At 41.1% G+C, this 57,671-nt stretch carries 51 protein-coding genes and 1 pseudogene (1 of these 52 running past the window's edge); 39 read left to right on the forward strand and 13 right to left on the reverse strand.

All coding sequences use genetic code 11. From position 1 onward, the window contains the following. Window positions 1-412: 412 nt before the first annotated feature. Both ACI3E5_RS12240 and ACI3E5_RS12245 read right to left on the reverse strand, forming a co-directional pair. The gene (locus ACI3E5_RS12240) at window positions 413-922 is read right to left on the reverse strand and encodes an MATE family efflux transporter (RefSeq protein WP_254777730.1); all 510 of its coding nucleotides are present in this window, start codon (window positions 920-922) and stop codon (window positions 413-415) included. 197 nt (window positions 923-1,119) lie between these two features. Beyond that, window positions 1,120-1,482: an MATE family efflux transporter gene (locus tag ACI3E5_RS12245; protein WP_252704702.1), complete on the reverse strand. Its 363-nt coding sequence runs from the start codon at window positions 1,480-1,482 to the stop codon at window positions 1,120-1,122. Between the two features lie 390 nt (window positions 1,483-1,872). Here ACI3E5_RS12245 and ACI3E5_RS12250 point away from each other — a divergent pair, with 390 nt between their 5' ends. Continuing rightward, on the forward strand, window positions 1,873-2,388 hold the full coding sequence (locus tag ACI3E5_RS12250) for a hypothetical protein (protein WP_008377855.1): 516 nt from the start codon (window positions 1,873-1,875) through the stop codon (window positions 2,386-2,388). Between the two features lie 13 nt (window positions 2,389-2,401). Next, window positions 2,402-3,688 (forward strand): hypothetical protein, encoded by a 1,287-nt coding sequence (locus ACI3E5_RS12255; protein WP_074934370.1) that lies wholly within the window; start codon window positions 2,402-2,404, stop codon window positions 3,686-3,688. 270 nt (window positions 3,689-3,958) lie between these two features. On the opposite strand, the gene ACI3E5_RS12260 is transcribed toward ACI3E5_RS12255, so the two are convergent. After that, on the reverse strand, window positions 3,959-4,267 hold the full coding sequence (locus tag ACI3E5_RS12260) for a hypothetical protein (protein WP_008377858.1): 309 nt from the start codon (window positions 4,265-4,267) through the stop codon (window positions 3,959-3,961). Window positions 4,268-5,152: 885 nt separating this feature from the next. Here ACI3E5_RS12260 and ACI3E5_RS12265 point away from each other — a divergent pair. The 18 genes from ACI3E5_RS12265 (at window position 5,153) to ACI3E5_RS12350 (ending at window position 27,411) form a co-directional block, all read left to right on the forward strand. Beyond that, the gene (locus tag ACI3E5_RS12265; RefSeq protein ID WP_074934369.1) at window positions 5,153-6,847 is read left to right on the forward strand and encodes a DUF2075 domain-containing protein; all 1,695 of its coding nucleotides are present in this window, start codon (window positions 5,153-5,155) and stop codon (window positions 6,845-6,847) included. Then, window positions 6,810-7,145: a nucleotide pyrophosphohydrolase gene (locus tag ACI3E5_RS12270; RefSeq protein WP_061053736.1), complete on the forward strand. Its 336-nt coding sequence runs from the start codon at window positions 6,810-6,812 to the stop codon at window positions 7,143-7,145. Before ACI3E5_RS12265 ends, ACI3E5_RS12270 begins: the two co-directional genes overlap by 38 nt. A 482-nt stretch (window positions 7,146-7,627) precedes the next feature. After that, window positions 7,628-8,371, forward strand: a complete 744-nt coding sequence (locus ACI3E5_RS12275) for a hypothetical protein (RefSeq protein ID WP_074934368.1) — start codon at window positions 7,628-7,630, stop codon at window positions 8,369-8,371. Window positions 8,372-9,077: 706 nt separating this feature from the next. After that, a complete protein-coding gene (gene celB, locus ACI3E5_RS12280; protein WP_431395140.1) occupies window positions 9,078-10,358 on the forward strand; it encodes a PTS cellobiose transporter subunit IIC in 1,281 nt (426 codons plus the stop codon). Next, entirely contained in the window at window positions 10,359-11,258 is a 900-nt protein-coding gene (locus tag ACI3E5_RS12285) for a DUF7916 family protein (protein ID WP_431395138.1), read from the forward strand. 290 nt (window positions 11,259-11,548) lie between these two features. After that, the gene (locus ACI3E5_RS12290; protein WP_074934364.1) at window positions 11,549-12,130 is read left to right on the forward strand and encodes a GNAT family N-acetyltransferase; all 582 of its coding nucleotides are present in this window, start codon (window positions 11,549-11,551) and stop codon (window positions 12,128-12,130) included. 496 nt (window positions 12,131-12,626) lie between these two features. Then, window positions 12,627-13,646, forward strand: a complete 1,020-nt coding sequence (locus ACI3E5_RS12295) for a serine hydrolase domain-containing protein (RefSeq protein WP_074934363.1) — start codon at window positions 12,627-12,629, stop codon at window positions 13,644-13,646. Window positions 13,647-13,907: 261 nt separating this feature from the next. Further along, window positions 13,908-14,144: an AbrB/MazE/SpoVT family DNA-binding domain-containing protein gene (locus ACI3E5_RS12300; protein WP_016609673.1), complete on the forward strand. Its 237-nt coding sequence runs from the start codon at window positions 13,908-13,910 to the stop codon at window positions 14,142-14,144. Beyond that, a complete protein-coding gene (locus ACI3E5_RS12305; protein WP_074934362.1) occupies window positions 14,141-14,551 on the forward strand; it encodes a type II toxin-antitoxin system death-on-curing family toxin in 411 nt (136 codons plus the stop codon). The genes ACI3E5_RS12300 and ACI3E5_RS12305 overlap by 4 nt, the downstream gene beginning before the upstream one ends. 393 nt (window positions 14,552-14,944) lie before the next feature. Further along, a complete protein-coding gene (locus ACI3E5_RS12310) occupies window positions 14,945-17,182 on the forward strand; it encodes an ATP-binding cassette domain-containing protein (RefSeq protein ID WP_086339090.1) in 2,238 nt (745 codons plus the stop codon). 242 nt (window positions 17,183-17,424) lie between these two features. Continuing rightward, window positions 17,425-18,900, forward strand: a complete 1,476-nt coding sequence (locus ACI3E5_RS12315; protein WP_074934360.1) for an AcpB/EbpR/MafR family transcriptional regulator — start codon at window positions 17,425-17,427, stop codon at window positions 18,898-18,900. 374 nt (window positions 18,901-19,274) lie between these two features. After that, window positions 19,275-23,855 carry a hypothetical protein gene (locus ACI3E5_RS12320; RefSeq protein ID WP_208770112.1) on the forward strand — a complete coding sequence of 1,527 codons (4,581 nt, stop codon included), beginning with the start codon at window positions 19,275-19,277 and terminating at the stop codon, window positions 23,853-23,855. Between the two features lie 39 nt (window positions 23,856-23,894). Then, entirely contained in the window at window positions 23,895-24,413 is a 519-nt protein-coding gene (locus ACI3E5_RS12325; RefSeq protein WP_498821793.1) for a hypothetical protein, read from the forward strand. Window positions 24,414-24,438: 25 nt separating this feature from the next. Then, window positions 24,439-25,002, forward strand: a complete 564-nt coding sequence (locus ACI3E5_RS12330; RefSeq protein WP_074934358.1) for a hypothetical protein — start codon at window positions 24,439-24,441, stop codon at window positions 25,000-25,002. Window positions 25,003-25,036: 34 nt separating this feature from the next. Continuing rightward, window positions 25,037-25,366: an LPXTG cell wall anchor domain-containing protein gene (locus tag ACI3E5_RS12335; protein WP_016609681.1), complete on the forward strand. Its 330-nt coding sequence runs from the start codon at window positions 25,037-25,039 to the stop codon at window positions 25,364-25,366. Between the two features lie 172 nt (window positions 25,367-25,538). Beyond that, window positions 25,539-25,934, forward strand: a complete 396-nt coding sequence (locus ACI3E5_RS12340) for a hypothetical protein (protein ID WP_016609682.1) — start codon at window positions 25,539-25,541, stop codon at window positions 25,932-25,934. Window positions 25,935-26,058: 124 nt separating this feature from the next. After that, a complete protein-coding gene (locus tag ACI3E5_RS12345) occupies window positions 26,059-26,406 on the forward strand; it encodes a DUF7006 family protein (protein WP_074934357.1) in 348 nt (115 codons plus the stop codon). A 156-nt stretch (window positions 26,407-26,562) separates the two neighbouring features. Further along, a complete protein-coding gene (locus tag ACI3E5_RS12350) occupies window positions 26,563-27,411 on the forward strand; it encodes a MerR family transcriptional regulator (RefSeq protein ID WP_074934356.1) in 849 nt (282 codons plus the stop codon). Window positions 27,412-27,706: 295 nt separating this feature from the next. Here ACI3E5_RS12350 and ACI3E5_RS12355 read toward each other — a convergent pair whose 3' ends face one another. Further along, window positions 27,707-28,450 carry an EAL domain-containing protein gene (locus ACI3E5_RS12355; protein ID WP_010748787.1) on the reverse strand — a complete coding sequence of 248 codons (744 nt, stop codon included), beginning with the start codon at window positions 28,448-28,450 and terminating at the stop codon, window positions 27,707-27,709. Window positions 28,451-28,584: 134 nt separating this feature from the next. Here ACI3E5_RS12355 and ACI3E5_RS12360 point away from each other — a divergent pair, with 134 nt between their 5' ends. From ACI3E5_RS12360 to ACI3E5_RS12370, 3 genes are all read left to right on the forward strand, one after another. Continuing rightward, window positions 28,585-29,709 (forward strand): GGDEF domain-containing protein, encoded by a 1,125-nt coding sequence (locus ACI3E5_RS12360; RefSeq protein WP_228074223.1) that lies wholly within the window; start codon window positions 28,585-28,587, stop codon window positions 29,707-29,709. Between the two features lie 448 nt (window positions 29,710-30,157). Beyond that, complete coding sequence (locus ACI3E5_RS12365) at window positions 30,158-30,475, forward strand: hypothetical protein (RefSeq protein ID WP_086339094.1); 318 nt, start codon at window positions 30,158-30,160, stop codon at window positions 30,473-30,475. A 58-nt stretch (window positions 30,476-30,533) separates the two neighbouring features. After that, window positions 30,534-31,076, forward strand: a complete 543-nt coding sequence (locus tag ACI3E5_RS12370) for a DUF3267 domain-containing protein (RefSeq protein WP_142966836.1) — start codon at window positions 30,534-30,536, stop codon at window positions 31,074-31,076. A 194-nt stretch (window positions 31,077-31,270) separates the two neighbouring features. Here the strand turns inward: ACI3E5_RS12370 and ACI3E5_RS12375 are convergent, their stop codons facing one another. Continuing rightward, window positions 31,271-31,690: a DUF2000 domain-containing protein gene (locus ACI3E5_RS12375; protein ID WP_005232083.1), complete on the reverse strand. Its 420-nt coding sequence runs from the start codon at window positions 31,688-31,690 to the stop codon at window positions 31,271-31,273. Then, complete coding sequence (locus ACI3E5_RS12380; protein ID WP_142966835.1) at window positions 31,683-32,516, reverse strand: AraC family transcriptional regulator; 834 nt, start codon at window positions 32,514-32,516, stop codon at window positions 31,683-31,685. The genes ACI3E5_RS12375 and ACI3E5_RS12380 overlap by 8 nt, the downstream gene beginning before the upstream one ends. Window positions 32,517-32,883: 367 nt before the next feature. On the opposite strand from ACI3E5_RS12380, the gene ACI3E5_RS12385 reads away from it, so the two are divergent. Continuing rightward, window positions 32,884-32,988: a putative holin-like toxin gene (locus ACI3E5_RS12385; RefSeq protein WP_017144486.1), complete on the forward strand. Its 105-nt coding sequence runs from the start codon at window positions 32,884-32,886 to the stop codon at window positions 32,986-32,988. A gap of 896 nt (window positions 32,989-33,884) precedes the next feature. Here ACI3E5_RS12385 and ACI3E5_RS12390 read toward each other — a convergent pair. Beyond that, on the reverse strand, window positions 33,885-34,736 hold the full coding sequence (locus tag ACI3E5_RS12390; RefSeq protein ID WP_498821796.1) for a helix-turn-helix domain-containing protein: 852 nt from the start codon (window positions 34,734-34,736) through the stop codon (window positions 33,885-33,887). 67 nt (window positions 34,737-34,803) lie between these two features. Here ACI3E5_RS12390 and yicI point away from each other — a divergent pair, with 67 nt between their 5' ends. Continuing rightward, window positions 34,804-37,089, forward strand: a complete 2,286-nt coding sequence (yicI, locus tag ACI3E5_RS12395) for an alpha-xylosidase (protein WP_260611254.1) — start codon at window positions 34,804-34,806, stop codon at window positions 37,087-37,089. A gap of 33 nt (window positions 37,090-37,122) precedes the next feature. Next, window positions 37,123-38,535: pseudogene (treP, locus tag ACI3E5_RS12400) on the forward strand (PTS system trehalose-specific EIIBC component); the annotation flags it as partial. A gap of 327 nt (window positions 38,536-38,862) precedes the next feature. On the opposite strand, the gene ACI3E5_RS12405 reads toward treP, so the two are convergent. Continuing rightward, the gene (locus ACI3E5_RS12405; RefSeq protein WP_142973085.1) at window positions 38,863-40,254 is read right to left on the reverse strand and encodes an aminotransferase-like domain-containing protein; all 1,392 of its coding nucleotides are present in this window, start codon (window positions 40,252-40,254) and stop codon (window positions 38,863-38,865) included. A 90-nt stretch (window positions 40,255-40,344) separates the two neighbouring features. On the opposite strand from ACI3E5_RS12405, the gene ACI3E5_RS12410 reads away from it, so the two are divergent. The 7 genes from ACI3E5_RS12410 (at window position 40,345) to ACI3E5_RS12440 (ending at window position 47,917) form a co-directional block, all read left to right on the forward strand. Beyond that, the gene (locus ACI3E5_RS12410) at window positions 40,345-41,313 is read left to right on the forward strand and encodes an ornithine cyclodeaminase family protein (protein WP_142973084.1); all 969 of its coding nucleotides are present in this window, start codon (window positions 40,345-40,347) and stop codon (window positions 41,311-41,313) included. Further along, window positions 41,310-42,095: a PhzF family phenazine biosynthesis protein gene (locus ACI3E5_RS12415; RefSeq protein WP_142973083.1), complete on the forward strand. Its 786-nt coding sequence runs from the start codon at window positions 41,310-41,312 to the stop codon at window positions 42,093-42,095. The genes ACI3E5_RS12410 and ACI3E5_RS12415 overlap by 4 nt, the downstream gene beginning before the upstream one ends. A gap of 277 nt (window positions 42,096-42,372) precedes the next feature. Then, complete coding sequence (locus ACI3E5_RS12420) at window positions 42,373-44,412, forward strand: BglG family transcription antiterminator (RefSeq protein WP_142973082.1); 2,040 nt, start codon at window positions 42,373-42,375, stop codon at window positions 44,410-44,412. Continuing rightward, window positions 44,409-44,690 (forward strand): PTS sugar transporter subunit IIB, encoded by a 282-nt coding sequence (locus ACI3E5_RS12425; RefSeq protein WP_005227537.1) that lies wholly within the window; start codon window positions 44,409-44,411, stop codon window positions 44,688-44,690. Before ACI3E5_RS12420 ends, ACI3E5_RS12425 begins: the two co-directional genes overlap by 4 nt. Before the next feature lie 16 nt (window positions 44,691-44,706). Beyond that, window positions 44,707-46,071 (forward strand): PTS ascorbate transporter subunit IIC, encoded by a 1,365-nt coding sequence (gene ulaA, locus ACI3E5_RS12430; RefSeq protein WP_005232062.1) that lies wholly within the window; start codon window positions 44,707-44,709, stop codon window positions 46,069-46,071. A gap of 22 nt (window positions 46,072-46,093) precedes the next feature. Continuing rightward, the gene (locus tag ACI3E5_RS12435; RefSeq protein WP_005231438.1) at window positions 46,094-46,951 is read left to right on the forward strand and encodes a transketolase; all 858 of its coding nucleotides are present in this window, start codon (window positions 46,094-46,096) and stop codon (window positions 46,949-46,951) included. Between the two features lie 3 nt (window positions 46,952-46,954). After that, on the forward strand, window positions 46,955-47,917 hold the full coding sequence (locus ACI3E5_RS12440) for a transketolase family protein (RefSeq protein ID WP_142973081.1): 963 nt from the start codon (window positions 46,955-46,957) through the stop codon (window positions 47,915-47,917). A 114-nt stretch (window positions 47,918-48,031) separates the two neighbouring features. Here ACI3E5_RS12440 and ACI3E5_RS12445 read toward each other — a convergent pair whose 3' ends face one another. Together ACI3E5_RS12445 and ACI3E5_RS12450 are read right to left on the reverse strand one after the other, a co-directional pair. Next, entirely contained in the window at window positions 48,032-49,498 is a 1,467-nt protein-coding gene (locus ACI3E5_RS12445) for a PH domain-containing protein (protein WP_142973080.1), read from the reverse strand. Continuing rightward, window positions 49,488-49,979, reverse strand: a complete 492-nt coding sequence (locus ACI3E5_RS12450) for a PH domain-containing protein (RefSeq protein WP_185939957.1) — start codon at window positions 49,977-49,979, stop codon at window positions 49,488-49,490. The genes ACI3E5_RS12445 and ACI3E5_RS12450 overlap by 11 nt, the downstream gene beginning before the upstream one ends. A 501-nt stretch (window positions 49,980-50,480) precedes the next feature. Between ACI3E5_RS12450 and ACI3E5_RS12455 the strand changes: the two genes are divergently transcribed. After that, window positions 50,481-50,624, forward strand: a complete 144-nt coding sequence (locus ACI3E5_RS12455; RefSeq protein WP_341873062.1) for a GyrI-like domain-containing protein — start codon at window positions 50,481-50,483, stop codon at window positions 50,622-50,624. A gap of 380 nt (window positions 50,625-51,004) precedes the next feature. Then, window positions 51,005-51,850: a class I SAM-dependent methyltransferase gene (locus ACI3E5_RS12460; protein ID WP_142973078.1), complete on the forward strand. Its 846-nt coding sequence runs from the start codon at window positions 51,005-51,007 to the stop codon at window positions 51,848-51,850. A gap of 114 nt (window positions 51,851-51,964) precedes the next feature. On the opposite strand, the gene ACI3E5_RS12465 is transcribed toward ACI3E5_RS12460, so the two are convergent. The 3 genes from ACI3E5_RS12465 to ACI3E5_RS12475 all read right to left on the reverse strand — a co-directional run bounded on the left by ACI3E5_RS12465 (window position 51,965) and on the right by ACI3E5_RS12475 (window position 53,992). Further along, window positions 51,965-52,426 carry a GNAT family N-acetyltransferase gene (locus ACI3E5_RS12465; protein WP_060792756.1) on the reverse strand — a complete coding sequence of 154 codons (462 nt, stop codon included), beginning with the start codon at window positions 52,424-52,426 and terminating at the stop codon, window positions 51,965-51,967. 98 nt (window positions 52,427-52,524) lie between these two features. After that, a complete protein-coding gene (locus ACI3E5_RS12470; protein ID WP_142973077.1) occupies window positions 52,525-53,094 on the reverse strand; it encodes a helicase in 570 nt (189 codons plus the stop codon). After that, complete coding sequence (locus ACI3E5_RS12475) at window positions 53,084-53,992, reverse strand: helix-turn-helix transcriptional regulator (protein WP_142973076.1); 909 nt, start codon at window positions 53,990-53,992, stop codon at window positions 53,084-53,086. Before ACI3E5_RS12475 ends, ACI3E5_RS12470 begins: the two co-directional genes overlap by 11 nt. Before the next feature lie 93 nt (window positions 53,993-54,085). Here ACI3E5_RS12475 and ACI3E5_RS12480 point away from each other — a divergent pair, with 93 nt between their 5' ends. The 4 genes from ACI3E5_RS12480 to ACI3E5_RS12495 all read left to right on the forward strand — a co-directional run. Then, window positions 54,086-54,514 (forward strand): effector binding domain-containing protein, encoded by a 429-nt coding sequence (locus tag ACI3E5_RS12480; RefSeq protein WP_142973075.1) that lies wholly within the window; start codon window positions 54,086-54,088, stop codon window positions 54,512-54,514. A 15-nt stretch (window positions 54,515-54,529) separates the two neighbouring features. Further along, entirely contained in the window at window positions 54,530-55,057 is a 528-nt protein-coding gene (locus ACI3E5_RS12485) for a ClbS/DfsB family four-helix bundle protein (protein ID WP_142973074.1), read from the forward strand. A 259-nt stretch (window positions 55,058-55,316) separates the two neighbouring features. Beyond that, a complete protein-coding gene (locus tag ACI3E5_RS12490) occupies window positions 55,317-56,048 on the forward strand; it encodes a class I SAM-dependent methyltransferase (protein WP_185939956.1) in 732 nt (243 codons plus the stop codon). Between the two features lie 367 nt (window positions 56,049-56,415). Beyond that, a protein-coding gene (locus tag ACI3E5_RS12495; RefSeq protein ID WP_128488308.1) for an HAD-IC family P-type ATPase crosses the window boundary here: on the forward strand, window positions 56,416-57,671 show its 5' portion. Its footprint extends 1,108 nt past the window's final position; 1,256 of the gene's 2,364 nt are visible here — the first part of the coding sequence; it begins with the start codon at window positions 56,416-56,418; the stop codon falls past the right edge of the window.

Genomic DNA, 57,671 nt, shown 5'->3' on the forward strand with positions numbered 1-57,671 from the left:
CGTCTTTTTCTTCTGAAGGGTCTCGTAAGAGACCTCTGTAATCATCAAATCTTTCTCTATTATTCTCAGCATTTTTTGATAGAATCATTCATATAGCATATCGTCCTCTCAGTTTGTTTATTTTGTGGTGATTTAATCATACTAGAGAACGATATGTTTTTTAATATCTAAAATGAAAATGGGGCTGAAGAATCAATTCTGATTCATCAGTCCCATAAATTATAGAGCCCTTTTTTCATGTGAAAACAATTACCACTTACGTCAACGTATGCTGATACCATTTCTTCCCTCAAAATCGCAGCAAGAAAATCAGGCCCCGAACGCCCCATTCGATGGTCATCACGACATAAATCCCTGTCAATCCATAAAACAAAACGATACGAGCCAAGTACCCCATACCAATCCGGAAAATTTAAATCGAAAGCAGCGAAGCGATGGTCGTGAAGTTGGTATCGCCAGCAACGCGCAATGCAGCAGGCAAAATGAAGACAATGCTCCAAGTTAGAAAGTGCATCACGATGGCAATCAAATAAAGCCGATAAATCGCTGGAACAATAACTGCCGGCGGATTGAACAGGCGCATCCCATATGAAAAGAAGGGCAGCAGACTTAAGTTAATCACAAGAAACGCCACCATACCAGTCAAAACAAAGGCCTTCGTAAACTTCTTGGCGTCTGCGATATTGCCCCGTCCAATACTTTGGCCCACGATTGGCACAAGTGATGTGGCCAAGGCGCTAGGAATGATTTCTAAAATCTGAATCCCTGAAGACGCAATCGCGTTGGTAGCAATCACATTGGTTCCAAAACTGACGATCATTGTTTGGATAATGATTTTTCCGCCATAAAAAAACAAAGAGTCAGCAGCAAAGGGAATACTGATCTTTAACACTTTGCTGATGACTTTCATGCGAATATGCATAAGTCTTCTTTCTTTAATATAAAGAGCCCGCGATTGATGCGCAATGTGTAGACAGCAAAGAGCAACCCAATCATCCCCATGCCTAATACATGCAAAAAGAGAATATTGAAGACAATGTAGACAAAGTTCATTAGCAAAGATAATTTTAAATGAGGCCTTCGTGTGGCCAATCCATCTCAAACTGCCATTGGTTCCTTCTAATATTGCTTGCAATCGGTATGAGGCCAATAGACCCAACAAATAAATCTTGGCATGTCCAAAACCAGCGACTCTGCTTGTCCGAATAACAACTGCAAGATACCTTTCTGAAAAACAGCAATCAAAATACTGACTGAACAGGCCAAAAAGACGGTACCGTAGACTGTGCCACTGCACACTTTGCTATGTTGTTTGCGCTCTTTTTTGGCGAAATATTGTGCCATCAAGACTGTTCCACCCAATCCGACAGCAGTAAACGTATTGACCAAGAAGAAATGCAAACTGCCAACCATACTGACCACACTAACTGTTTCTGTACCAGCGGAGCTGATCATCGCTGTATTGACAAAATTAAAACTCACATGAAAAAATTAATCGAGGATCACGGGTAACACAAGAGCGAGGATAAACGGATAAGCAATATCTTGCCCGAAATAAACATTCTTTAGCCAATTGCCGCTATGATGCAGGATAGACTTGATCATATTCAACGAGGACACACCTTATATTTAATTTTGCACACGGTTTCATTTTTATGCTATCGTTTATGGTAGCTTATGTCAATATGGAATAAGTCGAAGGATGTGCAAATTGGCGAAATTGTAAAGGTTTATCTCGGATTTTTTATCACCTGACAAAAAGGATTAGGTGTTTTATGAAAAAGACAGTGGAAACGCAAAATATACCTTGCTACGACTGAAAGTAAAGGCTATTATAATCTTGTTAATAAATAAAATAAGGGTGGTAAAAAAATGAAAGAGTACCAAGATATTATGGGTAAATATCAGAAACAAAAGCAATACTATAAAAAAGTCATAGTAGTATCTATCGGATTGATCCTACTAGCAAGCCTCATCGTTTTTTTAGATGTGGTAAGAATCAATCCTTTGCTTGTTTATTTGGTGGGAATGAGCACTGCTCTTTTTTATGCAAATAAAACTCGTGTTGAAAGTAAATCATATGCACAATTAAAAAAATATTTGCGAAAAGCAAATCCAAAATTATTGCAACAAGAAGCGCTTGTCTTTTTTATTGACCAACAACTCAATAAACTTCCTCAAGAAGAAGCAAGTGGTCTTTTTGATTGGTTAGCAGAAGAAAAAAAATGGCAAGACAAGAAGGAACGGTCATATTTCCATGGAAAAGTGGATGAATTGCGTGCGTATTATTTGTTCCTCAACGATATGACCGATGATGAAGAGAATGGGGAAATCACTTTGGATACATTTCGGGCATTAGGAATAAACAAATATAAAGAGTTGGTCTAATAGGAGAGAAAGAATGAAATTAAGAAAAGAGTTATTAGGGATTGTTTTGGCTTTTTCAATGACAGGGATCATTGCAACCTCTGTGAATGCAAATGCCTACCAAGATGTCTATGATCAGCAAGAAAAACAAGAACAAAAAATCAATAAATTGCTTCAATCAGTGTTTATCTCAGAAGATGAACAAAGCACATTAGAACATGAATTGACCTCGTTTGATCAAGTGAAGGATCGTGAAAATAGACAAGGTTTATTGGATTTGATTGCGCAAAGTGAAGCAACGCTCGCAAAAGTTGAAAAGAATGTGTCATCTGCAGAAGCCAATGCCGTTAAAACAGAACTTAGCCAAATCAAAACACAACTAGATGCGTTGGCTAAAAAAAGCGATGAAGCGTTTATTACCAAAGATGATCAAACGCAAATCAATGAAATCACAGAGAAGTATCAAACGGTATTTGGAACCAGTGAAATTACACCTGTCAGGTCTTTAGCAAATGAAGTAACAACACTGGCTAAAGCAGTCGAGAGGCATCAAAAAGAACTGATTTCTCTAGTTGATAAGCTCAAAGAAGATAACAAAGCAACAGATACATTGCTGAAAAAAGACTATTTGTCAGAGCGCGATAAAAAAGACTTAACGCAAAACAAAGCAGTCAACCAAACATTTTTCGAAGATGCAGATGAAAAGACAGCTGTTGAAGAACGACAGAGTGATTCGGCGAAGCTGATTGAAAACATCAGGCAAAAGCAAGAAGCGACTGCTAAAGAATTCAAAGACTATGAATTTAAAGCCAAATCACTGATTAAAGAAACAACATTATTGCTTGATGATGGTGATCTTACGAAGGATGAAACAAAAGAGCTTACAACTGCGAAAACAACTCTGGAAGATTCATTGGCGTTGAAAGATTACTCACCAGGTACCTTAAAAGATGACTTTGCTGCATTGGATAGTCAATATGACAGTGCAAAGACAAGCAGTGACAAACGGATCGCTGATAAGAAGAAAGAAGCCGAAGCGGCTGCAAAAGCTGAGCGTGAGAAACAGGCCAAAGAACAAGCAGAAGCCGCAGAGCAAGCGAAAGCTAATGAGGAAGCAAATCAGGCGAATGCCAACCAAGCCACCCCATCTCCTTCATTGGTTGGCGAATGGTACCAAGCACCTGCAGGGTATAAGTTCTTGAAGGTCGAAAGTGGCAAGACCTATGGACAAGTAAAGATTCCAGAGAACTTCACGTTGATTACAGATTCAGAAGCACAGAGTTATAGTCCGGGTCATGGTAACGGATATGCGAAGCAATAATGAATAGCCACGTCAGACAGACCAAATTTGAGTATTTGGTCTGTTTTTCTATATGCAAAAAATAAACGAATAATAACGATGTAACAGATGCCTTTGTTTTCGTTCATCAAAATACTACCTTATTAATAATTGGAATAATTTTATCGTAAAGTAATAGTTTTAGAATATTCGGACTGTTTTCTCGTCCAAAAAGAAGTTGGCAAATCGAAGAAAAAAACTGATTGATAACGGTATCAATCAGTAAGAGCTTAAAACGATCGAAGATTAGTATTACTTAGCATCGTTTTCTTTAAAGTAGTCATCAATGTAATCCTTAATTTTTTCAAAGTCCTTAGTCAGAAAAAATTTTGAAGGAACTTTTATGATAGGGAGGTTATTTTCATTATCAAAAGGAGCAAATGGCTCAGGAAGGACCAAGTAATCAACAGTATCTTTATCTCTCAGATAATTGATTGAAACGTCGTAAAACGGTGAAAAATAGTCTTTGAGGCTTGTGTCTCTTTGATAAAGAACACCTGGAGTTAATGGTGTGTAAGATAATCCATTGCTCAAAACTAAGACAAAACAAATTCTTTTCATAAAAAATCACCTTTCCTTTCGATTAAATACTAGCGTCATCTCAACAGTCAAGGATTCGTTATTCATTTAATAAATCCATTTTAATAGACAAATGGATAAAATAGTGAGCAATAGAAAAATAATTCAGTTGTTGGGTAGAAGGGAACCAACAATCACAAGTTGTTCCTTTAAAAAACAAGAGATAGGAAAATACCAAGAACAATTGTGGTTAAGATTTCTAGAGCTCTTTCCAGAAACAAATTGTTGCTTTTTAAAAATATTGTTTTCTTTTTATAAGGGAACCAAAATGACTGGTTTGCGTAGTCTGGCGGGTACACGAGATCTAAAATACCACTGATTAACAGTAATGGAATTGCTTCGAAAATATTGTCATGGACGGCTAAATAAATATAGTATGTTAACAAAGAAATTTGAGCGATCCGTAGATATCTTAGGCTGGTAACTGTATGGTTCATCAAATCATCCTTTCGTAAATGATTATCTCATATTGAATGAATTGGTCAAATTAAAATTATAAAATATTTATTTATTTTAATGTTGAAAAATAAATTCTTTTGATTTAATAAACAATTTATAAATATCCTAAACAGAGGATATTTGATGAATTATCAAAGGGGATTTTCAGCTATTTATTTTAGAACGTTTTAGAGAGGATTCGTTTGAAAAGAGTTTCAGGATAATAAGTTAGTCTATTAAATCATTAGCAAAGTATGCACGTTGGACGAAATTAGTAGATTAATCAACAGCGATTTTTTTAAATAATGGTTATTTTGCTAAAACAAAAAATTACCAATTTTGTCTTTAATGCTTTAAGAGCAAAATATGCAATGATATACTAAAATAAATAACCTTAATGGAATAGACACTAAACGGAGACTCTAAAATATGACCAACCAACTAATCATAGAAGATCATCATTTCAAGAAAGGTGAGCTATCTAGCATAACGACGGCTTATATCGATCAGTACCCAGTCGTTTACATACTCTACAACCGAAATGAAAAGAAAAGACCTGTTGCGTACATTGGTCAAACGGTTCAAGTGAACAAACGATTGAAGCAGCACTTGAATAACGCTAAGCGCAGAGAAATTAAAGAAGTCCTGCTGATTGGTCATGAAAAATTCAATCAATCAGCGACCTACAATATCGAAACCAATTTGATCAATCACTTCATTGGGGATGAGCAGTTTCAGTTGCAAAATGTCAGTCAAACAAGACAGGTGCAGATGCATCAGTATTATGAAAAAGAGTATTATGATGAAGTGGTCTTCCAAGAGTTATGGGAAGAATTGCAAAGGCGTCAGTTGGCGAAGCACTCAATCGATACGATTCGCAACAAAGATGTGTATAAATTATCCCCTTTTAAAGAACTGACGCCAGAACAGTTAGATATAAAACTTGAAATCATTGAGTACTGTAAACAAGCGATTCAGCAGGATGAAACACAAAAAGTCTTGATGATTGAAGGAGAAGCTGGAACGGGAAAGAGCGTCTTATTAGCATCTCTCTATAACACCCTTCAAGACTATACAAAATCAGAGTCTGTATTAAAAGGCACTGATAATTATTTGCTGGTCAACCATTCAGAGATGTTAAAAACCTATCATACAATGGCAGAAAGTTTGCCAAATTTAAAAAAGAATCATATGTTAAAGCCAACTTCCTTTATTAATAAAACAGATAATCAGAAGTTGCACCCAGACATCGTTATTGTGGATGAGGCCCATTTGCTTTTAACGAAGAAAGACAGCTATAACAGTTTTCACTATGAAAACCAACTAGAAGAAATTATCAAGCGAGCAAAAATCACGATTTGTATCTTTGATCCGAAGCAAGTATTGAAAATCAAAAGTTATTGGGATCAGGACCAATTGGATCAGTTTCAGAAAAGGTACAATGCTTCTCGCTTTCAGCTAAAAGATCAATTAAGAATGAAAAGTAGTCCACAAATTATTCAATGGATCGATGATATCGTAGAAAAACGTGTAACACCGATTCCAGAATCAACAGCATCTTTTGAGCTTCAGATTATGGAAACCCATGATGCGTTGAAGAATAAAATCTTTTCTCTCGATAAAAAGGAAGGTCTGTCACGGATCATCTCAACATTCGATTATGTTCATAAAAAAGACGGAGCTTCTTATCTTGTAGATCCTGGTGGGATCAACCTGCCATGGAATACGACCGACACGAAGCGAACATGGGCGGAGCGACCAGAGACAATCAGTGAAGTCGGATCAATCTACACCGTCCAAGGGTTTGATTTAAACAATGTAGGAGTCGTCATTGGCCCTTCCGTTGATTACGATCCAGAGACCGACCAGCTTGTCATCGATATCGATAAATATGAGGACAAAGGGGCGTTTACGGGACGTGACGATATGAACCAAGAATTGACGAAGAAAGCCAAAGAAACGATCATCCTTAATTCATTGAATGTATTAATGAAACGAGCAATCAAAGGGCTTTACATCTATGCAATCAATCCCAATCTCCGCCAAAAACTCATAGCCCTACAAAACGAAAGGAGCCAGTCCAACCATGCAAAACCAACCCTCTTCAATGGAACGGATCAATAAATTCCGAGATGATCGCAATTGGCGACAATTCCATAATGAAAAAGATCTAGCTATTTCTATCTCCATCGAAGCCGCCGAATTGTTGGAGATTTTTCAATGGAAAACACCTGAAGAAGCCACTCAAGATTTCGAACATCTAAAAGAAGAAATTGCCGATGTTCTGATTTATTCCTATATGCTGGCAGACAATTTGGGTCTTGATATTGATGAGATCATCAAAGAAAAGCTGGAAAAAAACAACATGAAGTATCCGGTGAAAGAAAGTAAAGATTCGAAAAAGAAGTATAATGAATTGTAACAAAAAAGAAGCAAGGACGCTGCAAGTTCTTGCTTCTTTTTTTTAATGGAATAGGAGCAACAACGGCTTTCTGAATTCATCAGTGATTGGTTACGAACGTCAAAAATCTGTCATAATTGAGAAAGTTGAAGATAACTTCAAATTGGTTACAATTTTTCGGAAATTTGAAGTTAACTTCAAATAAGCGCAATTTTTTATAAAAATGAAGTTAGACCTAGTGTCTGCTAGAGTAAAAACAAGATTATCCTATCCGAAAATGAAGACAAGGTCATTGGGAAAAAATCGGCAACAATGAAGGTCATTTTCTATCAAAAATATTTCTCCCCAAAAACCTAAAAAACCTATTGCCCCCCGAGCCCACTTACTGTATAGTAAACAAGAATATTTCATGAAAATAACCAAAAATAACTAATTACAAAGACTTTGTTATTGAAAATTGCGCTTAAACGATGCCGCGAACGGAATGTAAGAAGGAGAAAACAATGACGTATCTAACAAACAATTTTGTGAATTGCATGATCACTTTAGGGTTTATCTTCATCCATCTATCTTCAAATGTTATCTCATCCAGAAAACTAAACGTGCAATACATGAGCTCCTTTGCCGCTGGGGTAGGGATCTCCTACGCGATCGTTCATCTATTGCCCCATTTGGCGTATTTTCAAACGGTGTTGATCGATGAATTTGGCTGGGATTCGGGGATTTTTTATAGTCATGGGGTCTATGGCATCGTTTTGTTTGGCTTAGTCTTCAGTTACGTGATCTACAAAATCGATGAGCGGACGTTTATGGTGTTAGAAAAGAAAGACATCACCAGTGCCAAAAACGCCTTTTTTTGGTCGGATATCGCTTTTCATGTGATCTACAATATCATGATCGGCTATATCGTGATTGCCAATACGCTATCAGAGCGTTTTTACATTTTGACCTACTTTATTGCCTTTGGTTTGCACTTTCTCATGAACGATTGGCTGCTCTATCACCATCATGGTGCCCTCTATAACAAATATGGCCGTTTTGTGCTTTCCTTCAGTATTTTCGCGGGAGCTGCGTTCTCCCTCTTTGTTTCATTGCCCTACTATTTGGTGGTCATCATTGAAGCCTTGATCACCGGCGCTTTGCTGGTCAATATCATCAAATTTGAGTTACCCAATGAAGGAGAAGGCAGTATTCGTGGGCTATTGGTAGGCACGATCTGCTCTGGAATTTTGTTTGTATTTGTCTAGCGCGAAAAGGAGGACTGAATCATGGATGATTCGGTCCTCTTTTTTTATAAATACGCAAAGTAATTACTATTTTCTGTTTCAATCAAACAAATCACAATAGTTTTTTGTTTTTTTGACCATTATTTACAATTTTGTTACGATGTTCGCTTGCTTTTCCCAAAAACATTCTATAAAATGTAAGCGAATAGAAACCAAAAAAATAGGCACCTCGTATCTCTGCGCCAACAGATTTACGAGGCCCTGATCAGTCACACCCTTAAGACGGATGACCAATCAAGTTGCCATAGTTGATCGCCAAAGGCATCAACGTGTTTATTGTACCCGATTTTCTTGTCGATTTCTAGTAGATTCAGGCAGGTTTTTGGGCAAAAACCGTGGGATGCTGGACGCTTATTTTGCTATGCCAAAGGCATTGGACAATCTTGTCCAATGCCTTTTTTGTCGTTTGAAACGGTTCATGCGCAGGATCGTTTGCGGCAAATAACAGGTGTGAAGATCAGTTGAGGACAGTCGCATGGAAAATAGGCAGTCATAGTTGAGAAATCCAATGCCATGCGTTCTTACTGTGTTCATAGAAATAGCGTTCTGGCGATCAGCACTTCAATCCTAGGTTCTTGAAGGTGGCAAGCCTTGGTTTCTATTCACACTTCGAAAAGATACCTGAAAGCAATCTGTCAGCGTTCTTTTAAGGTTAAGGAGGAAGCTTATGAAGGATTCGTTAAAGAAATTTATGGAAGAAAAAATGCTGCCATGGGGAATGAAAATTGGCGGTGAAAAGCATCTAGTTGCCATCCGTGATGGACTTGTCACCACGATGCCTTTGATTATTATCGGTTCCATTTTTGTTATTTTATCTAACGTTCCATGGGAAGGCTTTAACCTATTTGTTACTAGTATTTTTGGCGGGGAATGGCGCAGCAAATTAGACTTTGTCGTACAAGTGACCTTTGGTGTGATGGCGCTGTTCAATTCCTTTGCTATTGCGTATAGTTTAGCAACCACTTACCGCGTCAGCGGTTTATCTGCCGGTGTATTGGCAGCTTCGGTTTTTCTTTTAGTCACTCCGATTGAAGATGGCGGCATTCAAATGTCTTATCTTGGTAGCCGCGGGCTGATCGTAGCAATCATCACTAGTCTAATCACGGCGGAGATTTTCCGATTATTCGTACAAAAGAATATCGTGATTCGCATGCCAGAAAACGTTCCCCCGGCGGTCAGTCGCTCCTTTATTGCATTGATCCCCTCATTCTTTTGCCTCTCGCTTTTCTGGGTGATTCGTTTATTAGTGGAATCATTCGGCAACACGAATGTTCATGATCTGCTGTACAGCCTTGTGGGACAACCACTATCTATCATTGGCGGAGGCTTTGTAGGCGGTCTGTTTGCCATTATGTTTACGTCATTGTTTTGGTCAGTGGGTATCCACGGGTGGGACTTGGTCTTGAGCGTCTTGCAGCCGACATGGATTCAAATGATCGATGAGAATCGAATCGCTTTTCAAAACGGCGAAACGATTCCGTATATCATCAATTATACCTTTATGAATACCTTTGTCTGGATTGGCGGTAGTGGGGTGATTTTGGGCTTAGCGATCTTGCTATTAGTCAGAAGTAAAAGCAAGTATTTAAAAGAGTTGGGGAAACTCGGATTTCCATCAACGGTTTTCAATGTCAATGAACCCATCATGTTTGGATTGCCCGTTGTCATGAATCCATTGATTTTGTTCCCTTATATTCTGACGCCGGTCGTTTGCTATATCATCTCTTATACGACAGTTGCCATGGGGATCGTCCAACCTGCCGTCGTTTTGGTGCCCTGGTCGATGCCGCCAATCATCGGCGGTTATCTAGCCACAGGCGGACATATTTCGGGGGCAATCTTACAACTGGTGAATCTGACGGTTTCTATCGCCATCTATTATCCATTCTTCAAAATGCTGGATAATCGGACATTAGCCAGTGGACTAGGTTCAGAAAGTGAGGAGTAAATGGAGACAAAACGATTATTGAATTGCACGGCAGCTGATTTTAAATCATTTGATAAAGACCAGCTATTGGAAAGTATCCGAGGAAGTGCGGGGCGGACGATCGTAGCAGAAAATGATGTCCAAATCGATCCGATGTCTAGAGGAATCACCAATGCTGAATTCGTCGCTGCATTTGGGGCGGATTTGATTTTGCTGAACCTATTTGATTGCGAAAACGGCGCTATCAAAGGATTACCGACAACGGATGACCCCATTCGCTTTTTGCAATGCTTAACGGGGCGGCCTATTGGAGTCAATCTTGAGCCTGTCGTCGATTGTGCGGAGCAGATGGAACAGCTGACAACTATCGCTACTGGGCGTTTGGCAACAAAGAAAAACATGGCTCGTGCAGAAGCACTTGGATTTGATTTTATCTGTCTGACAGGAAATCCTTCCACTGGCGTTTCAAATAAAGAGATTACAGCGGCAATCAAACAAGCAAGAGCCATTTTCTCTGGGATCATTATTGCTGGAAAAATGCACGGAGCTGGTGTCAATGAACCCGTGTTAGATGAAGAAATTGCGTCTGCGTTCATTCAAGCTGGAGCCGATGTTATTCTTGTACCCATCGCGGGCACGATTCCTGGGCTGAGTGAACAACATATGAGTGATCTAGTGGCCTTTATCCACCAAAAAGAGAAGTTGGTCATGGGCACCATTGGCACTACACAGGAAGGTGCAGATACAGGTACGATCCGTGCCTTGGCATTGACTAGCAAACGTGCCGGCTGCGACCTTCATCATATCGGAGATGCAGGTTTTTCTGGGACCGCTGATCCCGAGAACATCTTGCAACTATCCATCGCCATCAGAGGCAAGCGCCATACCTATCACCGAATGGCCATCTCAGTGAATAGGTAGGTGGAACAAATGGGCACATGCCTATGAAAGGCAAGAAGTGTTAGAAGAATTTTTCGTAGACTAATGAAGTAAGACCGAAACAGAGAGGAAGTCTGCTGTTTCGGTTTTGTTTATGTATGTAACCTACATAGTAAGTCTTTGAAAAATGAAAGAAAGCAATTGGTTTTTTGTTTTCCTAAACGAAATCTATATTTAATAAACGAATTGGCGAGCAGTTGTTTTCTAAAGTACCTTTGATTAAAATAGGCACAGCAGCTATCATATACTAACTAAGCAAAGGAGTATGCCACATGCTAATAGGCAACAAAGTCACTTTAACCCCTGCGGAAATCAAAGATAAAGAAGCGGTCTATCAATGGTGTTTTCACTCTGAAACCACAAAGTATCATTCCGGACCACCTTCTTATCCTAATGCACCGATCGCCACTGAAGCAGAGTTTTTTGAGGACTATCAAGAGTATTACTTTACTGGTGCCCAGCCGCAAGATGGCAGAGGCTTTTTGATTCTACATGCAGGTGAACCTATTGGCTTTATTAGCTACTCCTCATTTCATCTAAAAGACGGCATAGCAGAACTGGATATCTGGTTGAATCGGGAAATTCATTGCGGCAAAGGATTTGGCACCGATGCGATCGTCACCCTCGGTGATCATTTACATGAAACATTCGGCATAAAAAAATTGATGATGCGACCATCGAGAAAAAATATTGCTGCAGTCAAATCTTACGAAAAGGCTGGTTTTACGCAATCTTCCCAAGACCTTGCTGACTATTTGTTGGAAGAGTATCTTGATTTATATGCCGAAGGGGATTATGGGGCAGAAGAAACGGTGACATTGATCAAAACGTTTCCGTCAACTGCATTGAGCTGATCTATAACAGTCGGCTTCAAACGGTTAAAGGTTATTTCATGAAAACAGTCCATTTCACTTTGCAAGCAAGGGGAAATGGAATGTTTTTTTACCTTTTAGCAATTTAAGGCCATTCAAAATACTCGTTCTTCGCTCTGTCTTATAACTTCGTACGCACTCTAAATTCCTTCCTATGCAATAGTTATCGAAAAATCGTATAAGCCCTCACCATTGATAAGCTAACATTGAGAACAAAACATAAAATAAACATAGTTTTTTTTCAAAATTCCGAGAAACAGCGAGTAGATTGCCATTGCTCATGAAATGACAGATGGATAGAATGGTCGGGTATCTTTGCACACAAAGTACAAAGATACCACCATTGTGAAGCGCTTTATTCTATGATACCCTGATAACAGATAGGAGGAGATAAGGATGTTGCGTTTCCAAATATGAAAAGGGTAGGCTGGTGTTGACGACAAGTTGTCCTTGTACGAAACATTCGGAGGAAGAGAAAATGAATACCCAATTAATTGATAAGAGATTAGAACAAAAGCAAAAAGAGTACGCTTTTTATGGCAATATTCGTGTGGTCAAAGCTGACAAGGTTTTGGTGGATCGCACTTTTGGCTATGCAAACGATGCAGACAAATTGCCAAATCGTGCCCATACCCGTTTTGGCATTGCCTCAGGTTGCAAGCTTTTTACGGCACTAGCCATTTGCCAATTAGTTGAAGCAGGCAAACTGAGCTTTGACACGACACTGCAGGAGTGTGTTCCCGATGTATTGCCAAACTTTGATCAAGCTGTGACTGTTCATCATTTGCTGACACATACCTCTGGTATCCCTGACTATTTTGATGAAGAAGTATCCGATGATTTTGAAGCACTTTGGCAAGACTTGCCGACCTACCGAGTGCGAACCCCCCGTGATTTTTTGCCGCTTTTTCAAAGAAAAGCCATGACTGATCCAGTGGGAAGCAAGGTCAAGTACAACAATGCAGGGTACATCCTCTTAGGAATGGTGGTGGAAGCAGTTAGCGACTTACACTTTACCGACTATATTGAAAAGAATATTTTTGAAAAAGCAGAAATGACAGATGCTGGTTACTTTGCCCAAGACACGCTGCCTCGCAATACGGCATTGGGATATATTGAAACGGAATCAGGACTTAAAACCAATATATTTTCCATCCCAGCCAAGGGCGGACCGGATGGCGGTGCTTATGTATCAGTTGAAGACTTAGAAAAATTCTGGCATGCATTGATGAGCGGGCAATTACTGAGTAAAACAATGACCGAGATATTTTTGACACCACAAGTCCATGAGGAAGATGAATTTTTTTATGGCTATGGCGGTTTAATGAAAGTGATAGAACAAAAAGTGGTGAAGTACATCCAGATGGGCTACGATCCCGGGGTCAACTACCATTCCGTCTACTACCCAGATCAGCAGTTGTTGATCGCGGTATGTTCAAACAAATCGGCACATGCCTATGAAATGCAAGAAGTGTTAGAAGAATTTTTCGTAGACTAATGAAGTAAGACCGAAACAGAGAGTGAGTTCTTTGTTTCGGTTTTTTTATAGTAAGTTTTAATGCGTGATCAAGAATTCGCAACAATTGTGATGAGTAGGAAAAAATTAGGAAATATATTTTCAAATTGGAATGATTATTCTTTGGTATGTCGGATCATAGAGTTGAAGGTTATGCTCTTTAAGACATATTTTGACGGCATGTATCTATTGTTGTATAATGTATATACAAATTCATTTGTATATACATTGGGAGGGTAGAAATTGAAAAAAACAAAAAAATATAAAGTCAGAAGATCTGGTAATAGTGATATTACAACGATACCTGCAGAAGTAAAGGAGTATATCGGTGTTCAGACCGGTGAATCAATCAGTTATGTTTTTGAACGGGATGGATCTGTAAAAATGATTAAAGCGGTTGAAGAAGTTTCTATTGATTCAATCGTAGATTCAGTCATGGATCAATACGACAAAGCTTTAAAAGACTTGGTTGACTTATGATTTTTTTGACGGCGGCAGATGTGATCAGAATCAATGCGAAAGTAATTGTACAGTATTCTAAAGGAGAAATGATTGGTGTAAAAGATGCAAGTGCGTTGGATATGGCAATAAATCAACCTTCACAAGCTGTGTTTGGCAAAGAATTATATCCGACAATTTTTGATAAGGCATCAATTTTAGCAATTAACTTAGTAAAAAGACACCCTTTCCATAATGGTAATAAACGGACCGCTTTAGTTTCTATGATTACTTTTTTGCAGCTTAATGGATATGTGACAAATTTTTCTCAAGATGAAGCGGTCCATTTTATTCTGACTATTACTACTAGTAAAAAAGAATTTAACGATTTAAAAGAAGAGGTGGCAAGCTACTTACAAGATTCTAATCGCGTAAGGCCTAACTTTTAAGTAAAGTGTGCAAAGAAATATTTCAATTAATTGATGGTTGTTTCGTAATCAAACGGAATTGTTCGCTTAAAGGTTAGTAGCTAATCATTACTTTTCGTTAAACACATCGACGCGAAAGCAGATCAAATCCTTATAAAAAGGGATTTGGTCTGTTTTCGTCTTTTCTATTCGCCACTTGCGCCACGCATTTTTTATTCAATAGTTATTCTTCTAACCCTCGGTTCATCTATCAATCGAAAAATCGCATAAGCCCTCTATCCTTGCTATTCCAACATTTAGAACAAAACATAAAATAAACATAGTTTTTTTTCAAAATTCCGAGAAACAGCGAGAATGTTTGTGCTATAATGGTCGCTCACTGAAAAAATTCAACAGAATCTGGGAGGGTATAGCATGCAGGAATACATTACGATCCACAACGCCAGGCAGAACAATTTGAAGGGCTTTGACTTGAAGATTCCCAAAAGAAAAATCACGATTTTCACGGGTGTCTCTGGTTCAGGCAAGTCATCGATCGTCTTTGACACGATCGCACAAGAAGCTGGGCGACAGCTGAATGAGAACTTTTCGAAATTTGTCCGCAACTTTTTGCCAAAATATAGCCAGCCCGATGCGGATGCCATCGACAATCTTTCGATGGCGGTAGTAGTTGATCAAAGCCGTTTAGGCGGCAATTCCCGCTCCACATTAGGGACGATCACGGATATCAATCCCTTGATCCGCTTGCTTTTTTCTCGTCTTGGTCAACCGTATTTAGGTCCTGCATGGAATTTCTCTTTCAATGATCCTCATGGGATGTGTCCCACTTGCGAAGGGATTGGGCGCATCGTCGGCTTAGATTTAGAAAAGGCACTGGATCTTGAAAAGTCCTTAAACGAAGGGGCGATCCTGCTTCCTGGCTATAAAGTCGGCTCTTGGCTGCTGAAGTCTTTCACCAATACGGGCTTTTTTGACAATGACAAGCCATTGAAAGAATATAGCGAAGAAGAAATGAACCGCTTTTTGTATGCCCAAGGAGAAAAAATCGATTCCTTGTATATGGAAGGGATGAGTTCCACCTATGAAGGCTTAGTCGCTCGTTTTAATCGCTCCAATATCAAAGGTGGCAATGAAAGCTCCGCTGCTACCCAGAAGAAAATCGCTTCTTTCATGAATGAGCAGAAGTGTCCTGACTGTCAGGGAAAACGATTCAATCCACAAGTACTCGCGTGCAAAATCGCGGGCTATTCGATTGCGGACTTTTTGGCGATGCAAGTGGATGAACTATTGACGGTTCTTCAAGAAATCTCGGAGGAGAGTGTCCAACCACTGCTTCAAAACATCCAAGCGAGAATCACTGATCTAATCAATATCGGGTTGGATTATGTTTCCTTAGACCGTGAAACGACGACCCTTTCTGGTGGGGAAAGTCAGCGGGTAAAAATGGTCAAACACTTGTCTTCTAGCTTGAACGATGTGATCTACATTTTTGATGAACCGAGTATTGGGCTACATCCAAGGGATGTCCATCGATTGAATGAATTGTTAGTCAAACTACGGGACAAAGGAAACACCGTCATCGTAGTGGAGCATGATCCAGATGTCATTAAAGCAGCTGACCATATTATCGATGTTGGTCCTAAAGCGGGGAAAAATGGCGGCTATATTACCTACGAAGGAACCTTTGAAGGATTGCTGCGCTCAGATACACTGACTGGCAAAGCTTTTGGACAGATGGTGGACTTTAAAGAAGCACCTCGCCAGAGTCATCAGGTTATCGAAACGAAAAAATCGACGCTGCATAACTTGAAAAATACAGCACTGCGGGTGCCATTAGGAGTATTTACAGTGGTGACCGGTGTTGCTGGTTCTGGAAAGAGCAGTTTAGTGAATGGGGTTTTTGCTAAAGAATACCCCGAAGCCATTACGATCGATCAATCAGCGGTGGCGGGAAATATCCGCTCCAATCCAGCGACCTATTCTGGGATCATGAATGACATTCGGAAGTTATTTTCCCAAGAAAACAAGGTCTCAGCAGGTCTTTTTTCCTACAATTCCGAAGGCGCCTGTGAAACGTGTAAGGGCCACGGGACCATCAAGATGGAGCTGTCCTTTATGGATTCCGTTGAGGTTTTGTGTCAGGCCTGTGGCGGCAAACGGTTTAAAGAAGAAGTCTACCAGTATCGCTTGAAAGGCAAGTCGATCGATGAAGTCCTTGCCATGAGCATCACAGAAGCGGTGGAATTCTTTGAGGAAAAAGCGATTCAAAGAAAACTAAAACAGATTTTGGCTGTGGGACTAGGATACATGACCCTTGGACAGCCATTGAATACCTTGTCTGGTGGTGAATGCCAACGACTGAAGTTAGCAAAAGAATTAAGCAAAAAAGGCAATATCTACATTATGGATGAACCAACGACCGGATTGCACATGGCAGACATCAAGAGCATTTTGGCGATCATCGAACGGCTAGTAGAAAAAGGCAACACGGTGATCGTGATCGAACACAACCTTGAGGTCATGAAAGCAGCGGATTGGCTGATCGATGTCGGCATTGATGGCGGGATTCGCGGTGGCGAAGTGTTGTACGAAGGGATTCCAGAAAAACTGATCGAGTGCCAGTCCTCGATTACTGCCCAGTATTTATTTTAATGAGAAAACCAAAATAGCCGCAAGCAGCTCTTTCATCGAGCGCTGCTTGCGGCTTTTTTTCTTTTTCCTCCAGCAAAAAAGAATATGATAAGTCTAAAAAATTAATTTCTCCTCGTTATTTTTTTCATTTTTAGTAGGTTTTTTGATTAAAAATATATAAATTTGAGTATATAATTACCAAATAGTGTGCTATTTATGTAATAGTATAGAAAAGAATTTCTTGAAAAAAAGGAGTGGGATGAATGAGAGAGTTGCAATTGGCCTTCATCAGCAACCGTACGACTGCGCGCTTGTTTCGGCTGCTGAGTACGATTGAGCGAGACCGTGTGTTCACGATTGGCGACTTAGCAGAACGCAATCAGGTGACGCAACGAACGATTGCCAATGATATCAAATACATGAAAGAATATTTTGGGGACAGTATTGCCCTCGTTTCGGGCAATAGCGGGTTTGTTTTCGAAGAGAAAAAGCCAGCAGACTATCAAAAAAGAAAACAAAGCTTGTTAAAAAATGAATGCTTATTTGAAATTATCGGGAATATTTTCCATGGCAAACTATCTAAGGTGGATGAGCTGGCACATCATTATCATTTTTCAGAGAGTACGTTTCGGCGTCTACTCAATCAGCGAAACCCTATTTTAAAAAGCTATGGCTTGCAGTGGGCATCTAATCCCTTAACGATTGAAGGAAGTGAAGCCAACTTGCGTAAGTTTTTCAAAGATTTTTATTACGAAGGTGTGGAAACGATCTATACGTTGGTTCCAGATCAAGCCTTGCATGACTTGATCTTAGGTCAATTGGAGGACAAGTTCGGCTATTATGAAATCGGATCTGGGGCGACTCCCGCAGCGTTTTACTACACGTTTTATATTGCCATCAAGCGTGCGAGCCTCGGCTATCGTATCACTATGCCGAAAGAACTGGTTAGACAGGCGTATAAAGGGAACAGTTTTTCCAAGCTATACGCACTGAAGGAAGGCATTGAGAAAATCTATCAGGTTCAGCTGCCCAAAGAAGAATTCGCTTGGATCTACTTAGTCACCTTGTGCAAGCGAACCTTGGATCAAGAAGAACGAGAGGAAAAGTTTTACCAACAATTTCATCAAGGCGAAGCCATCACAATTGTGACGGACTTGTTTCTTCAAAACCATGAGGTGCACCAAGCACAAGCCAAAACGGTTGCGACTTTTTTACGTTCTTTCTTTTTATCGAGAAAAATTAACCATGCGATTGCGCCGGTTTTGAACAAGGAAATGGATGATATCAAAGAGGTGATCATGCGTTCCAACAGTGAGAGTTACCAAAAGAACTTACAATTTCTTAAGGAGCAGAGCAAAAAACTCTCTTTGTCTACTGCCTACTTAGAAGACATCTGTGTCAGTTTAACGATTTATAGCGAGCTGATTTTCGATTATTATGCACCAGCAAAAACCATTTATTTTCTCTTAGAAGGGGATCATTTTGTGTGCCAGCATATCCAAACAAGAGCGATCCAGCGATTTGGCAGCAAGCATAAATTGACGTTTGTTCAACTGCAATATTTAACAAAACATACGCTTCATGCTGCCCATATCGATTTGATCGTGACCAATTACAATCGCTACCTCGTTGATTATAAAGTCAAAACAGATTACTTATTGTTGAAATCTCTCCCGGATGATCGCGATTGGGAACACCTCGAAAGGAAAATAAATCCCTATCAAAAACCGCTCTTTTAAACCAATTGCTGTGCTGTTCACGCGTTTAAATAGGTATGTTATTTATTCATCTATTTCAGGTGTTTATGAAAATAATGATTTTCCTTTGAGAAACGACCACGCTATTCTTAGTTTAGTAAGCAACACGCGTGTCATACTTACAAATAGTTTGTCCCAATAACCTTCGTTTTTGAGAATACAGAACTCGTATGTAGTTATTATTTTATGAAAACTTAATCTAACAACTTTCTCCAGACATTTGATTCATCAAAATGTCTTTTTTTGTCGTTCCCTCAAAAACGAAGAATATTGAGACAGCTTTGCGTGAAAAAGCAAGGAGCTATTCCCTAGTTTTCAGCTTTCTTAACGCAACAAAGACTTGAAGAAAGGAGGATATGATGAAATTACTTACATTGTTTTCTGCCGTATTACTACTGAGCAGCACGGGCGTCAACACGACGATGGCGTTCCAGCAAGTTGCTTATGCAGAAACAGAGTCACTTTCTGAAGGGACGCAACAATCTTCTGGGGAGGAAACCAATAATTCTGCTGATCAATCGGAAACGCAAGAGTCAACCGAGCAAAGCAGCGAGGAACAAACAACCTCATCGGAAGCCACCGATGATTCAACGACCGCTAGCCAAGAAGAAGCAGAGGAAAATGAAGCACTGTCCGAAGCAGAAACGCCAGATAGCTCAGAAGATGAAGCGGAGCCAGAAGCTGAGAACGAGCAAGTCGAAAGGTTTGATGCTGGAGCTTCAGCGGTCGCATTGACTGTAGCAAGTGAGGCGCAATTGCGGGCAATTTTACTTGGGGAATCCTTCACCGATGAAGAGGGCACGGAGTATCGTTACGAAGAAATCGCCAATGAGCAATCGCTAGTGCTTACTTTTGCCAGCAACTTGGCATTAACTGGGCCAATCAGTGGGATCCAACGGATGAACGTTACCTTTCGTAGTCAAGAAACACCTGTGATCGTTTCGCAGACGGCGGCAGAGAACCTGATGCAGTTTGCGGCACCTGTTCAACTGACTTGGCAAGGGGTGCAGCAACAAGGCATCCAGTCAGCGCAAGGGCTGGCTCAAACAACTGGGGCATCAACGATTACTTTTGAAGATACCCAACTGGAGCTGACCACTACCGCAGGACGCGTGGTGAATAATAACCAAGCACATCTTCATTTCAAAGGAACCAATGTGGTGACGACAGCGACGTCTTCCATTCCAACGTTATTCATGGCTGAAGGACTCTTTGTCGAAGGGCAATTGACGGTCAATCATCGCTCATCAAATGCCACACCAATCTTTGAAATGAATCAAGTAGCAGTCGCTAGCCAAGCTGAAATTTCTGTCACCCGAAGTACCAACAGCAATACTGGCACCGTCTTTCATATGACAGGTACCGCAGCAAGCCTTGATTTTGGTCAAGGAAGTATGACCACGATTCGCCAATCTGGCGCAATGGTTTCCCTGCCAAATGCCAATCAAGATAGTCGGTTGACGCTAGCAACCGGGGCAACACTAGATGTTGGCACGGGACAGGGGCTTTCTGGGGACTCTACCAGTACGTTAGGGGAGGTACGATTACAAGCAGGTAGTCAGTTAAAACTATCTGAGTACGGGACGGTCATCGAGACGCCCGCCATCAATGTCGGACACCGATTCATCGTTGAAAATAGTACCGCAGACCAACCTACCATTATTGAAGGAACGCGGACGGGCACAACGGCCGGAGCTTTTATCCAGCTCCAAAGTGCAAATTCCTCCATCGATTTTGGGGAGAATACACAAACGCGAATATCGCAGCATGGACCGATGTTTACGGGTGTGGCTAGTACCACGATAGTGATTCAAGACCACGTGAAAATGAACAATCAGCATAGCAACGGGTTTAATGGCAACGTAGCAGTCAACAGTATTGTGATTGGTGATCAGGTGGATATAACCATCAGTGAACCTAGTAATGCCACTGTTGGTCAAGCGTATCGAACCTTTTTCGCAACGTCTTCGGTTCAAATCGGAAGTCATACAACAATTGACGTACCGAGAACGCGAACGACCTCTTCAGCAAGTACATCGAATGTCGTCATCGGTTTAGCATCGAGCAACGGAAAAATCACCATTGGTGACTATTCAGAAATAGCTGTGAATCAGCGTGGGGCGTTCGTCAACGCAAGCTTGGCTCAGGTAACTCTAGGAAAATACTCAAAACTAACGGGCGTATTAGGGAATGGCTTTACCGCTGGAACGCTGGTCGATCAATTCGAGCTGCTTGAAGGGGCTGAAATCAATGTTGCTGAGCATTCAACGAGTGCAGCAGCCAATGCTTTTTCCGTGCAACGGCGTTTCTTCCTAGGAGAAAAAGCAGCAATCAATTATTCTCGCACATCATCAGCAGCAAACCCTCTCATTGCCTTAGGATCAACGACCACAGCTTCCCAATTTTTGTCAGAAGCAAATGCAACCATCACCCTCAATCAAGTAGGACCATTGGTGACTGGTCGCAGCACAACAGATATCTATATTGGTGAAGCAAATACGATCAGCCTACAAACCGCACAAGGCTTTACCGGTGGTACCTCATCTGCTGCTTCTTCAACCATTCGCCGGTTGCATGTGGGCGATCACTCTGAAATCACCGTTTCTGGACGAAACAATGCAAATGTCGATTTTTTCCGGTTTAGAGAAGAAATCAAACTAGGACGTGAAGCGGAAGTAACGGTCAATCATACTACGCGACAAGCTGCACGAGCCGTTTTTCGTTTAACCTTGGCGAATTCGAAATTTACGATGGAAGAAGCAAGTAAAGTTGAAGTTGATACTGGTGGTCGATTTATTCAAGGTGTTAGTACGAGTGACTTAGTATTTGGAGAAAATTCATATACTAGAATAAATGCAGCTAGGGGAATGACAGGAAACACCTCTGTTCGCTCTGTTATTCTTGCGCAAAAAGCTGAAGTTCATATGACAGAGCCAACGACTAGTAATATTCAAAATTCAGCAGTCGGACATAATTACGCACGAATAAGAGTAGCTCAACGGGTTGAGTTACTTGATAACGCTAAAATGACTTCTAAAAGGGATCGCACAACATATGATTCACGCTTTATCCAACTTGGAAATGCGAATTCCTTTGTCCGAATAGGAAAAGGTGCGCAAATGGATGTCAACCAATCGGGAGGAATATTTAGGGTAACCACGACATCGAATTTAATTCTTGAAGACGAAGCAGTATTTAATGGGGTTGCCAGAGGATTGAATACGCAAGGCGGTGGGAACGGCTCAAGCAATCATTCAAATTCTTTCGCAAACATTACAGTCGGTAAACGAGCGGAATTTTTCCTTACAGATAATCGGAATGGGATGGGGACAACAGCAGAGTTTACCAATCGTCCGCTTGTTAATGTACGAAATACCTTTATTGCCGATGAGGACTCAACCGTTACGTTAGAAACCATTAGAAATAAATTACAAGTTCTTTACTTCAGAACGGCAAATGCACAATTAAATGTAAAAAATGTTGAGCTATTTGAAATTAGTCATCCTACGACAAGAACAGGTCAAGCAAATGCACAATTACAGCGATTGATACGTTCGGAACAATATACAGTTGCAAATGGTCTTAAAATCAATGTAAATAACCAAAAATTCTCAGTATGGGAGAATGCTGCTTTGGAAACGCCAACCGAAGAGTTTATCAATATTTATGGAACGATGCGTATTAATCGTAACGGGGGAAATCCCTTTCCCTATGGGGGGACCGGTAGTGCAGAAGCTCGTTCAAGATTACTGAGTGGCGAACAATTCGATGGTTCCTTAGAAAGTCTTGAAACACAAACAGATATTTATCAAGTGATTGCCAAAAATAATTACAATAAAATTCGTTTTTCAGAACCAGAAGGTCTGGTTGCCCGAATCGACGCATTGAGTGATCAGTCGACTGAAATCACTGGTTCCATGTATGAGGATACCGATATCACAGTGATCTCCTATACCAATACTGACGGAGAACTCGTTGAATTAGACAAAAACTCTGAACGAATCGAATGGGGCGACTATCGGGATGAAAATCAGCTGTATCGCTATTTCCGCATTCCCTTAAGAGAAAATGAGCGATTGGAAACCGAGACAGAAGTGTCGATTTTCTTATCGAAACCTTCGATTGAGACCTATGTCGATGTGACCGCTCGTCAAACCGTGATTAAAGGTGTGAATTTTGAAGCATACAATATCACCTTAGATCGCTATAAAATTAATGAATTAAGCATGCAAGAAGAATTAGATGCTTTGATCCTTCAAGAAAGCCGAGCACAAGCCGCAAACGTCTTGACGGAAGCGGATATGACGGATGACTTTCGCATCGTAGAAACGGATCTTACACGAGAAGTCGACGAAGATGGTAGCTACTTTGCTGTTCTTGAGGTGGGGAATAAAGCCTACCAGCTGACAGTCGGTATCGATGTGACATCGAAACTGGAGCATATGCGGGTGACGATCCCAACCAAAATGGTCTTCGAATCCTTGTACAACACAGCGGAATCGAATCGTAATTTTGAAAGCCAAACGTATGAGATCCGCAATCAATCGCCACTTGCCGTGGATACCTACGTCAATCAACTGGCGATCGATGATAGTGCCAGTATTGTCTTATTAGAAGCGGGAGAAGATCCTCTCGACTATGCCGAAAGTGAAAGCGAAGAAGAAGACCCAACCCTGACCTATGACGATATTTCAACCCCGCTGTTGCGATTGAATCTAAAAACGGAAGAAACACAGATCCAACTCTATGAAGCGATGGAGGAACAACACTTGGTTCGCCTAGAAGAAAGAAGCCGCGTGCCGATTTCCTTAACGGGGGACTTCTATGGAGACTATCCCCAATGGATCGTTGATACAGAAGCCGATCAAGGTGGGTATTATGAAGACTTGCTCGTACCGAAGTATCGCATCGTCTTACGCTTTGTCCCACGAGATTAAAGAAAAAAGATCGTACCAAACGTGAAGGAGGTGAATCCATTGGAGCAAACGAATCAAACCGAAACGAAGGATCGACGGAAATGGATCTTGTGGTTGTTGCTATTGCTAGTACTTATCGGTGGGATCGGGTACTACTTTTACCAATCAAAAACAGCAGTCCCTTTGATCAGTGCCGACCTGTTGTCAGAATCTGGCGATGCCACCGATCAGCGGGTTTCTGAACGAGCGCAGGAGATTGCGGATGCGAATTATTTCACGCTGCAAATCAATCCAGAAGCCATTTTTGAAGATGGTCAAAGCACAGGATCCATCGAGATCGTCAATCCAGGCACCAATGTGTACCCAATCGCCGTGGATATCTCTTTACTGTCGAGCGGGGAAGTCATCTATTCTTCCGGTGCGATCTATCCAAACCAATTTGTTGAAAATGTCGCCTTGGCGACACCGTTGGCAAAAGGGGAATATCCCGCCAAAGCCACCATCAATATTTACGACCCTGAAAGCAAAGAAAAACAAGGGGTCACTGAAGCTGAATTAACGATTATCGTTAAGAATTAAAAAAAGGAAAAGTGAGGAAATAAAAATGAAAAAATTTGTAGCAGCCATTCTAAGTACAGCAACAATCGCAGGAGTAATCGCAAGCGGCACCACCGCTTTTGCGACACAAACCATTGACGGACGTGAAGGCGATACGTCAGGAGATGTCCAAGTAAACGGGATCATCGGATCATTCGATAACACAACCCCTGGACCAAATCCCGACGATTTGAACCAATGGATCAATGTGACGATTCCAACGACTGCTTTGTTCTATACAACAGAAGAGTCAAGCCACAAAGAGATCGTTTCACCTAGCTACACTGTGACAAATAACTCAGCAGTTGGTGTGATCGCTTCTGTTGCGGGTGTCGATACACCATTGAATATGGATGAAGTAGACTTGTTAAACGTAAACAGTATTGAGTTGTTTGAAAACGGCACACCAACCGTAGCAGAAACAGAATTATTTACCCTTGAAGGCAACCAAGGTACGAATGTAGGAACATTTGCGTTCACTGGTGAAGCAACACCGACCGATGCATCAGAAGAATCAAATCCAAGTTTCAAATTGGTCTTGAGCTTTGCGCCGGATGTAGAGGAAGACTAAGAATTGAAATCCCAGTAAAGAAGGGATCTATCGTATGAAAAAACGAAAACGAATCGTTCTTTTCGTCGCTGTGTTACTGACTCTGACTGTCTGGGATCTATCGGAAACCAGCGTCGCAGAGGCGACGACAGGGCAAGTCTCTGTGACCGGTCGAATCGGTGAAACGGTGACGCAAGAGGAAGAAGCAGACGATGACAATAAGAAAACGATCGTAGCAGATGGTTCTCAAATCGGACAAGGAAAATTACCACAAACAGGTTCATCAAACACAAGCAGTTTGATCATTCTTGGGTATACACTCCTAGTACTGTTTGTCGTCGCAGTAACAAGAAAAAAGAAACACGGTGAAAGCGTCGCTCCTTAACTATAGGCATCGCTAGAAGCGTAAAGGAGAAACTGTGGGGAAAACTTGCAGTTTCTCTTTTTTTGATGAAAGATTTAACAAAAAATCGACCAAAAGAAGAAACAGTACTTAGTGATACCACAAACGCTGCATAAGTGAGGTCAGTGATAGTTTTGAAAGAAGGATACAGAAGATGAAAATCAAGAAAGAAGCGTTTGAAAGAACCATCCTAAATAGTGAATACATCGGGTACTATACCCATCTGCTGAGTGCAGATACTTGCCCGTATCACCAAGGGAAACAACTCGATACCATGCGTTACTTACTAGAAAACGATCGTATAGAAGAAATAAAAGCCAGTGCTCGCTATTTATTTCCATTACGTAAATATAAATTACCCAGCAACCTGCAAAAAGAGTATCAATTATTGGAAGAATGTGTCTCCTTTATCTCAAGCTTAAACACCCATCTGCTGATTCCTCAAGCAGCCATTGAGCAAAGTCTGTCAATCAAGGCAGAAAATGGAGCAAAAGATCAAAAAGAGCATTACAAGCAGCTGGTCAGAGGATTGCTGGATATTCTGCATTGACACCTGTACCTGGGTGCTTTTTCAGCAGCTAGAAAGAATAGTGAATGAATAACTAGAAAAAAAAGCTGAGCTTTAGGAAGAAAATAACGGGACTTGTTCCCCTCAAAGAAAGGAGTAAAAAAGCATGACGGTATTTACTTCAAAAACAGAATACCTTGATGGATTTCAAAAGAAATTTGCGGAGTCACACCGCGTCAATGGCGCTTTAGCGGCGTATGTTGAAAAGCAATTGGCCCTCCTTGATGAATTGGTAGCAGCCATTTCACCAGAAACATTTTGGGCGATCACCCCAGATATTTTGGGCATCGACGCCAAACTGGTCTTAGTCACAGAAATGATGCGATTCGACGATTTTTCCGACAATGAGATCATTCGAATCGTTGAAAATGATTACCGCTTTTATCTAAAAGAACTGTGTGGTTACAATCTAGGAACAAAAGCGAAACATTCTCTGGTTTTCAATGTGAGATAAACAGTAAAATGAGTGAACTTTAGGGAATAGAGGCCTCAAAGGGCTTTTCAAACAATCCTGCAAAATCAAAAAGCAATCGTATAAGCCATTTCATTTAAGTAATCATTGACTCTACCCCTAGGGGTGGGGTTATTCTTGTTTTAGGAGGGAAATAGAATGAGAATAAGTGAAGTGGCAAAACGGGCAGAGCTGACAAAAAAAGCTGTTTTATATTATTGTGAGCAAGGTTTACTTTTCCCAAAAATTCTAGAAAACGGCTACCGTTCCTTCTCTGAAGCAGATGTTATACGGTTGCAGACGATTGGCTTATATCGAAAACTAGGGTTGAGTGTTGTGGAAATCAAAGCATATTGCGCGCATCCAGAGTATTTGAAACAAATCATTCAGGAAAGAAAACAAGCAGCCCGAAAATTAGAAGAAACGATCCAGCTCTTGGACGCGCTCGCTGATGGAAGACCAATAGAGGAACTGGCAGAAGAAATCGGATCCCTAGACAAGAAAAAGACGATCATGACAAAGCTATTCGAATTGTTTCCTAGTAACTACGGGCGTTTGATTGGATTTCACTTTTCTTGCTATTTAGACGAACCAATTGAAACAAAGGAGCAGCAGCAAGCTTTTCAAGAAATCGTGGAATTTTTGGATACTACAGATCCGTTCGTTTTATCAGAAGAATTGACGCTTTTTTTGGAAGAACACACGCCTTCGTTTACGAAAGAACAAGTAGAGGAAATGCGCGTGTTTAAAGAACAAAGTCTTAGTAATTACAGTGATTTTGTCAAAAACAATAAAGAGACAATCCAAGCATACCATGCTTTTAAAGCAAGTCCTGCATATCTCGATTCACCATTAAAACAGATCGAAGAGCAGATGAAGCATTTTTACCAATCAAGTGGTTATTATGAAAAATTTATTCCTGCTATGAGGCGAGTAAGTCCTTCTTATGAAGCCTATTACCAAAAGTTGTTAGCAGCAGATGAGATGGAACAAAAACATCTAAAATGAAAAGAAAGCGAAACACCACTGGAACGTATCCTGTAGAGTGTTTCGCTTTCTTTGATTTCTGTTTGTGGGATGGATTGGATAAAGCAATGTTCCTATCGTTTCTTCCCCTGTTTGGATAAAATCTCTGTTGGAATGATTGAATTGAGTTCAGGAAAATCACCGTTAAAGCGATGCCGAATCAGCAAAAATTCTGCAAATAAAATTATTTGTGTTATATTTGAAGGGCATCTGTTCGTTTTTTTAATAATCGTTTATTTTTGATCGCGTATAGTGAGAAAAATAAACGATGCGAGGACTATTTTTTTCGCTTTAATTGATCAGCTGGGGCAGGTTTGTCCAAATAAAACCCTTGTTGAAGAAAAATCTCTTCTTCAAGCAGGTACTCATGGATATCCGAGGTTTCGACCCCTTCGACAATAAATTGGATTTTACGATTGCTGGCGATATTTCGCCAGAAGTCGATCAAAAAGAAAATCTCTTTTTGGGACAGGACTCGCAACGAGATAGGCGAAAACTTGATCACATCGATTTTATCCAGCATCGGTGCAATATTTGTCAGTGAATGAATGCCTGTCCCTACATCATCCAATGCGACAGAGAAGCGCATCTTTTTTATTTGGTTGATTTTGTTCATAAGAAAGGACTTGGGATCACAAGCGATAGAAGGTTCTGTATCGTCTTCGGTGATCTCAATCAAAATACGGTCATGGTAGGGAGCTAAATCAGCTAACATCAAAAAGGTTTCTGGGTAGCTGAGTTGTTGCGGGTGGATATTGAGACTGATTTTTGTTTCTTCGTTCGGATGAAGCAAGCTGAAAATTTCATTTCGATACCACTGCAGTAAACGAGTATGTAATTTTTTGTATTTGATCACTTGCTGGAAGAAGGAAAGGGGAAACCTATTTCTTTCGGTACTTCTCAATAATAATTCGTAGCCAATCACTTTCTGACTATCTGCTTTCATTTGAAAGATAGGCTGGGCATCAAAATATAATTGGGGAAATATCGATAAGAGTTCTTGTTCTATTTTCTCAGACATTGGTTTCTGCTCCTTTCTGGGGTCGCTTTATTTTTGGTTTCATGAAGTGCAGGAAAAAAGCTTATTTCGTGCGCTGCATCGTTAAAGAATCGAGCCTTTCAAAATCATGGGCGAACGATTTTAAAGAAAAATCTATGAAAGAAAGAAGGAGTAGTGTGTTTGTCCATCTGATTTATGCTGCGATCTATTCTGTGTTAGTCGTGAGCTTGCTCATTTCGTATGATTTGTTTATCAAGAACTTCAAAGAATTGAATTTACGCCTGTCGTTTAAAATTCTTATTGGTATTGTTTTGTTTATTTCGCAAGTCTACTTTATTATATCATTTTCTTTGAACAGTATCGGTTATGTTGCGTATGAATATACGATTCCAATCTTTATTTATTATTTTGGCATTCTCAAAGAAAAAATCTATCTGGTTGGGTTAGTACCCGTCATTTTGCTGACCTTTTTTGCATTGATCAATAAATTTGAATGGGAAGCCATGCTCTTTATTATCGGATTAAATTATATCATTTTAATCGTTACGGGCTTATTAAAGAAAAGATTTTATGGACAACCAAATCACACAGCATTTTACCTATTTTCGATTTTCGTTACGGTTGTCTCGCCGATGCTCAACGCCTTGCTTTTTTATCGCCGCGAAATTAGCGTTTGGGATGTAGTGTCTTTAGGCATTGGATCTGTGGGGATCGTTTCTTTATGGAAGTATTATTTGCAGAATCAAAAAAATTTCCTGGAAAAAATTAACACAAAAATCATTGAACGCAATTATGATGAGTTGACCAAGGTGAAAAATTTCCGCAGTCTGAACGAGGATATTTCAAAGCTGGCGCTACTTGAGAAGGACCAGCTCGTCGTGGTGATGATGGATTTAGATCATTTTAAGCGCATCAATGATCACCATGGACATCAAATCGGCAATCAAGCCCTATCCTTCTTTTCGGAAAAGCTGATGACGTTTCTCTACCAGAAAAGTCCTTCCCATTTAGTCGAAGTCTATCGATATGGCGGCGAAGAATTTTTAGTCCTATTTAAAGAGAATACTTCTGATGCTGTGAAAAAAATTATTGAAGAATTCCATTTGTTTTTAAGCAATGAACAGTTGAAATTAGAAACCGCCCAACTGACCCTTTACTTTTCGGCAGGGATTTCAGAAGCAGCCTCTGCGTTAGACATTTCAGAAACCTTTTACCAAGCAGATCAAGCATTGTACGAAGCCAAAAGAAAAGGCAGAAACCGCACGATTATTTTTTCTTGAGACGTTTGCTTTTCTAAAGAAGGTTTCGCAGTCTTTTCTCAAGTAGATCAGGTGTTGTAAAAAACCAAAAGGAAAGACAAGGTCGTATGATTTTTTTAGACGAATGCTTTTCAGAAGAAATTTTAATAAAGAGACAAGGTTCGCAGGCTTCTTTGTCCAGCGTCGTAGCTTTTTCAAAAGGAAGAGAGGAAGCAATCTGGTAAGTATAACGGTTTACCGATTATCTTGAGAGGTTAATTGAAGGGAAAAAACAAGTAGAGTGCTTTTTAAGAAGTGGGAAGAAACCACTTCTTTTTTTGCACCAAGCATTGGGCAGTCGCGCTTGGCAGCATCGACTTGGTTTTCTGGCGTGTTTACAGTCTTTAAAAGCAATGGTATATTTATTTGATAAGTAAATAAAATTATTTTGTACCTGTGCGTAACGATTACTGACTAAGGAGACTTCCCCATGAAACCAATTCGGCGAATACTGTACCAAAGTGTTTTGTACGTAGCTATTCCTTTGATCGTGAGTCTACTGATTGGCTACCTAGCCAAATGCTCACTCCTGATTCCTGCCTCCATTATTTATGGCGTTCTTTTAGTGTTTATGATCCCTTCCGACAGCTTTTTATCAAGCAGCGTGGACTACCAAACGAAAAGCATGAATCCAAGTTTTCGTCCTCCGCCATTAAAGAGAAGGTTTGAAAGTGCGCCAGAGATGATCAATTTCCTCTTCGTTTTAACTGCACTGGTTTTGTGTTTGTTGCTCTTATTGGTTGGGTGAAGGGAATTCATAGAAATCATGTACTAAGAAGAATGACAAAAAGAAGAGGAGAACAGCGATGAAATTACTCAAACAAATCAATTTGATGGATGATAAAAAAACAATAAAGAGATTGAATCTCGCGGCGATTCCTAGTTTTATTTTTTTCTATGTGTTCTTTACACTCTTTGTCTTAGGTGGTCATGGGTCAAATGCTGAAACTTCGCTTATTTTCGATCTTTTGATCTTAATGGTTGCATATTTTATTCTCATCATTATTCATGAATTGATCCATGGTGCCTTCTTCAAGCTTTTTGACCCTGAAGGGAAGGTAAAGTTTGGGTTCAAAAATGGCGTAGCATATGCCACGAGTCCCCATTCCTTTTATTCAAAAGGGAAATTTGCCATCATTTTATTGGCGCCATTCCTTGGCATTTCTGTGGGTCTCTTTCTATTTTATTTATTTGGCTGGTTGACGGCATCTCTTTTTACCTTGATTGCTGCCGCACATGCCGCTTCTTGTGTGGGAGACTTTTACTTTCTTTTTCTGATTGTTAAAGCACCAGCGAACAGTTGTGTAGAAGATACTGAAGTGGGGCTGAATATTTATCAAGGAGAGTAGTTTATTTTTCAATTGATCTTGTCAAAATCAAAGAGCAAGAAAATGTATGCTAGAAAATCTCTTACAAAAAAACAAACACCTCAAAAGTGTTTGTTTTTTTTATAGGACTGTTTATAAAAAACGTATATAGCAAGAAGACTGTTCGGCCGACAAAAAGACAACTTGTTTTAAACGACCGTTTTCTTATTAGCGCTTTACCGATACAACGGTAAGCTGCCAGCGACTTTATTGATACTCTTTTTCTTGCCTTTTAAACAAAGACCAAAATAAGCCAGTGTTTCTGTGGGAATCGTCTCAAGCGTCTGGCGGTATTGCTCATAAGAATTGGTGGTCTGAGCAACGTCGGAAAAATCAATGATGGTTACTTCTGGATCTGCTTGTTGACTGATCGATTCACGAATGGTCTGCAACTGTTCCTTGTTCGTTTTTAAGATAGGAATGGGGAAGTTGACAATGCCAAGGTGTTTTCTGCCTGTGGAATCGTAAATATCCTCTCCGATTCCTTCGGGAAACAATTTGCCTAAGGTTGCGCCTAAAATTGCTGCAGTATTTGCAACTAAGCCAATCGGTAATTGTTCATCGATAATCATGACACATTTTTCTTGGTTATTCATACGTTCTCACTCCATCTTCTTGGTAAATTGTTTGGTAAGCTTTCGGGGTGACCCCAATCAAGCTTTTAAAGATACGGGTAAAATGACTTTGGTCACTAAAACCTGTCAGAAAAGCGACTTCTGCAATTGCTTCTTGTGATTCTAGTCTTTTCTTGGCAGCACTGATGTGCACCGTACTTAAATATTGAAACGGCGACAGCCCATACGCTTTGGTAAACTGCCGAATCAAGACGTACTGATTCATTCCAAGAACGTCACTTAATTCACTCAAGGACAATTTTTCGGCATAATGTTGATCGATATAGGCTTTTGCCGTTGCGGCTTTATTTGACACCGGGTCCGTTTGTTCGTGGGTGAAATTCGCATACTGAACAAGCAGGTCGTGAAGCAGACAAGTAAAGCGTTCTTGCTTTTCAAACTCATCACCGCGATCCGACAGCAGCAGCTGATGAACTGCATGAAATTCCTCTTTTTCTTTCACTTGGCGAATGACCGGTTCAGGAAAGTGGGGCGTCAATTGAGTGTTAAAAATTTTTTGTACTTGTACCGCCATGTTCTCCGGGGTTAAGTGGATATTACGGTAAACCAGCTTTTCCTCCGTGAGTTGCTGGCAGCGGTGGGCAGCCTTTGGCGGAATCAAAATCAAGTCGCCTGCTTCAACGATATAGCAGGTATTTTGACAGGTGAATTGACGCGTCCCAGCTTCCATCAAGCCAATCACATAATATTCGTGCCAATGGTTAGGAAACTCCTGCTGGATGCCGTTAAATAATAAAGCTTCTACACCAAGGGTGCTATCTTGAATGATTTTTCGTTCATTTCTCATCTGCATTCTCCTTTTTGTTACTATAACAAAAGTGGTTTTTGGTGAATAGAATGATATTGACTTTTGACTTTTTTTCTTGATGGAAGACACTTGGTTGGGACTGAGAAAAGGGGCTGGAGAAGGTCGGAAAAGAGTGGATCAGGCTTGAAGAGAGAACAGCGGGTTATTTTGACGAATTTATGGAATGAATCACAGCAGATGGACCATGCGCCGTGAAAAAATAATGATAAATCCTTGGCATTTGAAAGTTTTATTGATGGAAGTATGGGACCATTTGACTGCAGTAAAGTTTGTGACGGTGGCTATCTTTGAAAGGTGGTGGTGCTTATGAATGTAAGTACTAACTCTTCAGAAAGGAGAAGCCTTTTTGTCCACAGCGGAAGCAATCGGGCTAATGATCAGTTTTGGTACATTTACCGCCATGCTGATCTTTGGTATCCTAGCCGCAGTGAAAAATGACAAAAAAAAATAACCGTCGACTTTAACAGGGAAACGGTTATCTTTTAAGTTAAAAAACCTGTCGCCGTCTTAAATGGCGCTGTAGAGGGGTTGTGGCAACAACTCCTCTTTACATAGTTAGTATAGCAAGAAGAGAGTGATTTTTCAACTTTAACAAGGATATTTTCAAACAAAATCGATAAGCGACATAGGCAAAACCTTATTCTCAATTGGAATAAGGTGTTCGATATAGTCATTTTTGAAAAGTGTTCGAACATCTAAAAACGAATGCAATGTTTAAAGAAAAGGGAAGCATTATTATCGAAACTAGCGGCTAATAAGTTCCAGATAAATTCTGGTACATTTATTGCCGTGCTGCTCTTTCGTATCCTAGCCACAGTGAAAAATAACAAAAAAATAACCGTCGACTTTAGCAAGGAAACGGTTATTTTTTTACTAATAAAACCCTGTCGCCTTCTTCAAAGGTGCGAAAGAGGAGTTGTGTCCACAACTCCTTTTTATATGGAGCGTGTAACAAATTTACAGGATCTGTTCAACGGGGGGATGGCATAGCGGATCATCATAAGAGAATAACGCTTCTAGATAGGTTGTCAAACAAGATGCAAAATTTTCTCATTTAAGCATTTAAAATAAAGTATGTGAAGCTCGTTATTCAGACTATTCTTGGTAAAGGGAGGTGCAACTTTTTTACAACCACGATTTTGCTCTTAGGAAAGTTATCCGTTATCGTGAGATTATCAGAAAAGCAGAAGTGGAAGCATGTATACTTTTGAAAACGCATGCATTTTCTGTGTTGTGTAGAAAAAAATGGTCAGAATTGAATATTTACTGAGTTTTTACCGAATAGAAGCCATGATACTATTGACTTACAGAAGCGAAGATCTTCTAAAAAAATGGTTCGAACTATAATTATCTTCTGTATTCTTTTGGCGTTAGTCCAGACATCCTTTTGAATTGACGGCTAAAGTGAGTGGCATTTTCATAACCGACAAGATAGGCGACATGCTGAATGGTCAAATCAGGTTGACGTAACAAATATTTTGAATGATTAAAACGTAATTCATTGAGAAATTGGCTTGGCGTTTTATCATATACTTTTTTGAAAACGTTTGTTGCATAGCTGTTGCTAATATTTAGCTGTTGAGCAATCATTTTGATTGATAAAATATTTGGCTCGAATTCAAATGGATTCAATGTGTATTGTGTAAAATTTGCCTCGATCAAATCAGCGATTTTTTTTGCTAAGACTAGTGCAGTTTTATCTTGAATGACTGTATCATCTTCAGGTGGTGTAAACGTCAAAAGTTTTTGGACTAACTGAAACAATAAAATTTCAATGGATAATTTATCCTCCGTAGAAAATGTTTTAAATTGGCTATAGGCTAAAAATTCTTGCATGATTGCTGAGATTGCTCCATGTTGGTTTGCATGAGCATCAATAAAAGTGGGGACATGTTGAATTAAACGCTGCTGCAAGTTTAGGTCATTGATATCGAAATGTATGACAAAAACGGTCATTCCTTCTTTAGAAACACAACGATTGGAATGCCGATAACTTGGAGGAATAAAAATAAGTTCGTTGGCATGGACGAAGTATTTTTTTCCATCCACTGTACTTTCTTGACAGCCATCAAGAACAAAAAGAAGTTCAAATGCTGTATGAGATTCGTCTGGAATAGACCAACCAAAATCAAATGTTGTTTTTCGGGCACCAAAAATGAGAATAGTATTGGTGATCCTTGGCAATCGATTTATTGTCAACACTCCTTATGGGAACCAATTATTGCTTCATTATATAGAGATTTTTTTGAAAAAGCGAGGGTATATTGTGAAATTTTTTGAAGGAAACTGGGGAATCAAAGAAAAAATGAAAGCGGATTTTCCTGTTGAAGTTTTTGACTGGACGTTTGATCATGACCAGCTTATGATTTATTGTCCGTTTCGCCACATCGTTGATAAAGGAAAAACGTTGAATACGGGAATGATGACAATTGAGTTTTGTGCTTATCAAGACGAGATTATCGGAATCAGAATGTTTCACCATCAATCGGGAATTGAACAAAGAAAGAAATTTCCGTTAGTTCAAAATCATGCGACTCTGGATTTCGAGGAAACAGATTCAATGTTGATTTTGAGAAACCAACGGACAAAGATTGAAATCATTAAAGAAGATCTTACAATAAAATATTATTATGATGGAAATTTGAAAACAGAAAGCCGCAGTAAGAGTAAACTTTACGTGGAGGAGACGACGAGTCAAAAATCATATGTAGCAGAACAGTTGAGTATCGGGATCGACGAGAAAATTTATGGCTTCGGTGAGCAGTTTACAGAATTTGTTAAAAACGGACAATCGATAAAAATATGGAATGAAGATGGCGGTACAGGAACCGAACAGGCCTATAAAAACATTCCTTTCTATGTGACAAGTAAGCAATATGGCGTATTTGTGAATCACCCAGAAAATGTTGAATTTGAAGTCGGCAGTGAAAAAGCCGCAAATGTTCAATTTTCAGTAGAAGGAGAAGTACTAGAGTATTACTTTGTTCCGGGGACACAAATTAAAGATGTACTGAGAAAATATACACAATTAGTTGGAGGAGGCGTCTTGCCGCCGGCATGGACATTTGGCTTGTGGCTAAGTACTTCTTTTCTGACTAAGTATGATGAAACGACGGTTTTAACATTTATTGATAAAATGATTGAACAAGATCTGCCATTTGATGTCTTTCATTTTGATTGTATGTGGATGAAACCTTTTGAATGGTGTAATTTTACTTGGGATAAACAAATGTTTCCAGATCCAGCTGTATTGATTCAAAAGATTAAGCAGCGCAACCTAAAAGTTTGTTTATGGATTAATCCTTACATTGCACAAAAATCACCTTTATTTGTCGAAGGGGATCAAAAGGGATTCTTATTAAAGAATTTGCAAGGGAATACTTGGCAGTGTGATAAGTGGCAAGCAGGACAAGGGATTGTTGATTTTACGAATCCTGCAGCAAAAGATTGGTATCAAAGTTATTTGCGGACACTCATTCGGATGGGGATTGATTCATTTAAAACAGATTTCGGAGAGCGGATACCGACAGATGTTCGTTATTTTGATGGCTCATCGCCAAAGGCAATGCACAATTATTACACGTATTTGTACAACGAGGCAGTGTTTGAAGTGCTGCAAGAAGAAGTAGGAGAAAGTGAAGCAGTGGTTTTTGCTCGTTCGGCAACAAGTGGCTGTCAAAAGTTTCCAGTACATTGGGGCGGGGATTGTACTCCAGATTATTATTCAATGCACGATAGCTTACGAGCAGGACTTTCTTTTGGACTGAGCGGTTTTCAATTTTGGAGTCATGACATCGGTGGGTTTGAATCTGGATGTGATCCGGATATCTATAAGCGATGGACACAGTTTGGTCTATTATCTTCTCATTCGAGATACCATGGCAGCAAAGAGTACAAGGTACCTTGGTTATATGGAGAAGAGGCCGTGGCAGTTACGCGGCGTTTTTCCAAATTGAAGATAGAGTTGATGCCATATATATGGAAAGAGGCATGTCTATGTGTGCAACAAGGACTCCCGTTTCTTAGACCAATGATTTTAGAATTTGAAAATGACCCGAGTGTAAAAAACATTGATACACAGTACATGTTTGGAGAACGTATTTTGATTGCACCGATTTTCAATAAAGAAGGAAAGGTGTGGATCTATCTTCCAGCAGGACGTTGGTTTAATTATTTAGATAATGAGGTCGTCGAAGGCAATCGTTGGGTTCAACGTACCTATGACTATTTTCATTTACCAATGTTCATTCGCCAAAATTCCCTTTTGATTACAGGGCAAGGAAGGCAAGCTGTCTATGATTACTCAAAAGATTTGACGATTCATGTGTATGAGCTCTCAGAAGATAGGAGTCTTGAAGAGGCGATATATAGTCCGTCTGGGAAAAAGATTGGTGGTGTCACAGTTTCTTACTCTGGAACTGAAATGCTTGTCCAAACCAAAGGCCTAACAAATTGCAGTATTGTTTATCACGGTACAAAAGCCGGTCAGTATTTTGAACGTACCTATAAGATGGCGGAACAGTCAGAATTGACTGTGAATCCTTACCAATAAAAATAAAAATGAGTAAAGATAGGAGTTTTCATTTTGGGAAAATATCATGAAGAAGCAAAGCAGCTTTTAAGTTATATTGGCGGAAAAGAAAATGTAGCAGCAGTGTCCCATTGTGCTACGCGTATGAGATTTGTATTAAATGATCCTGTAAAAGCACAAGAAGAAAAAATCGCTGAGTTACCTAGTGTGAAAGGGATGTTTACAAACGCAGGACAATTTCAAGTAATTATCGGAAACGAAGTGCCAACTTTTTACAATGATTTTGTGGCAATTTCAGGTGTAGAAGGTGTGTCGAAAGAGCAAGGAAAAGCGATCGCAAACCAACAGCAGAATATGATTCAGCGAATTGTGGGTATTTTAGCAGAAATCTTCTCCCCTTTATTGCCTGCAATCATTGTCGGGGGATTGATTCTAGGGTTTCGAAATGTTTTAGGAGATGTTGACTTTGGTGGAGGCACGATTGTTTCTAATTCAGTTTTTTGGAGTGGGGTGAATGACTTTCTGTGGTTACCAGCAGAAGCTATTTTCCATTTCTTACCGGTTGGCATTACCTGGAGTATCACTCGTAAAATGGGAACAACACAAATTTTGGGGATTATTTTAGGAATTACTCTTGTTTCTCCGCAATTACTGAATGCTTATGCAGTTTCTGGAACAGCTGCTGCGGATATTCCAGTATGGGATTTTGGTTTTGTCCAAATCGATATGATCGGTTACCAAGCACAAGTGATTCCAGCAATGCTGGCTGGATTTATGCTTGTCTATTTAGAAAAATTCTTCCGTAAACGGATTCCAGAAGCTGTATCGATGATATTTGTGCCATTGTTTTCTTTATTACCAACAATTTTAGCGGCGCATGTTATCTTAGGACCAGTCGGTTGGGTCATTGGTGGTTGGATCTCGTTAGTGGTCAATTATGGATTGAGTTCTAGTTTTAATTGGCTCTTCAGCTTTCTTTTTGGCGGCTTATATGCACCATTGGTTATCACTGGATTACACCATGCAGCGATCGCTATTGATTATCAATTGATTGCAGATTTCGGCACGACGAGTTGGTGGCCGATGGTACTGATGTCAAATATTGCTCAAGGTTCCGCTGTTTTAGCAATCTATATATTACACAGGGGAGATAAAAAGGAAGAACAAATCTCCATTCCAGCAACGATTTCTGCCTATCTGGGTGTAACAGAACCTGCAATGTTTGGGATCAATTTGAAATATTTGTATCCTTTTGTAGCAGCGATGATTGGCTCAGCTTGTGCATCAATGTTTATTACGGTCACTAATACACAAGCATTGAGCGTTGGTGTCGGTGGCTTACCTGGATTTTTATCTTTTCCATTTGATAAGTGGGCTTTCGTATTTATCGGTATGGGAATCAGTATCGGCGTGACCATTGCAGGAACCTTTATACTAAGAAAAGTTCCTGCCTTGAATAAAATGGATCGCTAAGAACGAGTCATATTGTAAGAAATGAATTGGGGAAGTAAGAAAATAAAAAGCAGATTCGGGCATCACTTTCTAGTGTTGCCCGAATCTTTAGTTGCATCAAAGTAGAAACTATATCGAATATATTTTCAACATACATAGCTCCAACATAGTGGTTGATGTACTGCTCTTTAGTATCCTCACTGCAGAAAAAAAGACGAAAAAATAAAAAACTGTCGCCTCCTTAAAAGATGCGAAAGAGGAGCTGTTGACGCAACTCCTTTTTATATGGAGCGTGTAACAAAATTGCAAATCTGTTCAACGGATTGCTGATTTTTTAGACAGCTACTGATAGGTCTTTAAGGAGTCCTTTACAATACGCAGTCCTTTTTCTAACACCTCTAAATGATTCGATGACAGGGACAATCGAATAAATGGGTCCATTTGCTTTTGGGTCGTAAAACGATTGGAATGATAGATGCGCACGCCTTTTGCCAAGTAGTCTTGTTCAATATCGAATTGAGCAACATCTGAGCGAATCGGTAAATGACGATAATAGGGATAGACTGCTGGTTTTGATTGACAGTCAAAGACAGCATCAAAAAGTGCATTCGCTTGTTTCGTAAGAGCAAATTTTTGATGAAGAATGGTTTGCGCCACTTCACTGTTCAAAACCTCGGTAACGATCTCTGCCTCCAAAGGTGAGGTTTTTACATTGATCGTGAAAATGGCCTGTTCGATTTTCCCTCGGACCGTTTCTGGAAAAACAAGATAGGCGATCCGCAGTCCCGAACAGATAAATTTGGTCATTCCAGCAAGATAAATGACTTGTTGAGGGAGCAGCGCTTGAAAGGGAGCGATCACTTTATTTTGTTGATACGTCGTTAAAAAAGAATGAATATCATCTTCGATCACCCACAATGATTCTTCTTCGATAATTGTTGCGAGTGCTTTTCGTCTGGACTCGGTGATTTGAAAACCAATCGGATTATTGCAAGAAGGCATCACGAAGAGTCCGTGTATTTTTTTCTTGCGGCATTCTTGTGCAAGTACTTCCGGACGCATTCCTTCCTGATCGTAATCGATAGGAACAATTTCTAAATGGAAGAGGTGTGCCAACTCAATAAAATTTGAGTACGTGTAACGATCCACTGCGATCCGATCTCCTGGAGAAAATAAAGCTGCCAAGGCAATCGCTAAGCCGTTTTGTACACCAGAAACAATCGCAGTCGTGTCTTTGTCTGCTTTGACCCCTTGTGTCCTTAACCAGTTGCTGGCGGTCGTCAATTGATAATCGGATCCTTGAGGTTCTCGATAATTCATGATCCCAACAATATTTGAATGATTGACGACTTTTTGAATCGTGGGCAGTATCAAGGAATTGCATTCTTCAAAGGAACTGACGAGTCCCAGATCAATGATGTGCGTTGCCACATTGCTGGTAGAAATAGAGATCGAGTCGAATGCATTGGCAGAAACATACGTGCCACTGCCAATCTGGCTATAGAGAATTCCTTTCTCGACACCATATCTATAGGCTTGACCAATCGTAGTGAAATTAAGATCTAAGAAATCTGCTAACTCTCTTTGAGAGGGTAAGCGGGTATTTTTGGCGAGCTTGCCAGAGAGGATATCTTCTTCTAAGCGCTTGATCAAGGAACGATAAAAGGGACGGGTAAGCTGCGTTTTGTCTGGGCGCCAACTAAGGGCATAATCTTCATAAGAATTGATGGGCATAAGAACACCTCCTAAATTGTATTCCATACAATTATATCATTGATTGTATGAATTGCTGAGAGTAGGATAATGAAAAAAGGAGGAATTTTTATGGAGATTATAACAGAAGAAGAGATTTTACGTGAACTGACATTTCCTGAAGCCATTTCGGCTATGAAAAACTGCTTTCGTGATTTTGAGCAGCAAGCTGTTTCTCAATGGCAAAGAGCGGTATTGCCGTTGCCAGACCAAAAGCAAGGAAATCTCTTTGCTTTAATGCCCGCTTACTTAGGTCCGAACCGAGTGTATGGCGCAAAAATCATGTCCTTTTTCCCAGAGAACGGAACGTTACAGCTTCCGACTCATTTAGGACAAATTCTTTTGCTTGATAGTCAGAATGGGGCGCCACTCACGTTAATGGATGCGAATAGTATTACTTGGATTCGCACGGCAGCAGTATCAGCAGTAGCGACGAATTATTTAGCAAAGAAAGAAGCGACCAAATTGTCACTAATTGGTGCGGGGCATCAAGCTTCCTCCCATCTACAAGCGATGCTGACTATTCGTCCGATCCACACTGTATTTGTTTATGATCTAGATAAAAGAAAACTAGCGAACTTTGTTGAATCAGTCAAGAAAACTTATCCGCAGCTGCAGGTTATTGCCTGTAAACATCTGATGGAAGCGACACGTGAGACCGATATTATTTGTACCTTAACACCTAGCAAGCAGGCGTTTTTGGATAAAGATATGGTTTCACCTGGCACTCATATCAATGCGATCGGAACCTTTACCCCAGAAACACGGGAACTCACCAGTGATTTAGTGGCTTCGGCTAGTGTATATGTGGATGATTATCAAGCAGCACTGCAAGAAAGCGGCGATCTTCTGATTCCAATCGCAGAACAATCCTTTCATCCTGCTGCTATCAAAGGGTCGTTAGGGGAATTAGTTACTCATAAATGTCACGGACGAGAGACAAAACAAGAATGCACGGTTTTTGATGCGGTGGGACTCGCAGTAGAAGATCTCTATTGCGCAGAGTACGTATATAACAAACGAAAGGGGGTAGGAAAATGAACTTAGCGTATTACGTAGTAGATGCTTTTGCCACAAAGGTTTTTGAAGGAAATCCAGCGGCCGTTTTTATTTTACCAGAGTGGCTGCCAGAAGATCTGATGCAGAAAATCGCGATTGAGAACAATTTATCGGAAACAGCCTTCGCCGTAAAAGAAACAGACTCTTATAGCCTTCGCTGGTTTACGCCGGATCGTGAAATTGATCTTTGCGGACATGCAACGTTGGCAACAGCGTTTGTGCTGTTTCATTATTATGAACCTCAACGAACTTCTATCGTTTTCCAAACAAAATATAGCGGACAGCTGCGGGTGACGAAGGAAGGGGGGATTTTATCACTGGATTTTCCAGCGATTCGCCCAGAAAAAACGGCGATATTGCCTGTATATGAAGAAGCGATCGGTGCCAAAATCAACGAGGCTTACTTGGCAAGAGATCTTTTTTTTGTATTGGATAATGAAACCCAGATTCAACAGTTAACACCTAATTTTTCTTTAATAAAAACCTTTGAGCAAGGGGTCGGCGTGATCGTGACAGCTCCTGGGGAAACGGTCGATTTTGTTTCTCGAACCTTCTTTCCTAAGTTGACGATTGATGAAGATCCTGTTTGCGGATCGGCTCATTCGAACCTGATCCCCTATTGGAGTAGCCGATTGAACAAGACCCAAATGACCGCAAAGCAACTCTCTGCACGAGGAGGATTTCTTGAGTGTACCTTAGCAGATGAACGGGTGATCATTGGCGGAAAAGGTGTGCTTTATGCGAAGGGAACCTGTTTCTTATAAGCAATCTAGATTTCATTTTCTAGAGTTTAGTCCACTTTTGCCATCTGTTTCTATTACTTATCACTTTTGAAAGGCGAATCATCAAGCTGATTCGCCTTTTTTGCGTTAAAAAACAAATAATGGTCATCGCATATCCTCTTTTTATGTAAAAATGGTATGGTAATCCTTGAGATCACCTCTTCGGTCCATCGTTAAAAAAAAACGAAGTTTCAGTTGTACCGAGAAATGATGGCGATTTCATTTTGTGCAAGCTATAGTTTAGGTGGGGGTAGCAAATATGATTCATTTCAAATTGACGTATCTGTTTTCAGAACCAAATGTTGAGGCGTTTCTTGATTTGACGAAGTGGAGGGATGAGGAATTTTTGGCGGAGATTGCCAAAATCAATCAAATCACTGAACAGCGGTTGAATCAACGAATCATGATTCATGAGGGAGAAGTTTTGATTCCTTCACTGATTCAACGAAAATGGCCGGAAATTCTTTTCGATGTCCAGAAGAATACGTTGTTTTTTTCGGAAGAAGAGCGGCGGTCCATGATTTATCTTCTGACTTTTTCAGCAGTGAAAGATTTATCCGTCTATCAGTTTCAAGAGCTGTTCTATGTCAGTAAAAATACGATTTTGAAGGATGTAAAGGGGATCAGAGAGGAACTTGCAGCTTTCAAGATTCAACTATTGTACTCTCGAAAATATGGCTTTTATCTAGAGGGAGAGGAATATCAGATTCGCGCTCTTGCCTTTCGAAAGGTCAGCACGTTATCCAATACGAAAAACGGGAACTTGCTCTTATTTGAGGGAATCTATGAGCAGGATAAAACGATCTATGTTCAAATCAGAGATCGATTGTCCGCAACACTGACTGATTTCAATCTGGTGATCGTTCCGAGTCGCTTCGAAGAAATGCTTTATTTTCTTAATTATCTATCCTTTCGGATGGCAGAAACGGCTGTTTCTTTAGCGGAGACAGAAATACCGCTGCTCCAGTCGCTGCATGTCCATCAAGTCAGTCAGCAGTTTTTAGCAGAATTTCCTGACATCAAAGATCGGAAAACAGAAGAACTTTATGTAACGATCCTGTTGAAAACGATTCTGCAAGGAGATATCGAAGATACTTCATTAGAGTTTTTATTGGAATGTGCCAGTAAGATCATTCATGAAATGGAACGGCTGGCAGCTATCGAGTTTGTGGACTATCGCACCCTTTTGATGAACACATTCTATCATCTTGTCCCAGCGTATTTTCGAATCCGCTACGGTTTTCCACTGGAGAATGTACTGATTGAAGAAATCAAGCTGCAATACAATGAGTTGTTTGAACTGACGAGACGAGCACTGGGTTCTTTAGAAGACCTAGTCGGCACGATCCCTGATGAAGAAATCGGTTATTTTACGATTTTGTTTGGTGGAGAAATCAGTAAACAAAAGGCCAAACGTGATTACTTCCAACTGAATGCATTAGTCGTTTGTCCCAGTGGCATCAGTTCATCCTTGATTTTGGAATCAGAATTAAAGGAACTGTTTCCCCAGATCCATTTTTTGCCGGCTCGTTCGATCGAAGAGTATGAAAATGTTCGGTTTAATGAAGAGATTGATCTGATTTTTTCCAGTGCGCCGATCAAAACCAAACGACCCTGTTATGTGATCAATCCGATTATGACACCCATTGAGAAGGATGAACTGGTTAAAAACGTACAAGCGGCATTTTTCCCTTCAAAAACTGGATTGCATTCCATTGACGATGTGTTAGAAGTGATTTTGCCCTATGTTGATTTAAAAGCAGGAATCAGTAAGCAAAAGCTGAGAAAAATTTTGCAAAGAAAAATCAATCGAGAATTGAATAGAAGGGAAGACCAACGTCCGATGTTATCAGATTTATTAACAGCAGAAACCATCCAATTTACCGAGGTGCCGCTGACTTGGCAAGAAGCCATTCGAGCAGCTGCTGCGCCATTAAAAAATACCAATAAAATTGAGGAGCAGTATATTACCGCCATGATCAATAAAGTGGTGGATCACGGTCCTTTTATCCATATTGGAAAAGGCATCGCTTTGCCTCATGCACGTCCAGAAGATGGGGTCAATGCCATCGGGATGTCGTTATTAAAAGTCAAAGAACCAGTGCTTTTGAATGATGATCCGCAACACCCCATTCACGTGTTTATATGTTTGGCGGCGGTTGACAATGAACTCCATCTAAAAGCGTTAGCGAGTTTAACTAAAATTTTGTCGAATAATGAAAAACTAACTGCGTTACTTTCCGCAACCAATGCGGATCAAATAATTGAAGTGATTAGAGAAGGAGAAGATGAAAAATGAAATTTGCAGCAGTGTGTGGGTCAGGATTAGGATCAAGTTTTATGGTGGAGATGAATATCAATTCTGTTTTAAATGAATTGGGTGTCTCAGGTGTGGAAGTGTCCCATTATGATTTAGGAAGTGCTGCACCCGATATGGCGGATGTTTTCTTCGTTGGCGGCGATTTAGCCGATAGTGCGCAGCATCTAGGTGAGATCGTAGTTTTAGACAGTATTATCGATCTCGATGAATTGAAGCAAAAGGTTCAAGCCGTTTGTCAGGAAAAAGGATTACTATAAAAAGGAGTAGACAGTCATGAACGAATTTTTAGATATTCTTGTTGATATCGCGAGTACCCCAGCGATCTTAGTTGCGCTGATCGCCGTTTTGGGGAATGTGCTGCAGAAAAAAGACATTGCCACGATCGTCAAAGGGGGGATCAAAACCTTTGTTGGGTTTCTCGTGGTCACTGCCGGGGCTGGGGTGATCGAAAGCTCTCTGGCGCCATTTGGGGAGATGTTCCAAGCAGCCTTTAACATGCAAGGGGTCGTCCCAAATAACGAAGCGATCGTTGCGCTAGCGTTGACAACTTACGGCACCTATACCGCACTTATTATGTTAGCCGGAATGGCCTTCAATATTTTGATTGCCCGTATCACTCGCTTTAAATACATTTATTTGACTGGGCATGCCACGTTGTATATGGCGTGTATGATTGCGGTGATTTTGAGCGTTACTGGAATGAATACTTTTAATCTAGTTTTATTTGGGGGCTTAGCGTTAGGGATCTGTAACACGATTTTCCCAGCGATCGCACAACCGTTTACCCGAGAAATTACTAAAAATGATTCCGTCGCATTGGGGCATACGGGGAACTTCGGCTACGCATTGAGCGGGTTGATTGGGAAATACGTCGGCAATAAGGAAAAATCTACCGAAGACATCAATTTTCCGAAAGGCCTGTCTTTCTTGCGGGATTCTACTGTTAGTATCACGATTACGATGGCGGTTGTATACGTGATCGTAGCAATTTTTGCTGGGAGTGAATTTATTACGGAAAATCTTAGCAATGGCACGAACTCGATCATTTATTCGTTGCAGCAAGCAGGTTCGTTTGCCGCTGGTGTCTTTGTGATTTTAGCTGGTGTCCGTTTGATTTTGGCAGAAATCGTACCAGCCTTTAAAGGGATTTCTGAAAAGCTTGTTCCTAATGCGATTCCTGCATTGGATTGTCCAATCGTCTTTCCTTATGCGCCAAATGCTGTTCTGATTGGTTTTCTAACCAGTTTTGTCGGTGGGATCGTTAGTTTGATCATCATGGTCTTCACAGGAACAACCGTTATTATTCCAGGGGTCGTACCCCATTTCTTCTGTGGCGCAACGGCAGGTGTTTACGGCAATGCAACGGGTGGTGTGCGAGGCGCCGTCATTGGTTCCTTTATTCATGGGATCATTATCAGCTTCATGCCGATCTTGTTGATGCCAGTCATGGGGGATCTTGGGTTCCAAGGATCAACTTTCTCTGATACCGACTATGGGGTTGCAGGGATCTTCCTAGGAAACTTAGCCAATATGGGCGGTCAAATCGCCATCTTCTCAGGGATAATTGCGGTAGTCGCGGTCTTGATCGGATTGACGATTTTCAAGAAAAACAGTCGGGCAAAATCTGTTTCTGAATAAATAGAGGATGGAGGGATAAATAGTGGCAATCAGTGAACAAAAATACCACGAGCTTGAAGAATTAGCGGCAAAGATTCGTTTAGATACCCTTTGCAGCATCAAGAAAATGGGACAAGGCCATCTGGGCGGCTCCTTTTCAATTGTTGAATTATTGGCCGTTTTGTACGGCAAACAGCTGCGAATCAATCCACAAGATCCACAGTGGGCGGATCGTGACCGACTCGTCTTGTCAAAAGGGCATGCTGGCGCCGCCTTGTATAGTGCATTAGCAAATACGGGCTATTTTGATCGGTCGTGGTTATGGACGATCAATGAGGGCGGCACGAGACTGCCTTCCCATCCGGATCGCTGGAAAACGCCAGGGGTTGATGCCACCACAGGTTCACTGGGACAGGGGACTTCCATGGCTGCTGGGATCGCGACAGGCCTGCGCTTGGCAGGCAAGGACAATTTTGTTTATTTGATCGTTGGAGATGGCGAACTAAATGAAGGACAGTGCTGGGAAGCCTTCCAATACATTGCCCACTTTAAACTGAATCACTGTATCGTCATTATTGATGACAACAAAAAACAGCTAGATGGGCCAACCAAAGACATTCTTGATCCCTTTGACATCCAGCAGAAGATGACTGCTTTTGGCTTTTATACAGAAAAAGTTCCAGGGGCAGACATGCAAGCCATTGATGAGGCAATCGAGCGCTGCAAAGCAATCGAAGACCAAGCGGTTTGCATTGTCTTGGACAGCGTGAAAGGACAAGGCGTTCCTTTCTTTGAAGAACTAGATGCCAATCACTCCGTTAAGTTTACCACGGATGAGATCAATCAAGCGGCAGAAGCGGCAATCAAAGAATTGACCATAAAAATCGAAGGAGGACGCTAAGGCATGTTTACATTAAGCAAAACCACTGCTGCTGGTAAAGAGCTGCGAACTTGTGTCGTTGACACATTGGTGGAACTCATGGATGAAAATAACCAGCTAGTTGCGTTAGATGCCGACCTTGGTTCTGCCAGCGGCTGGACCACGATTGCCAATAAACATCCCCAACGCTTTATCAACATGGGGATCGCGGAAGCCAATATGGTTGGTGTTGCAGCTGGCTTGAGTTTAACTGGTTATACACCTTTTATCCACACCTTTGGGCCATTTGCGACGCGTCGGGTATTCGATCAGCTGTTTATTTCTGGCGGCTATGGCGGCAATACGATCAATATTTACGGTTCTGATCCAGGGTTTGCAGTCGGGCACAACGGCGGCACCCATACGACATGGGAAGATGTGGCTTTGATGCGAATGATTCCCCAATCGGTCGTCTGCGATGCAGCGGATGAAGTCCAAATGGCGTGGATCATAAAAACCTTTAGCCAATTATCAGGCATTCATTACGTACGAGGCAATCGGAAAGCGGTTCCGATGATTTATGAAAAAGGCTCGACCTTTGAACTAGGAAAAGGCAATATTTTAAGACCAGGCGATGAACTGTTGTTGATTGCTAGCGGACAATTGGTTTCTGAAACACTGCAAGTGGCAGAAGAATTAGCAGAAATAGGAATCAGCTGCGAAGTGATCGACATGTTTACCATCAAACCAATCGATAAAGAATTGATCCTCCGCGAAGTTCAGGGGAAACGGCAAGTCATCACCATCGAAAATCATTCTATTACCGGTGGACTAGGAAGTGCCGTCGCCGAAGTGCTTGCTGAAACAGGCAGTGCTGTCCCCTTAAAACGTATTGGTGTCAACGAACGATTCGGTCAAGTCGGCACACCCGATTTTTTGCAAAAAGAATATGGCTTAGATGCTGCTTCAATCAAGCAGCAAATAGTCGAGTGGAAGGTCAAGGGATAGAAAAAGGAAGCATCAGCGAATCAATGGTTGATGCTTCCTTTTCATTCCTTTCAGATCTTGTAAAAAAAGCGTCAAACAGCGCGTCAGTCCTGCTGTTTGACGCTTTTTTATGAACTAAGACAAAAACCAGCGCCGTAAGTTTTCTGCTTCGGTTAATGGAAAATAGAACAGCTTACTTTCGGTGAGAGTATCTTCGGTTTTGATGGTTAGCTGTGACTTGCCAAGCCCTCTTTTGTGCTGCCAATGCGTGGTGGTGACAGTGAAATCTTGGATTTTATTTTTCTTCAGATAAGCGGTCACCTTCGTAAGACCGCGGATCGTTTGGCACAACAATACGTGGTTATCTAAAAATTGATAGCCTTGTATTTTGCCTCGCCAGATGCTTGATAACACGAAGGAGCCAAAGAACACGAAGAAAATCAGCGCTAACCACCAGAAAAAGAAGGCAGAGATTCCTACAGCAAGCAGTCCGATCAGCAGCGGCCAACGGCAGAAGTACCAAAAGTTGGGTCGTGGATTTTTCACTAGAGCGGTTTGTTTAAACGACCATTCGGGTAAAAAGCGGGTCAATGTTTCGGTCAGCTGCGCCTCTTTCAAAATGGGGAACAGATAGACCGTATCATCGCTTTCTGACGAACTGCCAGCAGCCAGCAGTAATTTGACGGAGCTTAGATGAAAGATTCTTCGATAAAGGTTTTGTTCGACACTCAGCCCTTGGATCCTAGCGAGGGGAATCGTTTGGTGTCGTTTAGAAAACAAGCCCTGCGTGATCAGCAGCTGTTGTTGGTTCGTTTCCACCGTAAAGCCATAATAACGGAAAAGATTCCTGGCGATCGCAAGGAAGAAAAACAAAATCAGCAGCCCGAGTAAAAGTGCAGCACCTAATAAAAGGCCAAGTTGCTGCAATTCCGATGCATAGGCAAAGAGATTGGGAATGTTGTCGATCACGTTATAGCCGATGACTAGAACCAAGGTGAAAACAGAAAAATCAGTGAGAGAAAACAAGAAAATCTCCTTGAATTTCAAAGTGAATGTTTCTAGCGGCGGCTTGGCTGACTTCTCAGCTGAAAACGCAGCGTAATCGTCGGTTGGTTCTTCTCTACTAGTTGTTTGGGCAGTCGGCTGTTGTGGTGTCGCAGCCGCCTTTTTTGACGCTTCGATAGAGGCAATGAGAGCCAGCGGCAATGCGGGGAAAAGAATTTCGGCTTCGCCACTCGAACTTGCGGCGCTTTCCAACTTCACTTCAGCTAGTTTAAACGGACGTAAATAAAAGTAATGATTCTCTTGAATCGTTTGGATTCGTTCAAATGGCAAAATCGTTTGTTTTTGGATAAAGAGTCCTTTGTTGACTAGTACACTCGTTTGATCGATTTGAAAGGTAAAGCGGGCGTAAGACAGTACCGCAAAAATCAGACACACCAGTAAAAATAGCAGAATGCCGCCCAGAATCATCGGAAAAGAAGGGGCGTCGTTGAATAATTTGAATACAAGCAGAAATGCTAGTACCAGAAAATTTTTGCAATTTTTGAACCAATAAAGAACGATACACAGCAACGGCAGTCGTTGTTTTTCATAGATCATCTTTGACCACCTCGACTAAATTCATGATGGTTTCTCGCAAGCGTTCGGCTTGCGCCACTGGCAAGCCTTCAATGGTGTGGTTGGTGGCAGCCGTATGGATCTGTAAGGAGACTAAAGCGTATTTACGCAAAAAGATCCCTTGGTCCGTTTCGATGTGCTGGATTCGACGGATCGGAATATACGTAGTGCTGCGAAATAGATAGCCACGTTGAATAGCGATATCCTTTTCTTGGATCTCGTAGCGATGGAATGTGTAACGGTAGCTCATCAGCACAAAAGAAAGCAGATGACTGATCAAAGTCAGTGCCGATAGGCTTGACCAAAGGGCGAACACCCAGAAATGAAGCCAGTTTTGCGTGGCTAGAAACCAAAAAGAAGCAGCGAAAATCAGGCTGAAAATAATCAGTGACGTAATCCTTCGCAACCGCCAAACACGAATGATGGTCTGAGGCATTTGTTCATTTAATAAGGGATAATTCAAGGGAAACATCCTCTCTACATAGAAATAAATAGGGTTACCCACAAATATAGTGGAGATAGAAGAAAAAAACAAGGTCAGGAATTAAAAATAGTTAATTGTGATTTAAATATTGATGCGAATAGTACAAAAAAGAAAAAGCCACGTTTGGCTAACCAATGAGCATGAGTTTGTTCGTCATGAAAAAAGCGAATCTGCTATTGACTCTCCCTCAAGAGGAGACAGTATGCTTTAGTAGAAAGGGGCGATTTCTGTAGAAAATGATCGAGGTTGCTGGGCTGTCAAAAGAAATCAATGGACGCAAAACAATTGATCAACTGACCTTTTTGGTATTGGAATACCGCTGGTCGTACTATTTTTGACCAATAGGATTGGTGGAGATAAAGTGAGGGGGGCTGTTTCTTATACATCACAAGATAGTGGCAGATAGAAGAAGTACCAGAAGCAGTTTGTACGGTCCATAGAGGAGCCTATGCAGAATTTCCGAAAGCCTATGCTGCAGTTATCCAGTTTGTTGAAAACAACGGCTATCGAATCAAAGTGCCTTTTCGTGAAAGCTATATTGATGGTATTTGGAATAAAGAAAGTGAAGAGGAAGGGCTGACTGAGATCCAGCTTCCTGTTGAAAAAATCAGCAGGCGACAGTAAGCAAAGACGTAGTTTGATGCAGTTTTTTTGTTAGGCAAGGTGTGAATTGCAGTAAGAACTTCTTTTATCGAAGGAAAGCAGGCGATTCCCATTGACAAATCGACTAGCGCCTTCTAAACTAAAAGCAGAAAAACAAGAGAAAAAGGTGATGGCTCCGGCCTATCTGCTGTTATTCCTTCGTTAACAGGGGTAGGACTGGAAAAGAGTAAATAAAATCAATTTCATAGGCAAAAAATTGACTGCATGCAGTTTTATTTGAAGTGCCTATCATTGATTTTATTTTACTCTTCGCTTTTTGATCTTCATCGTTTGAAGGTTGACCGCAGAGTGAAATCTGCGGTCTTTTTTGTTTTTCAATTATTTTGAAAGGGGAAAAGAAGATGTACCAAGAATTGAGAAAAGCAATCGAGCGGCCACCGCTCTATAAAAAAATGGCAGAGGCGTTTTGGGACGATGCGTATATTTCCAAGCAAATGTTAAAGGCTCATTTGGATCCTGATTTTGAGGGAGCGAGTAGAAAGGTTGACTTTATCGACGAATCCGTTCGATGGATCGGTGGCATTGTGCCGCCAGAAAAACAGACGCAACTTCTTGATATCGGCTGTGGGCCAGGGATCTATGCGGAAAAATTTGCAGCGCTGGGCTATGAAGTGACAGGCGTTGATTACTCCAGAAGGTCCATCGCCTATGCGAAAGATTCCGCGAGTAAGCGGGAACTAAATATTACCTATCTATTTGATAATTATTTGGAGATGGCGTTACCTCAGCAATTTGATTTTATTACCTTGATTTATTGCGACTATGGTGCCTTAAATCCAGAGGAACGCAAACTACTGCTAAAAAATGTGCTAGCGCATCTAAAACCGGGTGGCAAATTTTTGTTCGATGTATTTACAATTGCACAGTTTTTAACGCTTAATGAAGAGCAGACCTGGGAAAGTCACGAATCAGAAGGGTTTTGGCGGGGGGAGCCCCATCTTGTGCTGAATCAACGATGGAAATATCCTGATCACGTCTTGCTGGAGCAAACAACGATTTTAGCAGAAGGTGAGACCACAAATTATTACTTATGGACGACCTATTTTACAAAAGATGCATTGCTGAGGGAAGTTCAGGCTGCAGGCTTTGATATCTGTGAGGTATTTGGCGATGCTAAAGGCAGTCCTTATAGCGAAGAAGATTCAACAATGGCGATACTTTTGAAGAAGCCACAACTGAAAGAGTAGTTTTCTGTAAATAGAAACAAAAAGAAACGACGATTTTCTGTCGTTTCTTTTTGTTTGGGTCGGAACTGATCGATCAATTCTTTCGTACTAATAATCGGGCACATTCAACACCACTCATTCAGCGAAACGTCGAACCATCGTAATATCTGTTTCCAAATAGCCCATTTTTTTGTATAGCTGATACGCAGACTGATTATGGGCAAAAACGTGCAAGCCGATTTCAGTGATGCCTTGCTGGATCGCCCACTTTTCTAAAGCCTGTAACGCTTTGGTGCCATAGCCTTTTCCTCGCTGGTCTTCCTCGATGATAAAGTCATAGATGAAGGCTTTCTGGGCAGCTGTGTTGACCCAAATCACCCCGATCGGTTCACTAAAATCAGCTGCAAATAAAGAAAACAAGTGATTGTTTTCAGTGGCAGTCCCTTGAGGAAGTAAAGAAGCAAAGCTTTCTTTGGCTAGGGCGAGGGCCTCATCTTTGGCCCATGTGCCTGCTTGGACTTTGTCATTGGCGTATTCGAAAACTGCATTGGTTAAGTAAGCAGCATAGTCGCTGTCTTTCATTGGGATTAAGTTCATCTATTTCTCCTTTCGTCCTTTTGGATTCTCCCTATCTTGCAGAATGATTGCAGTAAGGGGAAATGGGGACGCTTGATTGGTAACTATTTGTTCCCCCTTCAGTTGAAGGTCTCTGACAGCGGGTCTCGTCGTTGAAACAAAAACAGGTCATCCGGTGCAAACTGGTGGCGTGCATCGCAAGTATAGCCTCGTAGCCAGTCAACCCCATCGATGCGGCGAACGTAGAATCCTTTGGGGAAATCGTCGGTTTTTTCCAAAGGCACAGAAGCGATCGTGATTGCGGCAGCTGGCGCTTTTCCTTGGGATTTCAGTCCGGTACTGTTTGCCAGTTGGCGATAGCTAAGACGAAAGTGTAAGGCCATTTCCAAGGTACAACAAGTCAATCCATAAGAAGGCGTTGCTGCAAAAATCTCCGTCAAAGAGCCGCCTTGGGGGAGTCCCAGTTCTTTAAGGGGAACAATCACACAAGCAGCACGCTGTTTATCGGCACTGAGGGAGAGCTGGGGATGGCGCAAGAGCTGGTTGGCATACGCGTTTAAGTGAATCTGATTTTCTTCCAACTGCTGGCAAAGGCGGGCTAGCGAAACCCCGCCATAGTCTACGATCACTTCTTTCAAATCAAACACTCCTTTCAATAGGGATCCATTTCTTGAAAAATCAGTTCGCACCCTCGTTCTCAGTCAAATTGGCATAAATCGCAGCAACTTCTTCTTGGTAACGATTCTTTAGTCGAGGGGGACTTAAAATGTGTAGGCTTTTTCCAAAAGAGAACAAATAGGGCACCACCCAGCTTTCCTCGGGTAAATCAACGGTAACTACAGCAGTGCCTTCCTCCGTCAAAGTAATATCCTGATGATCGAACTCATCATATACCCGATAAAGAACGTCGGCTTGAAAGAATAGACGCGCAGGATAGGTGTCAACAGTCAACTCAATGGCAGAATCAGGCGCAGTGACTGGAAAAAAATGCTGGTCAGTGACGTGGACTTGACTCATGCGGCTGATTTTAAATGTCCGAAAGGCATTCTTTTGCTGGTCGAAGGCTTGCAGATACCAAGCTTGCGAGCGAAAAAGCAGTTTATAAGGCTGGCAGATGCGTTTTTGCAGTCCCTGTTTACTGATATAGTCAAAGGTGATCACGTGGTTTGTTAAAATACTCTTTTTTAATAAATCAAACGTGTCGTTGCCGTTTTCTCGCCGATGCCAAGTGGAAAAATCCACTTCTAGCCAATCAGCATCGGGCTGCTTAAACAAGGATTGCAGTTTTGCCAGCGATTGCCCACTGATCTGTGGCGTCAGCTGACGAATCCCTTTCAACGCCAAAAGCAGGTTTTTCCGTTCTTCCTCTGATAATAACACTTTATCCAACACAAAACTGCTTAACAGATAAACGCCGCCATTTCGACCCGTTTCGGTATAGATGGGCACGCCAATACTGCTTAGGGTATTGATATCTCTGGTGATGGTGCGAGTCGAGACTTCAAATTGTTTGGCTAATTCAGAAGTGGTTGCTTTTTCATGATTCAACAGGTGGTAGATAAGGCCGAATAGGCGTGTCGTGCTCACTTGGTTTACTCCTTTTATAAAAAGATGATAAAACACTGACACAAGGTGTCTAGGTTTCTATCGTATCATAAAGACAAAGAAGGAGGAACTCCAATGAAATTTTCGATAATGGCAACGGAAAGAACCAATAATTTTACTGATCCAGCGATTCAAGCAAAAATCACTGGCTTATGGGAGAAAAACAGCGAGGCGGTCAAGAAAGCCGCAGAAAAAGGAAAGGTCATCGCTTGCGTTTACCACGAGTATGAGTCAAACTATCAAGGAGACTATGCCGTTTCGCTTTGTTTCGAAGAAACGGAGCAAGCAGACTTTGATACAGAAAAATATACTTGGAAAAAGTATCCGGTCGATCGGCGCGATGCGCAGGGCATTTTGACTACTTGGCGTCAAATCTGGTCTGAGGAAGAAAACCAGCAGCTGCAGCGCAGGTATTCCTTTGATTTTGAACAGTATGCGCCAGACGGCGAAGTAACGATTTTTATCGCCATTGCTGAAAGCGACAAAGAGCAGCCATTTTCCTGAATAGGAGGACAAACAATGAGACAATATGAAAGCAAAGCAGCACTTATCCAAGAGATCACAGAACGTTACCAAAAATTTCGCCAAGAATTTGATGAAATTCCTGAAGCCCTGCGAAATCAACGGATAGCAAGTGTCGACAAGACCCCTTCAGAAAACTTGTCTTACCAAATCGGCTGGGTCAGTTTGTTATTGTCATGGGAAGCACAGGAACAGCAAGGGATCAGCGTTCACACACCTGCTGAAGGGTACAAATGGAACAACCTTGGCGGATTGTATCAATCTTTTTATCAGACATACGGCAGTTTGACCTTAGCACAGCAGCAAGAGCTCTTAGACCAAAAGGTGACGGCCCTTTGCCAGTGGATCGAAGGCTTATCCGATCAGGAATTGTTTGAAGCAAGGAAGCGGGATTGGGCAACCACCAAAGCACAGTGGCCAGTCTATAAATGGATCCATATCAATACAGTAGCACCCTTTACCAATTTCCGAACGAAAATCCGAAAATGGAAAAAGGAAGCACTGCATTGGTCAATAGAGAAATGAATGAATCGAACAGGAAAATCACACCCTTTTCATAGTGTGATTTTTTGCTGTACATAAAAAAATGGTTCATTGAGAAACAATGGCAAAGAAACGCTAGCGGCTTGCTATCAATTGTGAGGGAGTGGAAATCGTGCTATGATGGCGTTAATCAGAGCGAGGAGGAAAAAGCAGATGTGTGGTGGCATTATTTCCCAAAAAATTGCCTAAGCCCATGTAGATCAAGACCAGCAAAAAACGATTTACATGGGAGGAACAAATGATGAAAGAAAACAAATATGATGAACAAACGTTTTTTAGCAAATACAGTCAAATGACTCGTTCGCAAAAAGGGCTGCAAGGAGCTGGAGAATGGCAGACGCTAGAAAAAATGTTGCCTGATTTCGAAAAAAAGCAGGTACTTGATTTAGGCTGCGGGTATGGATGGCATTGCAAATATGCTGTAGACCATGGAGCGGCAGCAGTATTAGGAACAGACATTTCTCAACGGATGCTTGAGGAGGCCAAGAAAAGGCACTCTGATCCGAAAATAACGTATCAATGTGTCGCAATGGAAGAAGTCATACTTCCTCCAGCCACAATAGACGTTATTTTAAGTTCATTGGCGTTTCACTACGTGGCAGCGTTTGAGACGTTGATCAAGAGCATATCGGTCTGGCTGAAACCTGGTGGTGTACTGGTATTTTCGGTGGAGCATCCGGTTTATACTGCGGAAGGATCGCAAGATTGGCAGTATGATATGCAGGGGGAAATCCAGCATTTCCCAGTCGATCATTACTATTATGAAGGCAAGCGGGAAGCGCAATTTTTAGGTGAAACGGTGACGAAGTACCATCGTACCCTGACAACCTATTTAATGACCTTATTGCAAAACGGCTTCATTTTAGAAAAAGTGATTGAGCCGCAGCCGCCAGAAGAATTACTGGAAGTACCGGGAATGAAAGACGAAATGCGCCGACCAATGATGCTGCTAGTAGCTGCTAGAAAAAGCTAACTTAAAGAATTGTTAAACAGTTGATCTGTGAAGATCAGCTGTTTTTATGTTTTGTGTCATCGCAAGAAACCACCTGGAAAGCATATGCTAGCTTATTGTCTAGTCGGTTTAGGTTAAGGAATAAACTGTTATTTTAATTCCTAAAGTGACGCGAATGTGACAAAAATGAAACGCCAATTCGTAAAAGGGTATGCTATATTTTAAACAGTACTTGTTTTTTTACAGAAAAAAAGCGGGGAGTCGATGGCCTATCTTACGCAATCGACGCCAATTGGTTTTATAGAAAACACACAAAACCATTCCCAAGTCTGATGCAAGTTTGCTGAATATTCAGCAAAATAAAAGTAAATGACTAAGAATAGAAAGGGTGAGGATCATCGAAAACAACCAAACCATTGGCTTGACGTCAGGAGAAGTCAAGGCGCGGGTGCAGCGCGGTCAAGTCAATAAGACAAAAAAGGATACGACGAATACGTACCCGAAAATCCTTTTTACCAATATCTTTACCTTTTTCAATTTGATCAACTGTGTCCTATTCTTTCTCGTCTGTTTGACGGGTTCTTATCAAAACGGTTTGTTCGTCTTTGTTGTCTTCAGCAATGTGATCATCAATCTCTTTCAAGAAGTTCGTTCCAAACGAACGCTGGATAAGCTGGCACTGCTAAAAGTTGCCAAAGCCGATGTTTATCGGGATGGCAAGCTGGAGAACTTGCCGATCCACAAACTCGTAATGGATGATGTGTTACGACTGAAAAGCGGGGATCAAGTGCCGACGGATGCCAAAGTCATTCAAGGATCTTTAGAAGTCAATGAATCCTTGCTGACTGGTGAAATGGATACGATCTACAAGCAGCCAGCAGACGAGTTGTTTTCTGGTAGTTTTATCACTGCTGGCGAAGCGTTATGCCAAGTGATCCACGTAGGCGCTGACAACTATATCGCAAAAATCAACAAAGAAGCCAAAACCATCAAACGACAAAAATACTTGATCCAAGGCAGTTTAAACAAAATCATTCGTTGGATCAGTCTGATTTTGGTCCCATTATGTACCCTCTTGTTCGTTAAACAGTTCTATTTCTCTCATGCAACTTTCAATACTGCCATCTTACGGACGGTGGCGGCAGCTGTGGGAATGTTCCCCGAAGGTTTGTTTTTATTGACGAGTGTCACGTTGACCATCAGTGCCGTCTATCTGGCGCGCAAAAAAGTGATGGTGCAGGAATTGAACTGCATTGATGCCTTGGCACGGGTCGATGTTCTTTGCTTAGATAAAACGGGCACGATCACCGAAGGCAAGATGACGGTGGAAAAGACGATTTCCTTTCAATCGGAAACACCGTTGGCAGAAATCACTGGTAACTTAATGGCGCAGCTACCCGATCAGAACCCAACGGCAATGGCGCTGCGAACCTTTTTTCCAGAAAAAACGACGTACCAGATGCAGCAAGTCGTCCCTTTTTCATCAGATCGTAAATTCAGTTGCGTCACGTTTGAAGGACAAGGCACTTATTTCATCGGAGCTGCGTCGATTTTACTGGGAACCAACCATGAAGCTGTCTTAAAACAGGAAAGGCAGCTGGCAGAAGAAGGCTACCGAGTGATCGTTTTGGCTCACAGTACGCA

It is taken from the genome of Candidatus Enterococcus avicola (assembly GCF_047470845.1).
Taxonomy (GTDB): domain Bacteria; phylum Bacillota; class Bacilli; order Lactobacillales; family Enterococcaceae; genus Enterococcus_D; species Enterococcus_D casseliflavus.

Bases quoted from the DNA above. Each gene is read 5' to 3' on its own strand.
- ACI3E5_RS12240 (WP_254777730.1), bottom strand. From the start codon at position 922: ATGCATATTCGCATGAAAGTCATCAGCAAAGTGTTAAAGATCAGTATT.
- ACI3E5_RS12250 (WP_008377855.1), top strand. From the start codon at position 1,873: ATGAAAGAGTACCAAGATATTATGGGTAAATATCAGAAACAAAAGCAA.
- ACI3E5_RS12255 (WP_074934370.1), top strand. From the start codon at position 2,402: ATGAAATTAAGAAAAGAGTTATTAGGGATTGTTTTGGCTTTTTCAATG.
- ACI3E5_RS12260 (WP_008377858.1), bottom strand. From the start codon at position 4,267: ATGAAAAGAATTTGTTTTGTCTTAGTTTTGAGCAATGGATTATCTTAC.
- ACI3E5_RS12265 (WP_074934369.1), top strand. From the start codon at position 5,153: ATGACCAACCAACTAATCATAGAAGATCATCATTTCAAGAAAGGTGAG.
- ACI3E5_RS12270 (WP_061053736.1), top strand. From the start codon at position 6,810: ATGCAAAACCAACCCTCTTCAATGGAACGGATCAATAAATTCCGAGAT.
- ACI3E5_RS12275 (WP_074934368.1), top strand. From the start codon at position 7,628: ATGACGTATCTAACAAACAATTTTGTGAATTGCATGATCACTTTAGGG.
- celB (WP_431395140.1), top strand. From the start codon at position 9,078: ATGAAGGATTCGTTAAAGAAATTTATGGAAGAAAAAATGCTGCCATGG.
- ACI3E5_RS12285 (WP_431395138.1), top strand. From the start codon at position 10,359: ATGGAGACAAAACGATTATTGAATTGCACGGCAGCTGATTTTAAATCA.
- ACI3E5_RS12290 (WP_074934364.1), top strand. From the start codon at position 11,549: ATGCTAATAGGCAACAAAGTCACTTTAACCCCTGCGGAAATCAAAGAT.
- ACI3E5_RS12295 (WP_074934363.1), top strand. From the start codon at position 12,627: ATGAATACCCAATTAATTGATAAGAGATTAGAACAAAAGCAAAAAGAG.
- ACI3E5_RS12305 (WP_074934362.1), top strand. From the start codon at position 14,141: ATGATTTTTTTGACGGCGGCAGATGTGATCAGAATCAATGCGAAAGTA.
- ACI3E5_RS12310 (WP_086339090.1), top strand. From the start codon at position 14,945: ATGCAGGAATACATTACGATCCACAACGCCAGGCAGAACAATTTGAAG.
- ACI3E5_RS12315 (WP_074934360.1), top strand. From the start codon at position 17,425: ATGAGAGAGTTGCAATTGGCCTTCATCAGCAACCGTACGACTGCGCGC.
- ACI3E5_RS12320 (WP_208770112.1), top strand. From the start codon at position 19,275: ATGATGAAATTACTTACATTGTTTTCTGCCGTATTACTACTGAGCAGC.
- ACI3E5_RS12330 (WP_074934358.1), top strand. From the start codon at position 24,439: ATGAAAAAATTTGTAGCAGCCATTCTAAGTACAGCAACAATCGCAGGA.
- ACI3E5_RS12335 (WP_016609681.1), top strand. From the start codon at position 25,037: ATGAAAAAACGAAAACGAATCGTTCTTTTCGTCGCTGTGTTACTGACT.
- ACI3E5_RS12340 (WP_016609682.1), top strand. From the start codon at position 25,539: ATGAAAATCAAGAAAGAAGCGTTTGAAAGAACCATCCTAAATAGTGAA.
- ACI3E5_RS12345 (WP_074934357.1), top strand. From the start codon at position 26,059: ATGACGGTATTTACTTCAAAAACAGAATACCTTGATGGATTTCAAAAG.
- ACI3E5_RS12350 (WP_074934356.1), top strand. From the start codon at position 26,563: ATGAGAATAAGTGAAGTGGCAAAACGGGCAGAGCTGACAAAAAAAGCT.
- ACI3E5_RS12355 (WP_010748787.1), bottom strand. From the start codon at position 28,450: ATGTCTGAGAAAATAGAACAAGAACTCTTATCGATATTTCCCCAATTA.
- ACI3E5_RS12360 (WP_228074223.1), top strand. From the start codon at position 28,585: ATGAAAGAAAGAAGGAGTAGTGTGTTTGTCCATCTGATTTATGCTGCG.
- ACI3E5_RS12365 (WP_086339094.1), top strand. From the start codon at position 30,158: ATGAAACCAATTCGGCGAATACTGTACCAAAGTGTTTTGTACGTAGCT.
- ACI3E5_RS12370 (WP_142966836.1), top strand. From the start codon at position 30,534: ATGAAATTACTCAAACAAATCAATTTGATGGATGATAAAAAAACAATA.
- ACI3E5_RS12375 (WP_005232083.1), bottom strand. From the start codon at position 31,690: ATGAATAACCAAGAAAAATGTGTCATGATTATCGATGAACAATTACCG.
- ACI3E5_RS12380 (WP_142966835.1), bottom strand. From the start codon at position 32,516: ATGAGAAATGAACGAAAAATCATTCAAGATAGCACCCTTGGTGTAGAA.
- ACI3E5_RS12405 (WP_142973085.1), bottom strand. From the start codon at position 40,254: ATGCCCATCAATTCTTATGAAGATTATGCCCTTAGTTGGCGCCCAGAC.
- ACI3E5_RS12410 (WP_142973084.1), top strand. From the start codon at position 40,345: ATGGAGATTATAACAGAAGAAGAGATTTTACGTGAACTGACATTTCCT.
- ACI3E5_RS12415 (WP_142973083.1), top strand. From the start codon at position 41,310: ATGAACTTAGCGTATTACGTAGTAGATGCTTTTGCCACAAAGGTTTTT.
- ACI3E5_RS12420 (WP_142973082.1), top strand. From the start codon at position 42,373: ATGATTCATTTCAAATTGACGTATCTGTTTTCAGAACCAAATGTTGAG.
- ACI3E5_RS12425 (WP_005227537.1), top strand. From the start codon at position 44,409: ATGAAATTTGCAGCAGTGTGTGGGTCAGGATTAGGATCAAGTTTTATG.
- ulaA (WP_005232062.1), top strand. From the start codon at position 44,707: ATGAACGAATTTTTAGATATTCTTGTTGATATCGCGAGTACCCCAGCG.
- ACI3E5_RS12440 (WP_142973081.1), top strand. From the start codon at position 46,955: ATGTTTACATTAAGCAAAACCACTGCTGCTGGTAAAGAGCTGCGAACT.
- ACI3E5_RS12445 (WP_142973080.1), bottom strand. From the start codon at position 49,498: ATGATCTATGAAAAACAACGACTGCCGTTGCTGTGTATCGTTCTTTAT.
- ACI3E5_RS12460 (WP_142973078.1), top strand. From the start codon at position 51,005: ATGTACCAAGAATTGAGAAAAGCAATCGAGCGGCCACCGCTCTATAAA.
- ACI3E5_RS12465 (WP_060792756.1), bottom strand. From the start codon at position 52,426: ATGAACTTAATCCCAATGAAAGACAGCGACTATGCTGCTTACTTAACC.
- ACI3E5_RS12480 (WP_142973075.1), top strand. From the start codon at position 54,086: ATGAAATTTTCGATAATGGCAACGGAAAGAACCAATAATTTTACTGAT.
- ACI3E5_RS12485 (WP_142973074.1), top strand. From the start codon at position 54,530: ATGAGACAATATGAAAGCAAAGCAGCACTTATCCAAGAGATCACAGAA.
- ACI3E5_RS12490 (WP_185939956.1), top strand. From the start codon at position 55,317: ATGAAAGAAAACAAATATGATGAACAAACGTTTTTTAGCAAATACAGT.